Genomic DNA, 56,136 nt, shown 5'->3' with positions numbered 1-56,136 from the left:
GATCGGCACCGGTGTGCTCGCCGCAGCCGCTGTCGTGGTCGCCGGGGTGGCCCTGGGACAGGTCCTGCCCGTCGGCCGGGGTGGCGAGGACGCCGGGTCGAGCGCCGGGAGCGCCGATCGCAGCACCTCCCTAGCCGAGGACGACGCCGGCGCCGGGTCCGGCGCCACGCCCGAGGGGGACGCCGGGAAGGACCGCTCGTCGGGCCAGGAGCTGGCGCCGAACAGCAAGTCGGCGAGCCCGGCCCCGCTGGCGGGCGTGCCCACGCTGTCGAGCGGCGACCCCGCCCTGGAGGAGGAGGTCGCGGCGCTCCGCTCGTCGGCGGCGTACTCCGCGCGGGCCCAGCGGCGCCAGGCGCTCGAGATGATGCGCACCTGCAGCGTGCCGGAGCTGGGCGAGGGACGGCGCGTGTCCGCGCGGGTCGACGGGCAGCCCGGCGTGGTGCTGTTCCAGCCGCCCGACGGCACCGCCCAGGGCGTGGCGATCTACGTCTGCGGCGCCCAGGAGCCCGTACGCACCCTCACCCTGCCCGCCCCCTGACCCGTCCGGACCCGGTAGGAACAAGGCTGGCCTACGATCGGTTGAGGAGGGTGCACGTCCGGCGTGCCCCCGGCACCGGATCCCCCACCGCAATCGCAGGAGCAACTGACCGCCCATGAGCACCTCGTCCGCCCAGGCCGATTCGACCACGCGCAACGTCATCATCATCGGCTCCGGACCCTCGGGCTACACGGCCGCCGTCTACGCGGCCCGGGCCTCGCTCGAGCCGCTCGTGTTCGAGGGTTCCGTCACCGCGGGTGGCGCCCTGATGAACACCACCGAGGTGGAGAACTTCCCCGGCTTCCGCGACGGCATCATGGGCCCCGCCCTGATGGACGAGATGCGTGCCCAGGCCGAACGGTTCGGTGCCGAGCTGGTGTCCGACGACGTGGTCGAGGTCGACCTCACCGGCGACGTGAAGGTCGTCAGGACGGCCACCGACACCTACACCGCGCGCTCGGTGATCCTGGCCACCGGTTCCGGCTACCGCAAGCTCGGCCTCCCGCGCGAGGAGGAGCTCTCTGGCCGCGGCGTCTCGTGGTGCGCCACCTGTGACGGCTTCTTCTTCCGCGAGCAGGCGATCGCGGTCGTCGGCGGTGGTGACTCCGCGGTCGAGGAGGCCACCTTCCTCACCCGCTTCGGGTCGAAGGTCTACCTCATCCACCGCCGCGACGAGCTGCGCGCCTCGAAGATCATGCAGGAGCGTGCCTTCGCCGACCCGAAGCTCGAGATGGTCTGGAACTCCGAGGTCGCCTCGATCAACGGCACCGACAAGCTCGAGTCGATCACGCTCCGCGACACCGTCACGGGCGAGGAGCGCGACCTCGACGTCACCGGCCTGTTCATCGCGATCGGCCACGACCCGCGCTCGGAGCTGCTGACCGGCCAGGTCGACCTCGACGACGACGGCTACGTGGTCGTGAGCCACCCCTCGACGCGGACCAACGTGCCGGGCGTCTTCGCCGCCGGCGACCTTGTCGACCACCACTACCGCCAGGCGATCACGGCGGCCGGCACCGGCTGCGCCGCGGCCCTCGACGCCGAGCGCTTCATCGCCGCGCTGGACCACGAGGCCTCCACGGCCGGCGACGCCGCCGCGACCGTCGAGGAGATCAGCGAGCAGGTTCAGACCGCCGGCGCCTGAGCAGCGGGCGGCCCGCTCACGGGCGAGCCACCACCTCCGCGGCTCGCCGCAGCAGCGTCGCGACCTCGCGAGGGTCGTCGACGTACAACCCGACCCGCTCGACGGTCCACGGTCCACGTGCGGTCTCCAGCGTGGTCGGTCCGGTGAGCGCGAGCTCGAGGTTCGTCTCCCCCATCCCGACGAGCATCAGTCCGTCCAGCTCCTGGAGCGTGCGCACCAGACCGGGCACCTCGTGCGTCGCAGCCTGGACCCCCGCGAGCGCCACGAGGGGTACGACGACCCGCGTCCGAGCGCCGCTGCGCACCACGAGGTGGGTGTCGGCCACGAGGTGCGGCCGCACCCTCATCGATGCGAGCAGCCCGAGCATCCAGACCACGCCCCACACGCCGAGCACCAGGAACGGAAGCCTGGCCGCGGGCAGCCACCGGTGCAGGACGACGTCGAGGACGACCACCTCGACCGCGGAGCCGAAGATCCACAGCCACATCATGGGTCCGGCCAGCTGGCCGTAGCCGATCGGTGTCGTGCCTGCAGGGACGTCGGGCCGCCTCGCCACCCACCGGGCGAGCGAGCGGTAGAGGGCGACCTCGAACAGCACCGCCTCCCACGCGAGCGCGAGTGCCCGCCTCATCGCGCCTCCTCCTCGACCATGAGGCGGGCGAAGCGCTCGGTCGTCGCTGCCAGCACGTCGACGAAGACCGCGAGCCGTGCGGGCGGCACGTCGCCGAACAGGCGCGCGGCCAGGTCGGCGTGCGAGTCGACGAGCTCGCGGATCGTGCGCTGTCCGAGCGGCGTCGGCGTGACGAGCGCGGCCCGGCGGTCGGTCGGGTGCGGCTCGCGGGTGACGTGCCCGCTCGCCACCAGGCCGTCGACCAGCCCGGTGACGTTGCGCGGGGTGACCCCCAGCGCCGCGGACAGCGCCTGCTGCGTGCTCGGGCCGGCCCCGCCCAGCACCCACAGCAGGTGCACCCGCGGGGTGGTGAGCCCCGCCTCGCGCTCGAAGCGGCTGAGGTCGGACTGCACCAGGGTCGCGAGGTGCAGCACGCGATCGAGGGCCTCCGTGTGTGCGGTCATGCAGTGAATGTACTTCACCATGTAGTTGCTACACCACTTCTCGGCCGTGCGGTAGTCCAGTGACGAGCTGCGTCCCCGGACGCCAATTTCCACCGACTGCCACTGGACTACCCCGGTGCCACGCGGTGGGGAACAACTGTCGGGGGCGTGGTGTTGACTGAGGCATCACCCGATGACACCTGACTTCCTGAAAGGGGCAACCGCAGTGGCCGACATCGCCGCCGTGACCGACGCCGAGTTCGAGGCGCAGGTCCTCAAGTCCGACAAGCCCGTCCTGGTGGACTTCTGGGCGGAGTGGTGCGGCCCGTGCCGCCAGGTCGCCCCGATCCTCGACGAGCTCAACAAGGAGCACGGTGAGAAGCTCACCTTCCTGAAGATGAACGTCGACGAGAACCCGGTCACCCCCTCGTCCTACCGCGTCACCGGCATCCCGACCATCAACGTCTACCAGGGCGGCGAGGTCGTGAAGTCCATCGTGGGCGCCAAGCCCAAGGCCGCGCTCCTCAAGGAGCTCGAGGGCATCATCTGAGACACGCAGCCGTGCGCGCTGGCGCGCACGGCGTCGCGTGGCCAGGTTGAGCAAGCGACGTCCCTGAGCCTGCGAAGGGACGCGAGCGCGACCACCGAGCCTGTCAGTCGCCCGAGGCGGCCCGCACCGATCCGATCGGGCGGGCCGCCTTGTGCGTGGGGCGCACGACGCCCCACACCCGCTCCAGCGCGGCCTCGACCTCGTCCTTCCACGACAGCGTCGTGCGCAGCTCCATGCGCATGCGCGGCGTCGTGGGGTGCGCCCGCTGGGTCTTGAAGCCCACACTGCCGAGGAAGTCCGCCGGCAGGACGCAGCCGTCGGCGCGGCCGCGGGTGTCGCCGTACGCCTCGATCGCGGTGTGGCCGCGTTCGACGAGGTCGGCGGCCATCGCCTGGACGAGCAGGCGTCCCAGACCGCCGCCGCGCATCGACGGCTCGATCCACGCCGTCGCGGCCAGGATCGCGTCGGGCGACGTCGGAGCCGTGGGCAGCGCCGCGGCACCCGGCAGGCGCGCTGCCGGCGCGTAGACGATGTGCCCGACCGTGCGCCCGTCGACACGGACGACGCGGCCGCACGAGCCCCAGTCGCGCAGGACGCCGGAGAGCCAGTCCTCCTTCTGCGCGATCCGCTCGGCCTCGTCGAGGCGCGCGCGGTCGACGGGTGCGAGCTCCCAGAAGACGCACGCGCGCACGGGGTCGGCCAGCTCCGCGAGGTGGTCGACCGTCAGGCGCGCGGTCTTGCGGGACACGTCCTCGATGCTAGCGCCGCCCGCGGCCTGCGAAGATGAGGCGTGCGCCAGATCCGACAGAGCAAGAAGCTGCAGGGCGTCCGCTACGACGTGCGCGGGCCGATCCTCGTCGAGGCCCAGCGGCTCGAGGCCGAGGGACACCGCATCCTCAAGCTGAACATCGGCAACACCGCTCCGTTCGGCTTCGAGGCGCCGGAGCAGATCCTCGCCGACATGATGCACCACCTGCCGCAGTCCCAGGGGTACGCCGACTCGCAGGGCATCTGGTCGGCCCGGACCGCGGTGATGCACTACTACCAGTCCCGGGGGCTGCGGGACGTCGGCGTCGAGGACGTCTTCATCGGCAACGGCGTCTCCGAGCTGATCTCGATGGTGCTGCAGGCCTTCGTCGACGACGGCAACGAGATCCTGGTGCCGGCTCCGGACTACCCGCTCTGGACGGGCGCGGTGACCCTGGCCGGCGGGATACCGGTGCACTACCGCTGCGACGAGGACGACGACTGGAACCCCGACCTCGCCGACATCGAGTCCAAGATCACCGAGAACACCCATGCCCTGGTGATCATCAACCCGAACAACCCCACCGGGGCGGTCTACAGCGAGGAGACGGTCAAGGGGCTCGTCGACATCGCCCGCCGCCACCAGCTCGTCGTCATGGCTGACGAGATCTACGAGAAGATCCTCTTCGAGGACGCCGAGCACCACCACGCGGCGACCTTCGGCGGCAACGACGTGCTCTGCCTGACGTTCTCCGGTCTGTCCAAGGCCTATCGCGTCTGCGGCTACCGGGCCGGCTGGGTGATGATCTCCGGGCCCAAGGAGCTCGCCACCGACTTCCTCGAGGGCCTCACCCTGATCGCGAACATGCGCATGTGCGCCAACGTGCCGGCCCAGCACGCGATCCAGACCGCCCTCGGCGGCTACCAGTCCATCGAGGAGCTCATCGGCCCCGGCGGGCGGTTCTACGAGCAGTCGATGCTCGCGCACCGGCTGCTCAACGAGATCCCGGGTGTCTCCAACGTGAAGCCGCGAGGTGCGCTGTACTGCTTCCCGCGCCTCGACCCTGAGGTCTACCCCATCGAGGACGACCAGGAGTTCGTCATCGAGCTGCTCCGGGCGAAGAAGATCTTGGTCACCCATGGCACGGGCTTCAACTGGCCCGCTCCCGACCACTTCCGGCTCGTCACCCTGCCGGAGGCGAGCGTGCTGGAGGAGGCGATCGGCCGGATCGCGGACTTCCTTGCCACCCGGCGCTGACCGACCGGCGCCGGCCGGGTGCCGGGAGTCACGCGGCGCACGTCTGGTCGGCCTCGACCCGCGTCCCTAGGCTTCGCTCCATGCGCGACGTCACCTATCCCCCGATCATCCGGACCGCCCTCACGGGCTTCAAGGCGCTCGGCCAGACCTTCCAGATGACCGGCACGGACAACGTCCCCCGCACCGGTGGTGTCCTGCTCGCCTTCAACCACGTCAGCTACCTCGACTTCATCTACGGCGGCTTCGCGGCGCACCCCTCGCGGCGCCTGGTGCGGTTCATGGCCAAGCGCGAGATATTCGACCACCCCGTCGCCGGGCCCGTGATGCGCTCGATGCACCACATCGAGGTGGACCGCGGGGAGGGCGTGGCCAGCTTCCACACCGCCGTGGACTACCTGCGGCGAGGCGAGGCCGTCGGCATCTTCCCCGAGGCGACGATCTCGCGGGCCATGGAGCTCAAGGAGCTCAAGACCGGTGCCGTACGCATCGCGGCGGAGGCCTCCGTACCCCTCGTTCCGGTGATCCTCTGGGGCACCCAGCGGATGATGACCAAGGACCACCCCCGGGACTTCTCGCGCGGCAAGACCATCGCGATCACCGTCGGGGAGGCGATGCACCCCTCGGGTGCCGACCCGGCCGGTGACACCGCCGAGCTGCGGCGCCGGATGAGCGCGATGCTCGCCGACACGGTGGCGGCCTATCCCGCCGACGAGCAGCCGCCCGGCTCGTGGTGGGTGCCGGCCTCGATGGGTGGGGGTGCGCCCACGCTCGAGGAAGCCGCCGCCCTGGATGCGGCGGAGAAGCGCGAGCGCGCCCGCCGCCGCGCCGAGAAGCGCGCGAAGCGACAGGGCGACAAGTAGATCTGTCGATGTGTCGACAAGTGCCTTTGTCGACAATGTTGCAAGGATAGGCGACTCTCTGCACCCGGTGGTCGAGATGCGAGCGCAGCGAGCCTCGAAACCACCCCTTTACCGGTTTCGAGGCTCGTCGCTGGCGCTCCTCACACCTCAACCACCCACGGCGTGATGGCGAGCGCACCCACCACCCGATGGTTGAGGTGCGAGCGCAGCGAGCCTCGAAACCAAGCGCCCGTCTGGTGCCGGGCTGCGCGTCAGATGGGGCGGTCGTCGCGGTTGCGGGGATCCATGATGTCGACGATGCGGCGCAGGTCGTCCAGGCTCGCGAACTCGACGGTGATCTTGCCCTTGGCCTTGCCGAGGTCGACCTTGACGCGGGTCTCGAGCCGGTCGGAGAGACGGTCCGCGAGCTCGCCGAGGCCGGGGGCGACCGGCTTCTTCCTGACGACCCTGGGAGCGTCGTCGTCCGCCACGCCCAGGGAGACGATCTCCTCCAGGCCGCGCACCGAGATGCCTTCGGCGGTCACCCGCGCTGCGAGCTTGTCCTGCAACCCGGCGTCCTCGACGGTGAGGAGCGCTCGTGCGTGGCCGGCCGACAGCACCCCGGCGGCGACGCGGCGCTGCACGGCCGGTGAGAGCTTCAGCAGGCGAAGTGTGTTGGAGATCTGCGGACGCGACCTGCCGATGCGCTGGGCGAGCTCCTCGTGCGTGCACCCGAAGTCCTCCAGCAGCTGACCGTAGGCGGCTGCCTCCTCCAGCGGGTTGAGCTGCGAGCGGTGCAGGTTCTCCAGCAGGGCGTCGCGGAGCATGTCCGTGTCGTCGGTCTCGCGCACGATGGCGGGGATCGTGTCGCGGCCGGCCTCCTGGGACGCACGCCACCGGCGCTCGCCCATGATCAGCTCGAAGGACTCCTCCCCCGTCTGGCGCACGACGACGGGCTGGAGCAGGCCCACCTCGCGGATCGAGTGGACGAGCTCGGCGAGGGCCTCCTCCTCGAACACCTGCCGCGGCTGGCGCGCGTTGGGACGCACCTGGCTGATCGGGAGCTCGGCGAAGTACGCCCCGGCAACGGTCCCGGCCGCACCCGAGCCTCCCGGAGCGCCGCCGTCACCGCTGCCCGCAGCGGTGCCGTTCGACGTGGACGTCGCGGGCGACACCTCGGTCTCCCCGGCGACCTGGGACGCAGCCGGCTGGGACGGAGATGTGGGGATCAGCGACCCCAGTCCTCGTCCGAGTCCACGACGGGGCGGGTTGGCGTTCATGCAGGGTCCTCGCAGTGGTGGTCGATCAGGGGGAGCAGGGGGGACGAACCAGTCGGGGCGCTCATGCCGGCGCTCCCTTGCTGGCGATCTCCCGGGCCGCCTCGAGGTAGGAGAGCGCACCCGCCGAGGCGGGATCGTAGGTCATCACGGTCTGCCCGTACGACGGCGCCTCCGAGACCCGTACGGATCGGGGGACCGCGGTCTTGAGCACCTGGTCGCCGAAGTGACCGCGCACCTCCTCCGCCACTCCCGCCGCCAGGCGGGTGCGGGCGTCGTACATCGTGAGCAGGATCGTCGAGACGACCAGCTGCGGGTTGAGGTGCTGCCGCACCATCTCCACCGTCTCCAGGAGCTGGCCGAGTCCCTCGAGGGCGTAGTACTCGGCCTGGATCGGGATGAACATCTCTCGTCCGGCCACCAACGCGTTGAGGGTGAGCAGTCCCAACGAGGGCGGGCAGTCGACGAAGACGTAGTCGAAGCGGTCGTCCCCCACGTCGGCCGCCGAGCCGACGAGCGGATGCGCGGTGATCGCCCGGGCCAGGCGCTGCTCACGGGCCACGACGCTCACCAGCTCGATCTCGGCTCCAGCGAGGTCGATCGTGGCGGGTACCACCCAGAGACCGGGGAGGTCGGCACACTCGGTCATGACGTCGGCCAAGGGATGGCCGTCCACCAGCATGTCGTACGTCGAGGGCACGCCCCGGTGGTGCTCGACGCTCAGGGCCGTCGACGCGTTGCCCTGGGGGTCGAGGTCGATGACGAGCACCTTCTGGCCGAGCTGGGCCAGCCCGGCGGCGACGTTGACAGTGGACGTCGTCTTGCCCACCCCGCCCTTCTGGTTGGCGACGACGAACACGCGTGTGGCATTGGGTCGCGGGACTCCCTGCCGACGCAGGCCGCCGCTCCGCGCGAGGACCGAGTGCTGGGCGGCCTGAGCGAGGGGGGTGGCGTGGTCCGTGAAGTCCGGGCCGCCGTCGGCGATGTCGGCCGCGGTGCGTACTTGCCAGGCCGGTCGTGTTTCACGTGAAACGTCGGCCGGCGAGGTTTCACGTGAAACATCGGCACCATCCGCAACCTGTGGATGAACCAGCCCCTCCTGTGGAGAGTCCCGCTCAGCAGGCGGGGTTGGGTCGGTGGAAAACTCCGCGGGGGACTCACTGGCCGCGCGCCAGTCCGCATTCCCGGTGGGACCGTGGGTCACCTCAGACACCTCTCACTGTGCTGCACGCCGAACGCGCCTCTTCTGCGTCGAGCGACGCGTGGACTCGCGGGCAAGGGGCCAACCTATCCGCGACGGATCGGCCCACGACACCCGGACCACCGTCGTCGGCGGATCCACCACACCGATACCCACCTCGAAGACCTCCGGAACCCCGCACCGCCAGGTGTGGAGGAACGATGCGGCATCGGCGATCTCGTCCCGCACCGAGCGCCCCTTCATCGCCACCAGCGCCCCGGAGGGGGCGACCAGGGGCATCGACCACCCCATCAGCCGTTCCAACGGAGCGACCGCCCGGGAGGTCACGACATCGAACGTCGCCGTGCCGTGCAGGTCCTCGGCACGCCCTCGGACGACCGACACGTGGGAGAGCCCAAGCTCGGCCACGACCTCGTCGAGGAAGGCGGTGCGACGCAGCAGCGGCTCGACGAGGGTCACCGTGACGTCGGGACGGGCGATCGCGAGGACGAGTCCTGGCAGCCCGGCGCCCGTGCCGATGTCGCACACGGTCGCCTCCTGTGGGATCGCCTCTGACAGGACCGCCGAGTTCAGGATGTGTCGGTCCCACAGGCGGGGTGCCTCACGCGGCCCGATCAGCCCGCGGAGCACCCCCTCGGTGGCCAACAGATCGGTGTAGCGCACCGCGAGGTCCAAGCGGTCGGACGCGAACACCCCCCGGGCCACCTCGGGCACGGAGGGTGTTTCACGTGAAACGTCGTCAGTCACGCGGGAAGGATCACCACGTGACGCTTGGGCTCGGCGCCCTCCGACTCGGAGGTCAGGCCGGCAGCGGCCACCGCGTCGTGCACGACCTTGCGCTCGAACGCGCTCATCGGCTCGAGGGACAGAGGCTCGCCGCTGTCGCGCACCTGCGCGATCGACGTCTCGGCCAGGGCGACGAGCCGCTTGCGCTGCTCGGCCCGATGACCACCGACGTCGAGCATGAGGCGCGAACGCTCCCCGGTCTCGCGGTACACGGCGAGGCGGGTGAGCTCCTGGAGCGCCTCGAGGACCTCCCCGTTGCGGCCGACGAGCTGGCTCAGATCCGCCCCGCCGATCTGCACGCTCGCGCGGTCGCCCTCCACGTCCATGTCCAGGTCGCCGTCGAGGTCGGCGATGTCGAGCAGCTCCTCGAGGTAGTCCGCTGCGATGTCGCCCTCGTGCTCGAGGCGCTGGATCTTGGACAGCCGCGGTGCTCCGGACGCGTCCTGCTCCTGCCCGGCCTGCTCCGACCCGGCGGCGTCGGTCGGCTCGGTGGTCTCGGTCGCGTCGGCGGACCCGCTGTCGGTCAGCTGCTCACTCACGTTGTCTCCTGCTCTGGATCGTGTCGATCAGTACGTCGGCCCCACGCGGGCGCCGGCGGGGATATCGGGGGTCAGCGCTTCTTCTTGTTGCGCTGGGCCTTGGTCTGGCGCTGGGGCTGCTGGCGGGTCTGCGACTTCTCGGCACGGCGGGCCTCGGCCTCGGCAGCAAGCCGCTCCTCCTCCTCCTGCGCCGGGGTCTTGAGCCCCTTGCGGGCCGCCTTGGCGCGGTCGCGCTCCTCCTTGGCGTCGGCTGCCGGGGTGCCCGGGGCCGGGTTGTTCCGGATGACGTAGAACTGCTGGCCCATGGTCCACAGGTTCGACGTGGTCCAGTAGAAGAGGACGCCGACCGGGAACGCGATGCCGCCGACCGCGAAGACGACGGGAAGCACGTAGAGCAGCATCTTCTGCTGCTGCGCGTAGGGACCGGACAGCGCGTCGGCAGGCATGTTCTTGCTCATCAACTGGCGCTGCGTGAGGAAGGTGGTGGCCGTCATCGCCAGCACCAGGAACGCTGCGAGTACACGGACGCCGAGGTCGTCGGTGTTCAGGAAGGTGTCGGAGATCTTGGCGCCGAGGAAGACGGCGTCCCCGAACTGCGTGTTGAGCTGCTCGGTCATCAGGCCGCGCTCGTGGGACGGGTCCTTCGCCGCCTGGTCGATCAGGCGGAACAGCGCCAGGAAGATCGGCATCTGGAGCAGGATCGGCAGACAGGACGCGAACGGGTTGGTGCCCGAGTCCTTGTAGAGCTTCATCGTCTCCTGCGCGAGACGCTCCCGGTCGTGGCCGTACTTCTTCTGCAGCTCGCGCACCTTGGGCTGGATCAGCTGCATGTTCCGGCTGGACTTGATCTGCTTGACGAACAGCGGGATCAGCGCCATGCGGATCACCAGCGTCAGCCCGATGATCGACAACACCCACGCGGTGCCGGAGGCCTCGCCGAACAGCGCGCCGAAGAGCTTGTGGAAGCCCACCAGCACCGCCGAGATGACGTAGTAGAGCGGGGCCATGATCGCGCCGCCGATGGCGCCGAAGAAGTCGAGCACTCAAGCTCCTCGAGTTGCAGGGGACTCCGCGGCCGACGCGGCACGGGAGGGAACGGGGTCGTAGCCGCCGGCGGCCCAGGGGTGGCACCGGCCGATGCGACGTACGGCGAGCCAAGTGCCACGCACCGCACCGTGCTCGGTGACTGCCTCGAGGGCGTACGCCGAGCAGGTCGGGTGGTAGCGGCACACCTGGCCGTAGAGCGGACTGATCGCGAACCGCCAAGCACGGATGAACGCGATGAGGACGTGCTTCATGACCGGCTCACGCGCTCGAGCGTACGGTCGAGGTCCGCACCCAGCGTCGCGTACGACGCCCCGGCGGCGGCGGGCAGTGCCCGGACCACGAGTGCAGCACGACCCGGAAGCTCCTCCAGCACGGGGAGGCGCTCCCGGGTCAGATGGCGAAGTCGTCTCTTCACGCGATTGCGTGTGACGGCGTTGCCCACGGCCTTGCTGACCGTGAATCCCACCTGCGGAGGGCCGGGCTCGGCGCTGGTGTCACACGCGAGGTGGACGACCAGCGTCGTCGAGCCGGCCCGTCGTCCGCCACGGACTGCTCGGCGGAAGCCGTCGCTGTCGGTCAAGCGGTTGACGGTGGAGAGCACGGCGGGCTGCCGTGAGCCCTGGCCGTCAGACGGCCAGGCTCTTGCGGCCCTTGCGGCGGCGGCTGGACAGGATGGCGCGGCCGGCGCGGGTCCGCATGCGCAGACGGAAGCCGTGCACCTTGTGACGGCGACGGTTGTTCGGCTGGTACGTACGCTTGCTCACGGCTATTTCTCCGAAGGTTTCGAGGGATGTCCACTCCACAGCGAGGTCGGTGCTGGGCCCGGTTCAGGTACTTCGGCCGGCACCGCCCGCCCACGCGGCCGCCTGGTGGCGGATCGTGGACATGCGGCACCCGTCGACACGGAGCGACCGGCCAACGGTACGCGGTGGGGAAAGAGGGGGTCAAACCCACGACGACCCTACCCGGACCCGCCTGTGGATGACGTCTTGCCCGAGGCGACGCCCGGTTGTTACGTTCCACTTCTCCGCGGTCTGTGAAAACCACGGTTCATCCAGGGTCGGCAGCGCGCTGTGACCCGGGTCACACGGTTCCGATTTCCGCCTCTGACCTGCGCAAACGCTGGGAGGATCGCCGGCTGGAGCAGGGCGGGGACCCCGGTCGCAGCGATCGGGACCATCAGTTCACAGCTTGTGGACAACTCTGTGGACTCGGGACGCGGCGACGTCTCCGGGTGTGACCTCAGACATGGAACAGCGAAGGCGGTCCGAGTGGACGACCAGCAGGTAGATCTCGGGACGGCGTGGCAGCAGATCGTCGAGGACCTCCAGCCCAACCAGCGCGCCTGGTTGCGGCCCAGCGTGCCGATGACGCTCCACGAGAACACCGCCATCATCGCCGTCCCCAACGACTTCACGCGCAACCAGCTCGAGGGCCGGCTGCGCAACCACATCGAGGACGCCCTGACCGAGGGGTTCGGTCGCGAGATCCGCATGCTCGTCACGGTCAATCCCGCACTCGAGTCCGAGGCGCCCCCCATGATCGACGAGTCGACAGATCAATCTGTCGCTTTGTCGACAAATGACCCCGGCCCGCTGGAGCAAGCAGCGCCGGTCCTCTCCGACCCCGAGCCGCCCGGGGGCCACGTGATCCCGGGCGAGCGCCGGCCCTCCGCCCTCGAGACCCGGCTCAACCCCAAGTACACGTTCGAGACGTTCGTCATCGGCTCGTCGAACCGGTTCCCCCACGCCGCGGCCGTCGCCGTCGCAGAGGCGCCGGGCAAGGCGTACAACCCGCTCCTGGTCTACGGCGAGTCCGGCCTGGGCAAGACGCACCTGCTCCACGCGATCGGCCACTACGTCCGCAGCCTCTACAGCAACGCGAAGGTGCGCTACGTCTCCAGCGAGGAGTTCACCAACGAGTTCATCAACGCAATCCGCGACGACCGCCAGGACCGCTTCAAGCGGCGCTACCGCGACGTCGACGTGCTGCTGATCGACGACATCCAGTTCCTGGAGGGCAAGACCCAGACGCAGGAGGAGTTCTTCCACACGTTCAACACCCTCCACAACGCGAACAAGCAGATCGTGCTCACCTCCGACCGCGCGCCCAAGCGTCTCGAGGCGCTCGAGGACCGGCTGCGCAACCGGTTCGAGTGGGGGCTCATCACCGACGTGCAGCCGCCGGACCTCGAGACCCGCATCGCGATCCTGCGCAAGAAGGCGGCGATGGACCGGCTCACCGCCCCGCCGGACGTGCTGGAGTTCATCGCCTCCAAGATCCAGACCAACATCCGCGAGCTCGAGGGCGCCCTGATCCGGGTGACGGCGTTCGCCAACCTCAACCGCCAGGAGGTCGACATGACCCTGGCCGAGATCGTCCTCAAGGACCTGATCCCGGAGGGTGGTGAGCCGGAGATCACCCACGCGCTGATCATCGCCCAGACCGCGGCCTACTTCGGCGTGTCCCTCGAGGACCTGACCGGGCCCTCCCGCGGCCGGCACCTGGTGATGGCCCGCCAGATCGGGATGTACCTCTGCCGCGAGCTCACCAGCATGTCGCTGCCGCAGATCGGCCGGGAGTTCGGCGGGCGCGACCACACCACGGTGATGTACGCCGACCGCAAGATCCGCCAGCTGCTCGCCGAGCGGCGCGCGGTGTTCAACCAGGTCAGCGAGCTCACCAACCGGATCAAGATGCAGGCGCGCCAGGCCTGAGCCTGTCGTTCGGCGACGCCCCGCGCGTCACGTGTGGAGAACATGTGATTCGGTCCGGCGCTTCGTCCCCAGCCCCTGTGCACTCACCGGGACGAACCACACGACTGCTGGTGGCGTCCACACCGCAGCACGGTGAGCCCCCACCACGTCCACACCCGTCGTTCACAGAGTCTTGGGGTCCTGACCTGCGCAAACACGAGTTCTCCACAGTTTCCACGGACCCTATGACCACTACGAACCTCAAGACTGGTCCGATCACCCACGAACATCGAACAGCCCGACCTCTGGGGAGAACCCTCCCGTCGTGTCGGGAGCGCGTGGCAGGATGCTCATCCCACGCGCCTGTGCGCGTCTTCTTGTCTGCCTGCTGACCTGCCCTCACCGCACCACCTCTCCCCGAGGAGACCCTTGTGAAGTTCCGCGTCGAACGCGACGTCTTCGCCGATGCCGTCGCCTGGGCTGCCCGCAGCCTGCCGGTCCGTCCCAGCTCGCCCGTGCTGGCGGGCCTGCTGATCGAGGCGAGCGACGCGGGCCTGGTGCTCTCGACCTTCGACTACGAGACCTCGGCGCGCGCGACGCTGACCGCCGAGGTCAACGACGAGGGCAAGGCGCTCGTCAGCGGCCGCCTGCTCGCCGACATCTGCCGCAGCCTGCCGGCCAAGCCGGTCGAGCTCACCCTCGACGGCCCCCGCGTCTCGCTCACGTGCGGGTCCGCACGCTTCAGCCTCCAGACCATGCCGGTCAGCGACTACCCGACCCTGCCGGAGATGCCGTCGGCCACCGGCACCGTCTCGAGCGCCGACTTCGCCCACGCGGTGGCCCAGGCCGTCACCGCCGCCGGTCGTGACGACATGCTCCCGGTGCTCACCGGTGTGCGGATCGAGATCGACGGATCCACCATGGCGCTGCTCGCGACCGACCGGTTCCGTCTCTCGCACCGCGAGCTGACCTGGAACCCGCAGTCCCCCGACGAGTCGGTGGCCGCGCTGGTCCCCGCCAAGGTGCTCAGCGACACCGCCAAGTCGCTGACCTCGGGCGCCGAGGTCACCATCGCGCTGAGCTCGGGCGGCGCCGGCGAAGGCCTCATCGGCTTCGAGGGCACCGGTCTCGGCGGCGTGCGTCGTACGACGACCCGCCTGCTCGATGGCGAGTTCCCCAAGGTGCGCTCGCTGTTCCCCGCCGAGCACCTCACCGTCGCGAAGGTCAACAAGGCCGAGCTCATCGAGACCGTCAAGCGCGTCGCGCTGGTGGCCGAGCGCAACACGGCCGTCCAGATGAAGTTCGGCGACCACCAGATCGTCCTCGACGCCGGGTCCGGCGACGAGGCGATGGCGACCGAGGCCGTCGACGCCGAGATCACCGGTGACGACCTGACCACCGGGTTCAACCCGCAGTTCCTCCTCGACGGCCTCACCGCCATCGACGGGGAGTTCGTGGACCTGGCCTTCACCCAGGCCACCAAGCCGGTCGTCATCTCCGGCACCGATGCCGACGACGCGAGCTCCTTCCGCTACCTGCTGATGCCGCGCCGCCTGCTGAGCTGATCACGCCGTCCCCGATCAGCGCGGTCGCTGGCTCGTCCGGGCTGGTTCCGCTCAGGCTAGGCTCGCGCACATGGACATCGGACTCATCGGCCTCGGCAAGATGGGCGGCAACATGCGCGAGCGCATGCGCCGCGCGGGACTCACGGTGGTCGGCTACGACCGCAACCCCGACGTCAGCGACGTCGCGTCGCTGGAGGCGCTGGTCGAGGCGCTCCCGAGCCCGAAGGTCGTGTGGGTGATGGTGCCCTCCGGCGAGCCGACCCGCGCCACCGTGAAGGATCTCGCCGGCCTCCTCGAGGAGGGCGACGTGGTGGTCGACGGCGGCAACTCGCGATGGACCGACGACATCGCGAACGCCGAGCTGCTCGCCGCGAAGGGCATCGGCTACGTCGACTGCGGCGTCTCCGGTGGGGTGTGGGGCCTGGAGAACGGCTACGCCCTGATGTACGGCGGCGACCCCGACCACATCGCCAAGGTCCAGCCGGCGTTCGACGCCCTCAAGCCCGAGGGCGACTTCGGCTCGGTCCACGCCGGCAAGGTGGGCGCCGGTCACTTCTCCAAGATGGTCCACAACGGCATCGAGTACGCCATCATGCAGGCGTACGCCGAGGGGTGGGAGCTGCTCGAGGTGGCCGAGCTCACCGACAACGTGACCGAGGTCTTCCGGTCCTGGCGCGAGGGCACCGTCATCCGCTCGTGGCTGCTCGACCTCATGGTCAGCGCGCTCGACGACGACCCCGGCCTGAGCAAGATCGCCGGCTACGCCGAGGACTCCGGCGAAGGACGGTGGACCGTCGAGGCCGGCATCGAGCACGCCGTCGCGACCCCCGCCATCACCGCGGCACTCTACGCCCGCTTCGTCTCCCGGCAGGACGACTCCCCGACGATGAAGGCCGTCGCGGCGATGCGCAACCAGTTCGGCGGGCACGCGGTGCGCTCCTCCGCACCGAAGGGCGGCGACGCGGAGGGCGCCACGGGCGCGGAGCAGTCCGAGACCGCCAAGCAGGCCGGCGCGGGCTCCGAGCGGGAGCCGGGCGAGAGCTAGGCATGACGTGCACGTCGCGCACCTGACCCTGCACGACTTCCGCTCCTACGCCGACCTCGACGTCGCCCTGGAGCCGGGGGCCACGGCCTTCATCGGCCGCAACGGGCAGGGCAAGACCAACCTCGTCGAGGCGATCGACTATCTCTCCCGCCTGTCCTCGCACCGTGTCGCCACCGACACACCCCTCGTCCGGGCCGGAGCCGACCAGGCGATCGTGCGTGCCTCGGTGGTCAAGGACGGGCGTACGGCGTTGCTCGAGGTCGAGCTCAACCCGGGGCGGGCCAACCGGGCGCGCATCAACCGCTCGCCCCTCCCCCGGCCCCGCGAGCTGGTCGGTCTGGTGCGCACGGTCGTGTTCGCACCCGACGACCTGACCCTCGTCAAGGGCGACCCGTCGGACCGCCGCAAGCTCCTCGACGACCTGCTGGTCCTGCGGGTCCCGCGACTGGCCGGCGTCCGGGCCGACTACGACCGGATCCTCAAGCAGCGCAACAGCCTGCTCAAGACGGCGGGAGTGGCGCGCGGCGGCTCGCGCGACGCCGCGATGTCGACCCTCGAGATCTGGGACGACAACCTCGCCCGTGTCGGTGCCGAGCTCCTGGGAGCCCGGCTCCAGCTGGTCGAGGACCTGCGCCCCTACCTCGGCAAGGCCTACGAGGCGGTGGCGCGGGGTGCCAGCCGTGACGACGCGGACCTCGAGTACCGCGCCAGCATCGACCTCGCCGGCACCGACGACCTGCCGGGCCAGCTGCTCGACGCGATCGCGGCGAGGCGCAAGGACGAGCTCGACCGGGGCATCTCCCTGGTCGGCCCGCACCGCGACGAGCTGCTCCTGACCCTGGGCACGGGTCCTGATCCCGGGGACCTGCGCCTGCCGGTGAAGGGGTACGCCTCGCACGGCGAGTCCTGGTCGTTCGCGCTGGCGCTGCGCCTGGCGTCGTACGACCTGCTGCGCGCCGACGGCGACGACCCGATCCTCGTGCTCGACGACGTGTTCGCCGAGCTCGACGGCGAGCGCCGCAACCAGCTGGCCCAGCTCGTCGCCGGGGCCGAGCAGGTGCTGGTCACCGCCGCCGTGGCTGCGGACGTCCCCGACGCGCTGCAGGGTGCACGTTTCCTCGTCGCCGACGGGCAGGTGACCCGTGACGCCTGAGCCGCCCGACCCGGCCGACCCCGTCGCGGCCACCCCCGAGCGCGCCGCGGCCGAGGACCCGCCGCCCGAGCACCAGCCGGACGGGCTCGACCTGGCCCGGGCCGCCGCCCGGGCGGCCGCGGCGAGCCCGGGGACACCGGCGAAGCGACGTACGCCGTCGTCAGCTCGCCGTCGTACGACCGCGAAGGCGTCGGGCGCGCGGCCCGACGACCGTGACCCGCAGCTCCTCGAGACCGCACTGGGACGGTTGGTCGCGCAGCACGGGTGGGAGCTCGACCTCAAGGTCCAGGGTGTCTTCGGCAGGTGGGCCGAGCTCGTGGGCGAGGAGGTCGCCGCCCACTGCACGCCGGAGTCCTTCGCCGACGGCCGGCTCGTGGTGCGCACCGACTCCACCGCGTGGGCCACCCAGCTCAAGCTGCTCGCCCCCACCGTCGTACGCCGGCTCAACGAGGAGCTCGGCCACGGCACCGTCACCCTCATCGACGTGCTCGGGCCGCACCTGCCGACGTGGACCAAGGGCCGCCTCTCCAGCCGCGACGGCCGCGGGCCACGCGACACCTACGGCTGAGGCGCGATCTGCCGATCTGGGAGCCGTCCGGACGTATGGGGACCCATCGCTCCCCCTGCTCGGCCCTGTGAACCGGCCTCGTGAGGCCGCTGAGGGCATATTTTCGCGCAGATCCCTCCCCAGGCCGGGGTGTGTCCTTCGCTCCTGGGGTGCTGGCGGGTAGTATGAGAGCACGAGTCGCACGTCGTGTTGCCACCGCAACCGCAGCGACTCGACTCATGTCGACCGTCCGCGGTGGAAGATCCGGGACGACGAGAAGAAGGCCGTGCCTTGAGCGAAGAGAACGTCGAGAACAGCGCAGCTCCGACCCCCGATTCCGCTCCTGACCCACAGCCCACCGACGCTCCCACCGACGCTCCGTCGGAAGCCGATCGCGCCGCCGCGCTCGCGGAGGCGGTCGAGGCCGCCGAGGAGGCGGTGGAGAAGCGGTCCAGCACCGCGGTCGACGCCGGCACCGAGTACGACGCCTCGGCCATCCAGGTGCTCGAGGGGCTCGAGGCCGTGCGCAAGCGCCCGGGCATGTACATCGGGTCGACCGGCGAGCGGGGCCTGCACCACCTGATCTGGGAGATCGTGGACAACGGCGTCGACGAGGCGCTGGCCGGCTACGCGACCAAGATCTCGCTCACCCTGCAGGCCGACGGCGGTGTGCGTGTCGAGGACAACGGCCGCGGCATCCCGACCGACACCGCGCCCGGGCAGGACATGCCGGCCCTCACCATGGCGCTGACGATGCTCCACGCGGGCGGCAAGTTCGGCGGCGGCGGCTACAAGGTCTCCGGCGGTCTGCACGGCGTCGGCGTCTCGGTCGTCAACGCCCTGTCGACCCGCCTCGTCGCCGAGGTCAAGAACCGCGGCCACCTGTGGCGCCAGTCCTTCCAGCTCGGCGTGCCCGACGCCGACCTCGAGCAGGTGCGCCCGCTGGAGGACGGCGAGGGCACGGGCACGACCGTGACCTGGTACGCCTCCGACGACATCTTCGAGCACACCAACTACAACCTCGAGACGATCACCTCGCGGCTGCGCGAGATGGCGTTCCTCAACAAGGGCGTCGAGTTCGTGGTGCGCGACGAGCGCCCCGACGCCGAGTCGCGCGTCGACGCCGTCGAGGACGACACCATCGACAACACGGTCGACAACGCCGGCCACGACGCGATCAAGCGCGCCGAGACCGGCGGCCTGGAGCAGGTCTTCAAGTACGACCGCGGCCTGGTCGACTACGTCGAGCACCTCAACCGCCGCAAGACGGTGGCCAACGCGACCGTGATCTCCTTCGAGGCCGAGACCGCCGAGGGCGCGAGCGGGCAGCACATGAGCCTCGAGGTCGCGATGCAGTGGAACACCAGCTACACCGAGTCGGTCCACACCTTCGCCAACAACATCAACACCCACGAGGGCGGCACCCACGAGGAGGGCTTCCGCGCGTCGCTCACCTCGCTCGTCAACAACTGGGGCGAGGAGTGGGGCCTGATCAAGAAGAAGGAGGACCGGGTCTCCGGCGACGACATCCGCGAGGGCCTCACCGCGATCATCTCGATCAAGCTCGGCGAGCCGCAGTTCGAGGGCCAGACCAAGACCAAGCTCGGCAACACCGAGGCCAAGGGCTTCACCCAGCGCATCATGAACGACCAGCTCGGCGCCTGGTTCGAGCAGAACCCGGCCGAGGGCAAGGAGATCGTGCGCAAGTCGCAGGCCGCGGCCAACGCCCGGATCGCGGCCCGCAAGGCGCGTGAGCTCGCCCGCAACCGCAAGGGCCTGCTCGGCGGTGGTGGCCTGCCCGGCAAGCTGAGCGACTGCCAGTCGACCAACCCGGCCGAGTGCGAGGTCTTCATCGTCGAGGGCGACTCGGCCGGCGGCTCGGCCCGCCAGGGCCGCGACCCCCGCATCCAGGCGATCCTCCCGATCCGCGGCAAGATCCTCAACGTCGAGAAGGCACGCATCGACAAGGTGCTCGCCAACACCGAGGTCCAGGCGATCATCTCCGCCCTCGGCACGGGCATCCACGAGGAGTTCAGCCTCGAGAAGCTGCGCTACCACAAGGTCGTGATGATGGCCGACGCCGACGTCGACGGCCACCACATCAACACCCTGCTGCTGACGCTGCTGTTCCGGTTCATGAAGCCGCTCATCGAGCACGGCTACGTCTACATGGCGCAGCCGCCTCTCTACCGCCTGCGCTGGAACAAGCCGGCCGAGCACGAGTTCGTCTACTCCGACGCCGAGCGCGACGCGCTGCTCGCCGACGGCCAGGCCCAGGGCAAGAAGCTCCCCAAGGAGAACCCGGTCCAGCGCTACAAGGGTCTCGGCGAGATGAACGCCGACGAGCTGTGGGAGACCACCATGGACCCCGACGCCCGCCTGATGAAGCAGGTCACGCTCGAGGACGCCGCCCAGGCCGACGAGATCTTCTCGGTGCTGATGGGCGAGGACGTCGAGCAGCGCCGCTCGTTCATCCAGCGCAACGCCAAGGACGTTCGATTCCTGGATATCTAGGCATCTACCCGCAGCCCTAGACATTCCTAGAACGCCAGAGAGAAGCCACGAATGACTGAGATCCCCACCGACACCACCGGCGGCCCGGGCGACGGCGGCAGCGACGACCGCGTGCAGCCCATCGAGCTGCAGACCCTCATGCAGCAGTCCTACATCGACTACGCGATGACGGTCATCGTCGGGCGCGCGCTGCCCGACGTGCGCGACGGGCTCAAGCCGGTGCACCGCCGCATCCTCTACGCGATGTACGACGGTGGCTACCGCCCCGACCGCGGCTTCTCGAAGTGCTCGCGCGTCGTCGGCGACGTCATGGGTCAGTACCACCCCCACGGCGACTCCGCGATCTACGACACCATGGTGCGCCTGGCGCAGCCGTGGGTGCTGCGCGCCCCGCTCATCAACGGCCAGGGCAACTTCGGCTCGCCGGGCAACGACTCCGCCGCGGCCATGCGGTACACCGAGTGCCGGATGGCGCCGCTGGCCATGGAGATGGTGCGCGACATCGACGAGGACACCGTCGACTTCCGCCCCAACTACGACGGCCGCTCGCAGGAGCCGACGATCCTGCCGTCGCGCTTCCCGAACCTGCTGGTGAACGGCTCGGCCGGCATCGCGGTCGGCATGGCCACCAACATCCCGCCGCACAACCTCCGCGAGATCGCCGAGGGCGCGGTCTGGGCGCTGGAGCACCCCGACGCCACCAAGGAGGAGCTGCAGGACGCGCTCGTCGAGCGGATCAAGGGCCCCGACTTCCCCAACGGCGCGCTGATCGTGGGCCGCCAGGGGATCGAGCAGGCCTACCGCACCGGCCGCGGGTCCATCACCCAGCGCGCCGTCGTCGAGATCGACGAGGACGCCAAGGGCCGGGTGATGCTCGTGATCAGCGAGCTCCCCTACATGGTCAACCCCGACAACCTGGCGCTGAAGATCGCCGAGCTCGCCGACTCCGGCAAGATCCAGGGCATCTCCGACGTGCGCGACGACACCAGCTCGCGCACCGGCCAGCGCCTCGTCATCATCCTCAAGCGCGACGCCGTCGCCCGGGTCGTGCTCAACAACCTCTTCAAGCACACCGAGCTGCAGTCGAACTTCTCGGCCAACATGCTTGCCCTCGTCGACGGCGTCCCGCGAACGCTGCCGATCGACCAGTTCATCTCGCACTGGGTCACCCACCAGATCGAGGTCATCCAGCGTCGTACCCGCTTCCGCCTCGCCGAGGCCGAGCGCCAGGCCCACATCTACCGCGGCCTGGCCAAGGCGCTCGACGCGCTCGACGAGGTCATCGCCCTCATCCGGCGCAGCCCCGACGTCGAGGAGGCCCGCTCCGGGCTGATGAGCCTGCTGGAGATCGACGAGATCCAGGCCAACGCCATTCTCGAGATGCAGCTGCGCCGCCTCGCCGCTCTCGAGCGCCAGAAGATCATGGACCGCCTCGCCGAGCTCGAGCGCGTCATCGCCGACCTCGAGGACATCCTGGCCAACGAGGCCCGCCAGCGGCAGATCGTCTCCGACGAGCTCACCGAGATCGTCGACAAGTACGGCAACGACCGGCGCACCCAGATCATCGCCGCCGACGGTGACCTCTCGATGGAGGACCTGATCCCCGACGAGGACCTCGTCGTGTCGATCACGCGCGGCGGCTACGCCAAGCGCACCCGTGCCGACCAGTACCGCCTGCAGAAGCGCGGTGGCAAGGGCGTGCGCGGCGCCACGCTGCGCGGCGACGACGTGGTGCAGCACTTCATCGCGACCACCAACCACCACTGGCTGCTGTTCTTCACCACGGCCGGTCGCGTCTATCGCACCAAGGCCTACAACCTGCCCGAGGCCGCGCGCGACGCTAAGGGCGGCCACGTCGCCGGCCTGCTGAGCTTCCAGCCCGACGAGGACATCGCGCAGGTGCTCGCAATCCGCGACTACGAGCAGGCCCCCTACCTCGTGCTCGCCACCCGCACCGGCCTGGTGAAGAAGACCAAGCTGAGCGACTACAACAGCCCGCGCCAGGCCGGCGTCATCGCGATCAACTTCCGCGAGGACGACGACGAGCTGATCGGTGCCGAGCTGGTCAACGAGGACGACGACATCCTGCTCGTGTCCCGCAAGGGCCAGTCGATCCGGTTCAAGGCCGACGACGAGCAGCTGCGGCCGATGGGCCGCGCGACCGGTGGCGTGCGGGGCATGAAGTTCCGCGACGGCGACTCGCTGCTGTCGATGTCGGTCATCCGCGCCTCCCAGGTCGCTGCCGAGGAGGCCGTCGAGGGCGACGCGGCCGACTCCGACGAGGTCAAGGAGCAGTACGTCTTCACCATCACCGACGGTGGCTTCGCCAAGCGCAGCCGGATCAGCGAGTACCGCCTCCAGTCGCGCGGCGGCATCGGCATCAAGGCGATGTCGCTGGCCAACGAGGACCGCGGTGGACTGGTCGGTGCGTTCATCGTGGAGGAGGACGACGAGGTCCTCTCGATCACCAGCGGTGGACAGGTGGTCCGCAGCCCCATCGACACGAACTTCCGCCCCACCGGTCGCTCGACCATGGGGGTGAAGTTCGTCTCGCCCAAGTCCGGTGACACCGTCGCGGTGGTCGCCCGGTCGGTCGAGGCGAAGGTGACCGAGGAGGCCGAGGAGCAGGCCGCCGAGGGTGCCGCGGACGTCGAGGCCGGGGCCCGCGAGGCCGCCGCGGAATCGCCCGACGTGGTCGACGGTGCAACAATCGAGGGTCAGGACGCAGTCGAAGCGCCTGCCGAGACCACCGACGAGAACACCGAGGAGTGATCCATGTCGGACCGCACCGCGCCGAGCTCTCGTGAGGCAACCCGTCGTACGTCCGCGTCCGAGCCCGCGCGCAGGTCGTTCACCGAGCGGGTGCAGGACACCTTGTCGAGCGCTGCCGAGGAGCACCGCGCCAACGCGGGTCCCGGTGCCGGCCCGAAGGGTCGCCGCTCGCGCACGCCCGGGCGCCAGCCGCGGCGCGCCCGGCTGCGGCTCACGCGCATCGACCCGTGGTCGGTGATGAAGACGGCGTTCCTGCTCTCCGTGGCCTTCGGCGTGGTCACCTTCGTGGCGATCTTCATGGTGTGGTCCGTGCTCGGCGCCGCCGGTGTCTGGGACTCCATCAACTCCGCGGTCGCCAGCATCGTGGAGGGTGACAGCGGCACCTCGACCTTCGACGTGACCGACTACGTCGGCATGTCCCGGGTGCTGGGCTTCACCCTCCTGGTCTCGGTGGTCGACGTCGTGCTGCTCACCGCGATTGCCACGCTGACGGCGTTCCTCTACAACCTCGCGGCCGCCCTGCTCGGCGGCATCGAGGTCACCCTCGCTGAGGACGAGAAGTGAGCTGACCCCCTCGATTGGCAACGGTCGAGGCGGGTCAGGTAATCTTCGGCGTCGCCGCTCGTGCGGCAGTGCGGGCCTATAGCTCAGACGGTTAGAGCGCTTCCCTGATAAGGAAGAGGTCACAGGTTCAAGTCCTGTTAGGCCCACTCCATCCCCCTCTCGACACCGTGATCTCGAGGAGAGTTCCCATGAAGAAGCTCCTGCTGGTCCTGCTGGCCACCGCCGGCGCGGCGTTCGCGAAGAAGAAGATGGACGAGGGCCGGAACGAGCAGGCCCTCTGGGCCGAGGCCACCGACAACGTCGACAAGGCCTGACCCTCCCGGCGCACATCGCGCCGACCCGCACCACCGGGGGCCTTGGCGCAATTGGTAGCGCACCTGCTTTGCAAGCAGGGGGTTAGGGGTTCGAGTCCCCTAGGCTCCACCACTTCCTGAAACGCCGCGAGGGTGTGACCTCGCGCCCATCCCTCGGAATTCGTCCGCAGGCGACCCGCGGCGGTCCCACACTGGGCGTCGTGCTGGGCATCACCGACCTCCCGACCTACCTCGTGGGCCTGGTCCTCATCATCCTGCTGCCGGGTCCGAACTCGCTCTACGTGCTCTCGGTCGCGGCCAGGCGCGGGGCGCGCAGCGGGTACGCCGCCGCGGCGGGCGTGTGGACCGGTGACGCGGTGCTGATGACGCTGTCGGCGGCCGGCGTGGCGTCGCTGCTCCAGGCCAACGAGGCGGCGTTCAGCGTCGTGAAGTGGGCGGGCGCGTCGTACCTGCTGTGGCTCGCCGTCGGGATGCTGCGCTCGGCCTGGAGCATGTGGCGCTCGCGCCGGTCGGTCGCCGAGCAGCTCGCGGAGGCGACCGCGGAGGCGGGTGTGGAGTCCCGGACGCGGGGCGAGCGGCCCTACCACCGGGCGCTGGTGATCAGCCTGCTCAACCCCAAGGCGATCTTGTTCTTCGTCGCGTTCTTCGTGCAGTTCGTCGACCCGGCCTACGCCCACCCGGCGATCTCGTTCCTGGCGCTCGGCACGCTGGCCACGCTCGCGAGCGCGGCCTACCTCAGCGTGCTCATCGTCAGCGGCACCCACCTCGCCGAGGCGTTCCGGCGCCGCAAGGCGCTCTCGGCGGGCGCGACGTCGGCCGTCGGCGCCGTGTTCGTGGGCTTCGCGGTGAAGCTCGCCCTTGCCTCGGCCTGAGCGGTCGCCGTCGCGCGACGGCACCGAGGCTGTCGTATCCGGGGGCACCCGTTCGTGGTAGTCGTGAGAGGCCGCCCGTCGGGGGCGGCCGCACCACCGGGAGATGACAGTCATGCACTACCTCTTCACCGTCGTCGGCGACACGGCCAATGAGGTCGACGACTCCGAGCCGGGGGCCATCGACGCCTTCAACGACCGGCTCAAGGCCGAGGGACGCTGGGTCTTCGGCGGCGGGCTGACCTCGCCGGAGCACGCGACCGTCACCGACAGCCGCGAGGGCGCCCCGGTCTTCACCGACGGCCCGTTCGTGGAGTCCAAGGAGTACCTCGCCGGCTTCTGGGTCGTCGAGGCCGAGGACCTCGACGTCGCCCTGGCGCTGTCCGCGGACGCCTCGCGGGCCTGCCACCGCAAGATCGAGGTGCGGCCCTTCGACGGGATCGCCTGACGTGCGCGCGGGTCTCGAGGCTCGCTGCGCTCGCACCTCGACCAGCGAGTGGGCGTGAGCGAGCAGGCCCACGAGGTCGTCGCCCGGGTCCACCGCGAGGAGTGGGCCCGGGTGGTGGCCACCCTGGCCCGCCGCTTCGGTGACCTCGACGTCGCCGAGGACGCGGCGGCCGAGGCGTTCGCCGTCGCCGTGGAGCGGTGGCCCACCGACGGCGTCCCGCCCAACCCGGGCGCCTGGCTGACCACCACGGCCGGCAACAAGGCGCTCGACCGGGTACGGCGAGAGGCCAAGCGCGGCGACAAGCACAAGCAGGCCCACATGCTCTCCGACCAGCTCTCCGGGCCGCCGGAACCGACCGGTGCCATCGAGGACGAACGCCTCCGCCTCGTCCTCACCTGCGCGCACCCTGCCCTCGTCCCCGAGGCCCGCATCGCCCTGACGCTGCGGATGGTCGGCGGCCTGACCGTCGCGGAGATCGCGCGCGCCTTCCTCGTCCAGGAGACGACGATGGCGCAGCGGATCACCCGCGCGAAGGCCAAGATCAAGGCGGCGGGCATCCCCTACCGCGTGCCCGAGGCTGCCGACCTCCCGGCGCGGGTCGACGGCGTGCTCGCCGTCCTCTACCTCGTCTTCAACGAGGGCTACCTCGCCAGCGGCGCCGAGACCGACCCGGTGCGCCCCGACCTCACCGCCGAGGCGATCCGACTCACCCGGCTCGTCGCCGACCTGCTGCCGGGCGACGGAGAGGTCGCCGGCCTGCTGGCCCTCATGCTGCTCGTCGAGGCGCGCCGGCCGGCGCGAGTCTCGGCCGGCGGCGAGCTGGTCACCCTCGACCAGCAGGACCGCGGGTCGTGGGACCGGGCGCTCATCGACGAGGGCCACGCGCTGGTCCGGGCGCGGGTCGCGACCGGAGAGCCGCCGGGGCGCTACCAGGTCCTCGCCGCCATCAACGCCGTCCACACCGACGCTCCCGACGCCCGCGCGACCGACTGGGCGCAGGTCGTGGCGCTCTACGACCAGCTCGCCCGGCTCGATCCCTCACCGGTCGTCGCGCTCAACCGCGCGATCGCCGTGGCCGAGCTCGACGGACCCCAGGTCGCCCTCGCGCAGGTGGACGCGCTGGCCACCGCCCTCGACGGCTACCACGCCTTCCACGCCACCCGGGCCGACCTGCTGCGCCGCCTGGGGCGCAGCGCGGAGGCGCGGGAGGAGTACGACCGGGCGATCGGCCTGGCCGGCAACATCGCCGAGGCGGCGTACCTCACCCGGCGGCGGGACGAGCTTGCGACCTGAGTCCGGCCGGTCACCGGCGGGCTGGGACAATCGAGCCCGTGACCGCCCCCCGCCGACCCGGCCTGCTGACCGACATCGGTGCCGCGGTCCTCGCGCTCGTGCTGGTCGGCATCGCCGGCTGGCTGGGGAAGTGGCAGTACGACGCGTGGCAGGCCCACCGCGACGCCGAGGCGCGCGACCTGACCGGCGTCGCCGCGGTGCCCCTGCAGGACGTGATGGGCAGCGACGACCCGTTCCCCGGGCCCGACCTGGGCCGGCCCGTCGAGGTGAGTGGTGAGTGGCTCGACGGCGGCTTCTGGGTCGCTGACCGCACCTACGGCGACACCGACGGCTACTGGGCCGTCGCGCCGCTGCACGTCGGCGACGCCGCGGTGCTCGTCGTGCGCGGGTGGGCCGCCGAGCCCGACGACGCGCTGCTCGCCGCCGCCGGCGCCGCGGACGTGGTCGGCTGGATCCAGGCCCCCGAGGGCAGCCTCGTCACGGATGCCGACCCCACCGACGACGTCTTCCCCGAGATCCGGGTCGCCGACGCCGTCCAGCGCGTCGACGTGGACCTCTACTCCGCCTACCTCATCAGCCAGGAGCCCGCGCCGGGCCTCGAGCCCGCGGAGCTCGCGGCCCTGCCCGAGCCGGGGCGCTTCACCGGCGTGCGGAACCTCCTCTACGCCTTCGAGTGGTGGGTGTTCGGGGCGTTCGCCGCCTTCATCTGGTGGCGCTGGCGCCGCGACGCCACCGCGCCCGAGGTGGTCGAGGTCGACCAGCCCGTGGCGCGGTAGGTCCGCCCCGATATCTTGGCGGCCGTGTCCCGCAACCTCACCGCCTACCGCGTGATGGCCACCATCGTCGGCGTCCTGCTCGTGGTGCTCTGCCTCATCGGCGTGCCCCTCGCGAACTTCGACGGCTCCCCGATGTGGGGGTTCTTCGACAGCACCCCCGCCTGGGTCTCGACCGGCTCCGACGCGCAGCACCTCGGCGAGCTGATCACCACCTACCTCGGGATCGCGCACGGCTGGCTCTACATGATCTTCCTGTTCAGCGCGTTCCTGCTCTCGCGCCGGGCCGGCTGGGACTTCCCCTTCACCCTCGTGACGCTCGTGGGCGGCACCATCCCGCTGCTCTCGTTCTGGGCCGAGCACCGCGCCACCCAGCGGGTGCGCGCGGAGCACCCCGAGCTCGCGTGACGCGACCCGCGGTGCCGACTGACTAGGGTCGGCCCATGAAGACCGCGTTCGTGCTGGGCGGCGGCGGCGTCCTCGGCGCTGTCGAGGTCGGCATGCTGCGGGCGCTGCTCGAGCGAGGGATCGTCCCGGACCTGGTGCTCGGCACCAGCGTCGGCGCCCTCAACGGCGCCATGGTCGCCCGGCAGCCCGACCTGGCGGTCGTCGACCGGCTGACCGAGCTGTGGGCGGCGACGGCCCAGAGCCGCGAGGTGTACGGCGACCGCCCGCTGCGCACCGTGCGACGGGCGGTGTCCACCGGCACCCACATCTACTCCCCCACGCCGCTGCGGCTGCGGCTCGAGGAGGAGCTCGGCGACACCCGGTTCGAGGACCTGCCCGTGACGCTGGGCGTGTGCGCCGCCAGCATCGAGCGCGCCGCCGAGCACTGGTTCACGTCCGGCCCGCTCGTGCCGGCGATCCTGGCCAGCGCCGCCGTACCGGGCCTGCTGCCGCCGGCCGAGGTCGACGGCGAGCACTTCCTCGACGGGGGGCTGGTGAACTCCATCCCCGTCGGCCGTGCGGTCGAGCTCGGTGCGACGCGGGTCTTCGTGCTGCAGGTCGGCCGCATCGACCGGCCGTTGAAGGTGCCGAGCCGGCCGTGGCAGGTCGCCCGGGTCAGCTTCGAGGTCGCCCGGCGGCACCGGTTCATGCGCGAGATGGCGGCGATCCCCGACGGCGTCGAGGCCCACGTGCTGCCCGCGTCCGGGACCTCCGCCCGTGACGACTCGCTGCGCGCCCATCGTGACTTCGGTGGCGTGCAGGCGCGCATCGACGCGACGTACGACGCCTCGCGCGCCTACCTCGACGAAGCCCTCGGCGCGTAGTGGTGGGTGGCGCAGCGGTGTGGTTCCTGCGGCGCCTGGTCGTCGCGCCCGCGGTGGTCGCCCTCACCGTGGTGCTCTGGGTGACGCTGCCGGCCTGGCTGCTGGTGGCCGCGGCGCTCTCCCCCGTCCTGCCGGGTCGCTGGCGGGCCCTGCGGCTGCTGTGGATCGTGCTGCTCTACCTGACCTTCGAGACGCTCCTGCTCGCGGTGATGCTCGGGCTGTGGCTGGCCAGCGGCTTCGGCTGGCGGATCCGCTCGCCGTACTTCGCCGGCATCCACTACGACCTGGTGCAGGGCACGCTGATCGTGTTCTTCCGGGAGGCGCGGCGGGTGCTGGCGCTGCGGATCCGCACCGACGGCCCGCACCCCCCACGCGTCCCCGACGGGCCGGTGCTGGTGATGTGCCGCCACGCCGGGCCGGGCGACTCGTTCATCCTGATGTACGCGCTGCTGCACTGGTACCACCGCGAGCCACGGGTGGTCCTGAAGAACACCCTCGCGTGGGACCCGGCGATCGACGTGGTGCTGAGGCGCATCCCGGCGCGGTTCATCTCCCCCAACCCCGACGTCGGGGAGGACCTCGAGTCCCAGATCGCCGCGCTCGCGACAGGACTCGACCTCAACGATGCCTTCGTGATCTTCCCCGAGGGCGGCAACTTCACCCCGGCCCGCCGCGACCGGGCCATCGCCAGGCTCCGCAAGCTCGGGCTGGAGCGGATGGCCGTGCGCGCCGAGGAGATGACCCACGTCCTGGCGCCCCGTCCCGGCGGGGTGCTGGCAGCGCTGGAGGCCGCGCCGGAGGCCGACGTGCTGATGGTGGCGCACACCGGCCTCGACCACCTCGTCACGGTGAGCGACCTGTGGCGCGAGCTGCCGATGGACAAGCAGATCACCATGCGGTGGTGGGCGATCCCGCGCTCGGAGATCCCCGTGGAGCGGGAGGCGCGCATCGAGTGGCTGTACGCCTGGTGGGAGCGGGTGGACGACTGGATCGAGGAGAACCGCGTCGTCGATCCTGCGACCTGAGTGCGACGCACCACGGGCGGTGCCCCGCCCCGAGGGACGAGGCACCGCCCGTGACGGTGCGGGGTGCGGCTACTTCTTCTGCGGCACGTCGTCGATGTCGATGATCTCCGCAGGGTCGTCGGGCGTGGTCGCGGGGTGCGGCTCCTCGGCGGCGTCGCTCACCGCCTCGCCCGGAGCACCGCCGCCGATGTCGTCGGTCGCGGGCGGCTCCGCAGTCACCACGTCGTCGGCGGTGACGGCACCGTCCTGCGGCAGCGGGTCGGAGAGCGGGTCACCACCAGTGGCGACCGGAGCGGCCGACGGGGTGGGGGGCGGCGTCGGGGACGTCGTCGTCGGGGGCTTCGGCGGGACGTAGGTCGACTGCCAGTGCGCCCCGTCGTCCTGCTTCTGGCGCAGCTTGCTGAAGACGAACCCGCCGAGGGCGAGCAGACCGGTCACCAGGAGCAGCTTCTTGAGCCTGCCGCCCTTCGGCTCCGGCTCCACACCGCGCAGCTCGTTGACCTTGGCCGCCGCGAGGTCGCGACCCTCGGCCGCACGCTCGGCGGCGAGGGCGGCAGCCACGGACGCCTTGTCGGCTGCGGTGGCGCGGGCCTCGGCCAGCAGGGGAGCGGCCTTCTCGCGGGCCTCAGCGGCCCGCTCAGCGGCGAGCGCCGCGGCGACGGACGCCTTCTCGGCGGCGGTCGCGCGACCCTCGGCGATCAGCGGTGCCGCCTTGTCGCGCGCGTCGGAGAGGGCGGGTCCGGCCTTCTCGCCGGCCTTCTCCACCGCCTCCACGGCCTGGTCCCAGGCCTGCTCCAGCTGTGGGATCACGGTCTCCGAGATCTGCTCGACGTAGTCGTGGGCGCGGTCCATGAGGGACTTCTTGCGGCCGAAAGGCATGCGTGACCTCCTCAGTCGTTGTGGCTCCATCTCACCACGGCCACCCACACGCGACCAGCCCCGTCCGGGTGAGGGGTCCCGCCGTGGTCGCACATGGCAGGATCGAGGGCGCACACGCGAACCGAGACACAGATCCGAGAGGCACATCCCATGGCCGACCCCAAGGCGACCTTCAAGACCAACCGGGGCGACATCGTCGTCAACCTGTTCCCGAACCACGCGCCCGAGACCGTCGACAACTTCGTCGGGCTCGCCGAGGGCACCAAGGACTACCGCGACGACGCCGGTCGCAGCGGGGAGAAGTACTACGACGGCCTCGGCTTCCACCGCGTCATCGACGGCTTCATGATCCAGGGCGGCTGCCCGCTCGGCACCGGCACCGGCGGCCCCGGCTACACGTTCAAGGACGAGATCCACCCCGAGCTCGTCTTCGACAAGCCCTACTTGCTCGCCATGGCCAACGCCGGCCCGGGCACCAACGGCTCGCAGTTCTTCATCACCGTCGCGGCCACCCCGTGGCTGAACCGCAAGCACACCATCTTCGGCGAGGTGGCCGACCAGTCCAGCCGCGACGTCGTCGACGCGATCGCCACCACCCAGACCGGCGCGATGGACCGTCCGGTGGACGCCGTCGTCATCGAGTCCGTCACCATCGAGCGCTGACGGCACGCCCCACCTCGAACCGCCCGACGACGAGATGACCCAGCCCTCCGGGGACCCGGCCGCGACCGGGGTGCCGACCTGCTACCGGCACCCCGATCGCGAGACCTGGATCCGCTGCCAGCGCTGCGACCGGCCGATCTGCCCCGACTGCATGCGTGACGCCGCCGTGGGCTTCCACTGCCCGCAGTGCGTGCAGGAGGCCAACCGCTCCAGCCGCCAGAACCGCGCCGTGTACGGCGGGGAGCGCAGCGCCGACCCGCGGCTGACGTCGTACGTCCTGATCGCGATCAACGCGCTCGTCTGGCTGGGGGTGCTCGCCACCGGCTGGAAGAACAGCGACCTGATCGCGCGGCTCGCGCTGGTGCCGAAGGGCACCTGCGAGTCGCTGTCGAGCGACGGCTACTACCCGACCGCGCTCGGCGAGCGGCTGTGCACGCTCGGCACCCAGGGCGACGGCCACTGGGTGCCGGGTGTCGCGGACGGCGCGGTGTGGCAGCTGATCACCAGCCAGTTCCTCCACGTCGAGGTCTGGCACATCGCCGGCAACATGCTGGCGTTGTGGATGCTGGGCCCCCAGCTCGAGAACGTCCTCGGCCGGACGAGGTTCCTGGCCCTCTACCTCCTCTCCGGCCTGGCCGGCTCGGTCGCCGTGCTGTGGCTCTCGGGCGCGGGCCAGCTGACGCTCGGCGCCTCCGGTGCGATCTACGGCCTGTTCGGCGCCTATGCCGTGATCGCGCACAAGGTCCGCGCGGACCTGCGCAGCATCGCGACCCTGGTCGCCGTCAACCTGTTCATCACCTTCGCCGTCCCCAACATCTCGTGGCAGGGCCACCTCGGCGGCATCGCGGGCGGAGCCCTCGTCGCGGCCGTCCTCGCCTACGCCCCCCGCGCCCGCCGCACGCAGGTGCAGGCCCTCGGGCTCGGCGGCTTCCTCCTCGTGCTCGTGGCGCTGGTCGCACTGCGCGTCGCCGCGCTGTCCTGACGCCTGGCCCCCGTGGGTCCCCTGGTCCGTCATACGAACGGGCACGTATGGGTACGGAGTCGTATGACGCACCGCGGTTCCGGTGCGCGACGCACGGTGGATTGCCCACAGGTGTGCACACAACTGTGGACAACTACACCGGTGTAATTCTCCACAGGAGTTCTCCACAGTGTGGAAATCGGTCGGCCCTGAAATCGACTCGAGCGGTGAGAGAGACGCCTCCCCTTCCCCAGGAAGGCGCCTCACTCACCGCTCGAGGCGACGAATGGTGTGACCGGCCTCAGCCGATCGACCGCTGCGAGGGAGAACCTACTCCCACTTGGTCGCGAAGCTGAACCCGACCGCCATGAACGCGATGCCGACGACCAGGTTCCACTGGCCGAGGTCGTTGAAGATCCACAGCTTCGACAGGTCGTCGGAGAAGACGTAGAAGGTGCAGATCCAGAGCAGGCCGATCAGGAAGCAGGCCAGCATGCCCACCACGACGCCACGACCACGACCCAGCGGCGTGGAGGGGTGCGCGGACACCATCAGGCCGAGCATCAGCACGCCGAAGCCGATGGCGTAGTTCCACTTCCCCAGGTCGGCGACGGCCTGGGGCTTGCCCTCGACCGGCGGGAAGGCGAGCGGGTTGCCGCGGGGACCGACGTAGTAGTAGGCCAGCCAGGCGATGCCGGCCACGATCAGCAGCAGGGCGATCACGAACCTGGCGGAGAGGAGGCTCGCCTTCTCCGAAGGGACGTCCGTCTTGGACTTCGACACTGCTGCTCCTGGGTTTCTCGGCTGGGTACGTCGGCATGCTCGGCACGCTCGTCGGGGACGCTCGGCGCCCGCCGGGGGGCTAGCGTAGTCGCCATGCCCCCGCCGCCCCACTCGTCCCCCGGACGCCGCCGCGTCTGGCGCGCGGCGACACCGGTCGTGGTGCTGCTGAGCGGGGCCCTGTTCGCGGTGAGCGCGGAGCAGAGCGACGGGCTCGACCTGCGTGCCGGCCGGCTCACCGACCTGGCCTCCGTGGTGCGGGCCGAGCGCGCCGAGGCTGGTGACCTCACCGCCGAGGCGGCCGACCTGGCCTCCGAGGTCGAGGCGCTCAGTGCCGAGCTCGGTGACCGATCCGTGTCGCGGGTGCAGGACCAGATCGCGACGCTCGTCGATCCCGCGGGCCTGACCGAGAAGACCGGTCCTGCCGTGCAGGTCACGCTCGACGACGCCCCCGAGGAGGCACGGCTCGCCTACGACGGCAACCCGAACGACCTCGTGGTGCACCAGCAGGACATCCAGGCGGTGGCCAACGCGATGTGGAGCGCCGGCGCCGTCGCGGTCACCATCCAGGGCCAGCGGCTGATCTCGACCACCGGCATCAAGTGCGAGGGCAACCAGGTCACCCTGCACGGGATCCCCTACTCGCCGCCCTACGTCATCGTGGGCATCGGCGACCCGGCCGCCCTCGAGGCCGAGCTGGCGACCGATCCGATCCTGGCGACCTACCGCGACTACACCCTGATCCCGGGCGGCAGCGTCTCGTGGGAGATGGCCGCTCTCGACTCCGCCACCGCGCCGGCGTACACCGGCCTGCTCGACCTGACCTACGCGACGCCGATGTCGGACGCCGGCTGACCGGTCGCGGTCAGCCCGTCGGCGGTGGCGTCGTCGGGCTCTCGGTCGGCGGCACCGGGGTCGTCGGCGTCTCCGTCGGGGTCGTCGGGGTCTCGGTCGGGGTCTCGGTCGGCGTCTCCGGCTCCTCGTATGCGGAGACGAAGATCGTCACGGTGCTGTTCTGGTCGGCCGTGCCGCCCACCGGGATCTGGTCGACCACCGTGCCCTTGGGCTCGGTCGACGTGGCGTCGACGCGGACGTCGGGCACGAAGCCGGCCTCGCGGATGGTGCGCTCGGCCTCGCCCTGCTTCAGGCCGCGCACGTCCGGCACCTTCTCGGGCCCGTCTGAGTAGAAGACCGTCACCGTCGTGCCCTCGGCCACGGACGTGCCCGCGGCGGGCTCGGTGCGCAGGACCTGGAACCGGTCCTCGTCGGAGTCCTCCTCGGTGAACCTGACCTTCAGCCCGGCCGCGACGAGCGTCTGCCGGGCGTCCTTGCGCAGGCTGCCCACGACGTAGGGCACCTCCACCTCGGGCTTGCCGGTGGAGAGGACGAAGCTGATCGAGTCGCCCGGGTCCCGGAACGTGTCGCGCGCCGGGTCCTGGCTGATCACCAGGTCGGCGGCCACGGTGTCGGACGGCTCCCGGCCGACCCGGCCCACGGAGAAGCCGGCGTCGACGATCGCAAGGCGTGCCTCGTCCTCGGTCATGCCGACGAGGTTCGGCACGGGGTCGCGCTCGGGGGCGTCGTCGAAGAGCACGTTGTTGAGCGCGTAGGCGCCGAGGGCGAGGAGCCCGACCACCAGGAGCCCGGCGAGGAACCACCAGCCGGCCCGGCTCCGCGACGGCTCGTCGCGCCGCGGCGGGGGCGAGCCGGCGGCGAGAGTCGCGGTGGACTCGCCCGGCGGCACCGGCGGGACGTACTGGGTCTCCTCCGGCGGCGGCACCACGGCGGGCGCCTGGATCGGGTGGCCGGCGAGGTAGCGCTCGATGTCGGCCCTCATGGCGGCGGCGCTCTGGTAGCGGTCCTCGACCCGCTTGGCGAGCGACTTCATCACGATGGCGTCGATCTCGGGGTCGAGCTGGTCGTCGAGGTCGGACGGCGGAGAGGCCGGCTCGCGGACGTGCTGGTAGGCGACGGCCACCGGACTGTCGCCGATGAAGGGCGGGCGACCGGTGAGGAGCTCGTAGAGCAGGCAGCCGGTGGAGTAGACGTCGGAGCGGGAGTCCACCGTCTCGCCCCGCGCCTGCTCGGGGGAGAGGTACTGGGCGGTGCCCACGACGGCCGCGGTCTGGGTCATCGTCGACGACGCGTCGGAGATCGCGCGGGCGATGCCGAAGTCCATCACCTTCACGTCACCGGACGGCGTGAGCATCACGTTGCCGGGCTTGATGTCGCGGTGGATGATCCCGGCGCGGTGGCTGTAGTCGAGGGCCGACAGCACGCCGGCGGTGATCTCCAGCGCGCGCTCGGGCAGGATCTTGCGGCCCTCGCGCAGGATGTCGCGCAGCGTGCGTCCCTCGACGCACTCCATGACGATGTAGGGCTGCGCGACGCCCGAGCCGTCGGTGGCCATCTCCTCGCCGGTGTCGTAGGTCGACACGATCGCCGGGTGGTTGAGCGAGGCCGACGACTGCGCCTCGCGCCGGAAGCGGGCCTGGAACGTCGCGTCGCTGGCGAGGTCGGTGCGCAGTCGCTTGACCGCGACGGTGCGGCCCAGCCGGAGGTCCCGACCCTTGCGGACCTCGGCCATGCCGCCTCGCCCCAGGAGCTCGCCGAGCTCGTAGCGGCCGCCGATCAGTGTCGGCTCGGACTGGCTCATCGGTCCTCGTCCTTCCGGTCGGGGGCGCTGGTGGGTGGGGCGGCGGCAGGCGACGCGCTGGGCGACGCGCTGGCACCCGGGCTGGTCGTCTCGGTCGGCGTCTGCGCCGGACTCTCGGTGGGAGTCTCCGTGGGCGTCTCCGTCGGGGTCTCCGTCGGGGTCTCCGTCGGGGTCTCCGTGGGTGTCTCCGTCGGCGTCTCGCTGGGCGTCTCGCTGGGCGTCTCGGTCGGGGTCTCCGTGGGGGTCTGCGTGGGCGTCCGGGTCGGGGACCGCGTCGGGCTCGGCGTCCGGGTGGTCTCGCTCTGCTCCGGGGTGGTCGGCGTCTCGTCGACCGGATCGTCGTCACCGCGGGAGCCGAGCCAGATCGCGAAGACCACCGCGGCGGCGACGGCGAGGAGGCCGATGATCGTCGGCCACGGGGTACGACGACGTGGTGCCGGATCGACCGGCACGGGCGGCGCGGCCGGCTGGACGGGCGCCGGGGAGACCGGTGCGGACGCGGGGGACGTGGCCATCACCTGGGTGTGCGCCTCGTCCGCGACCGCCGGCACGACGGCGGTCGCCGCGGCGACCCCGCCAGCGGCTGCTGCGGCCGCACCGCCGGCGGACGCCGGGTCACGCAGCGCGCGCGCGAACGTCGTACCGTCGGCGAAGCGGTCCTCGGGCGCCTTGGCGAGCGCGCGCTGCACGGCCTGGGCGAGGTCGGCGGGGACCGACGCCGGCAGGTCGGGCACCGGGTTGCGGAGGTGCGCGATCGCGGTGGCGACCGGGGTGTCGGCGAGGAACGGCTTGGTGCCGGCGAGGCACTCGAACGCGACCACGCCGAGGGAGTAGACGTCGGAGGCGGCGGTGGCGGCCTTGCCCTCCGCCTGCTCGGGCGAGATGTAGGCAGGGGTGCCGAGGACCGTGCCGGTCTCGGTGAGCGCCATCCCGTCCGCGGCGCGCGCGATGCCGAAGTCGGTGACCTTGACCTGCCGGTCGGGGGTGACGATGAGGTTGGCCGGCTTGACGTCGCGGTGCACGATCCCGGCCTCGTGGGCGGCGCCGAGGGCGTCGGCGGCCTGCGCGAGGAGGTCCTGGACCACGGCCGGGTCCATCGGCGCGCTCGGGCGCAGCAGCGCGGAGAGGGGCTGGCCCTCGACGAGCTCCATGACGAGGTAGGGCCGCGGCGTGTCGGAGCCGTCGTCGGAGCTGCTCTCCCCGAAGTCGAAGACCGCGGCGACGCCGGGGTGGTGGAGCGCGGCGGCGTGGCGGGCCTCGGTCTCGAAGCGGGCGCGGAACAGGGCGTCGTCGGCGTACTCGGGCTTGAGCACCTTCACCGCGACGGAGCGGTCGAGGACCGTGTCGCGGGCCGCCCAGACCTCGCCCATGCCGCCGGTCGCGATGCGGGACTCGAGGACGTAGCGCCCGGCGGCGTCGACGGGCCCTCCCGGCCCCAGCGCGGTCACGGGTTGATCACCGCCTCCATGATCGCCTTGGCGATCGGTCCGCCCAGCAGGCCGCCGGCGATCTCCTCGCGCGCGGTGTCGCTGGACTGCACCATCACGGCAACGGCGACCTGGGGGTCGTCTGCCGGGGCGAAGGAGACGAACCAGGCGTACGGCGGCCGGTCGGCGGTCGACTGGGCGGTGCCGGTCTTGCCGGCGACCTCGACGCCCGGGATCTGGGCGGGGGTGGCGGTGCCGGAGTCGACGGTCGCGACGAGCATCTTGGTGAGCTCCTCGGCCGTGGTGCTCGAGACCGCCTTGCTGATGCTCTGCGGGTCGGTGCGGTCGAGCACCGAGAGGTTGGGGGCGCGCACCTCGTCGACGACGTAGGGGCGCATCACGTCACCGTCGTTGGCGATCGCCGCCGCGACCATCGCCATCTGGAGCGGCGTCGCGGTGACGCTCGACTGCCCGATGCCCGACATCGCGGTCTGCGGGGCGTCCATGTCGCGCGGGTAGAGCGACTGCGCCTGGCCGCCGAGGTCCTCCAGGGAGGTGGAGTTGAAGCCGAACTTCTCCGCCTGCTCGGCCATCGCGTCGTTGCCGAGCTCGTTGGCCAGGCTGAGGAAGGTGACGTTGCAGGACACCTGCATCGCCTGGGTCATGGTGATCCGGCGCCCGCCGCAGTTGCCGCCGTCGTGGTTGCGGATCGTGGTCGAGGACTGCGGCAGCTTGAAGCCGTAGCCGCCGGGCACCATCGAGTCGGCGTCGTAGTTGCCGGACTCGATCGCGGCCGCAGCGGTGACCAGCTTGAAGGTGGACCCGGGCGGCAGGGTGGTGCCGATGGCCCGGTTGATCAGCGGCTGCCGCTCGTCGGCGTTGAGCTGCTTGCTGAGCTCGCCCACCGCCTCGAAGTCGTGCGAGGCCATGTTGTTGGGGTCGAACGTGGGAGTCGAGGTCATCGCCAGCACCCGGCCCGTCGACGGCTCGAGCGCGACGACGGCGCCCTGGGCGTCACCGGGGAGGTTCTCCAGGCCCTCCCAGGCGGCGTCCTGCGCGGCGGCGTTCACGGTGAGCTGGACGTTGCCGCCCTGGGGGTCGGTGTTGCTCAGCATGTCGACCAGCCGGGTGACGAACAGGCGCGAGTCGTCGCCGGAGAGGACGCTGTTCTGCGAGCGCTCGACGCCGGTCTGGCTGAAGAAGGCGAAGTAGCCCGTGATCGGGGCGTACTTGAAGGGCTGGGAGTAGGTGCGCTGGAACTTGTACTTGTCGTCGGAGGGGACGCTGCGCGCGATCGCCTCCTTGCCCACCAGGATCGCCCCGCGCTCGCGGGAGTAGGCCGCGGTGATGACGCGGCGGTTGCGCGGGTCCTGGGAGAGGTCGTCGGCGCGGACGTACATCAGGTAGGTCGCGTTGACCAGGAGCGCGAGGAAGAGCACCAGGCAGAAGACCGAGACGACGCGGATCGGCTTGTTCACCGCAGCTTCACCACCTGGGTCGTCTCGCTGTCGGCGGCCGACTCGTCCACGGGGTCGAGGCGGGGCGCCGGACGGCGGGCCTGGTCGGAGATGCGCAGGAGCAAGGCGATGACCACCCAGTTGGCGACGAGCGAGGAGCCGCCGTAGGAGAGGAACGGCGTGGTGAGACCGGTCAGCGGGATGAGCCCGGTGACGCCGCCGATGACGACGAACACCTGGAGCGCGAAGATCGCGCCGAGCCCGACCGCCATGAGCTTGCCGAAGCCGTCGCGGGAGATGAGCGCGATCCGCAGCGCGCGCTCCACGATGAGGCCGTAGCAGAGCACGATCGCCATCACCGCGGTCAGCCCGAGCTCCTCGCCCACGGTGCTGAGGATGAAGTCGGAGTAGGCGAAGGGCACCCGCTCGGGGAAGCCGTTGCCGAACCCGCGGCCGATCAGCCCGCCCCAGCCCATGCCGAACAGCGCCTCGACGAGCTGGCCGCTGCCGGGGGAGGCCTCGTAGTAGTCCATCGGGTGCAGCCAGAAGTTGAAGCGGTTCTGCACGTTGCCGACGAAGGTGTACGCCGCCAGCGCGCCGGCCGCGAACAGCAGGCCGCCGACGACCAGCCAACCGGGCCGCTCGGTGGCGACGTAGAGCATGACGAGGAAGAGGCCGAAGAACAGCAGCGACGAGCCGAGGTCGTTCTGCAGGACGAGGATCATCATCGAGACGCCGAACATCGCCAGGATCGGCCCGAGGTCGCGCCCGCGGGGGAGGTCGACGAACACGACGCGCCGCCCGGCGAGCGCGAGCGCGTCGCGGTGCAGGACGAGGTAGCCGGAGAAGGCGACGACGAGCAGCACCTTGGCGACCTCGCCGGGCTGGAAGCTGAAGCCGGCGACGTAGATCCAGATCTTGGCGCCGTTCTTGGCGCTGCCGATGACGGGCAGGAACGGCAGGACCAGCAGCACGATGCCGGCCAGGCCGGACGTGTAGGTCAGCCGCTGGAGCGAGCGGTGGTCGCGCAGCAGGAAGAGCGTGGCCACGAACAGCACCACGCCGAGCGTCATCCAGGTGAGCTGCTGGCGCGCGAAGGTGTGCTGCGAGAACCCGTTGGCCTCGTAGGTCAGGTCGAGCCGCCGGAGCACCGCCAGCCCGAGCCCGTTGAGCGCGGCCACCAGCGGCAGCAGCACCGGGTCGGCGTACGGGGCGACGATGCGGACCGTCACGTGGGCGGCCACGATCAGCGCCGTCAGCCACCCGCCGTAGCCGACCAGGTCGGTGGGGACCTCGCCCTCGACGCCGAGGCCGACCGCGGCGTAGGCGCCGATGCCGACCGCGAGGGCGAGCAGGAGCAGGAACAGCTCCGCGCCCCGGCGTCGCCGGTGCACGAAGCCCATGAGGGATCCGGTCTGACTCATGCTCGCCTGCTCGTCACCCTCAGTCGACGTCCTGGATCGCGGCGTAGTTGTCGACGGTCGAGCGCGCCTCGTCGAGGTCGTCGGCCTCGATGCCGTCGCGGACGGTCTCGGCCTCGATGTCGCTGAGCCGGTCGAGGTCCACGTCGGTCACCTCGTAGGGATGGGAGAGGGAGAGGCCGGGGAGGTCGGCGTTGATGCCGCGGAAGATCGCGACCTTGCCGTCGTGCTCGGCGACGTAGAACTGCTGCTGGCTCCAGGACCAGCCCGCGGCCAGGACGACCCACGCCAGGCCGGCGAGGACGACGACCAGGAGCAGCCGGCGCAGCCAGCGGTGGCGGCCGGGGTCGCGAGGGGCGTAGCGCGCGGCCTCGGGGTCGATCGGGTCGGCGGGGAAGGCGCCCTCGGGCACGTCGCCGGGCACGGGCGGGATCTCCCCGGTGTCGCCCGAGCGGTGGCCCCGGAAGAGGCCGCCGACGGCGCCGGCGAGCGGCATCCGGCGCGGCAGGTCGGCTGCGGCGCCGACGAGCAGCGGCACGAGCTCCTCGGGCGGCGCCTCCTCGGACACGTCGGCGACGATGCAGGTGACGTTGTCGGTGCTGCCGGCCTCGAGGCTGGCGCGCACCATCTCGACGGCGGCGAAGTCGGGGGTGCCGCTGGAGAGGATGTCGGCGATCCGCTCGGGGCTGAGGGTGCCGCAGGCGCCGTCGCTGCACACGAAGATGCGGTCGCCGACCTGCGCGGTGAGCTCGAAGAGGTCGGGCTCCTCGTGCCGGATGCCGTCGAGCGCCTTGAGGATGAGGTTGCGGTGCGGGTGGGTCCGCGACTGCTCCTCGGTGATGCGGCCCTCGTCGATGAGCGACTGGACGAAGGTGTGGTCGTGGGTGAGCTGGCTCAGCTCGCCCTCGCGGTAGAGGTAGGCGCGGCTGTCGCCGATGTGGCCGAGCCCGAAGCGCGTGCCGTCGAAGAGCGCGACGGTGGCGGTGGTCGACGTCCCGTTGAGGGCGGGGTCCTCCTCGACCAGCTCGGCGATGCGGTCGTCGGCGCGGTGGATGGCGCCGGCGACCTGGCCGAGGATGTCCTCGTCGGGGCGCTGGTCGAGCTTGCGCAGCGCCTGCACGGCCGTGCTCGACGCGAGGTCACCGCGGACGGCGCCGCCCACGCCGTCGCACACCGTCAGCAGCCAGGGGCCGGCGTAGCCGCTGTCCTGGTTCTCCCGGCGCACCCGCCCCACGTCGGAGATCGCGGAGTAGTGGAGGTAGAGGGTCACTTCCTCAGCTCCAGGATCGTCTTGCCGACCCGCACCTGCACGCCGAGCCCGATGGTGGTGGGCTGGGTGATGCGGACCGGGCCGACGTAGGTGCCGTTCGTCGAGCCCAGGTCCTCGACGAACCACTCGTCGCCGCTGGCCGCGACACGGGCGTGGCGGGTGGAGACGTAGTCGTCGTCGAGCTTGATGGCGGCGTCGCTGCCGCGGCCGATGAGCAGCGGTGCGTCGGCGAGCTCGGCGCGGATGCCGGAGTTCTCGCCCTCGACCACGAGCAGGTGGGTCGGCGCGCCGCGCCGCGGCTTGCGGGGCTTGCCGCCGGACTTGCGGGCGGTCGGCGCGGGTGCGCCGCCCCGCGCGGTCTCGGGGACCCGGGCGCCGAACATGTCGGAGCGGATCACCGAGATGGCCGACAGCACGAAGATCCAGAGGATGGCCAGGAACGCCACCCGGATCAAGAACAGGGTCAGTTCAGACATTCCAGCCCCCGGCCTCGTCGCGACCGCCGTCGATGCGCACGGTCATCTCGGTGTGGCCGATCCGGATCATCGAGCCGTCGTGGAGCCGGGCGCGGGAGACCTTGGTGCCGTCGACCATGATCCCGTTGGTCGAGCCCAGGTCGACGGCCTCGACGCCGTCGATGGAGACCTCGAGCTCGAGGTGGCGACGGCTCACGCCCGGGTCGTTGATGCGCAGGTCGGCCTCGGTGCCGCGGCCGATGACCAGGCCCGGGGGGCGCAACGGGTGGCGGGTGCCGTTGACCTCGAGCGTGGCGTGCGAGGAGCGGGTGCGGGTGCGCTGGTCGTTGTCGGTGACGCTGGCCTGCGCCTTGCTGCGGATGCGGAAGCGGCCCGTGGTCAGGTCGTCGGCGGACTCGAAGGCCACCGAGATCGGGCCGGTGAAGACGTAGCCCTGGGCGTCGGCGTGGTCCTGCAGCTGGTCGACGAGGTCCTGCTCGAGGGCGCGGCCGAGGCCGACGATGCGGTCGAGGTCGGTCGGGGACAGCTCGACGTGGAAGTCGTTGGGAACCAGCCGGCGCTGGCGGCTGAGGACCTGGGCGTTGTTGTCGCACTCGCGCTGGAGCGCCGCCGCGATCTCGACCGGCTGCACGGCGCTGCGGAAGGCGCGGGCGAAGGCGCCGGAGATGAGCTGCTCGAGCCGCTGCTCGAAGCGCTGCAGGGCGTTCACACGGGCCTCCTCTCCTCGCGTTGGTGGACGCATCGTTGTGGTGGGCAGGCACGAACGACCGCCCGGCCGGTGCCAGCGAGCGTACCGGCCGGGCGCACCAGCGCCACGCTGGCGCCCCGGGCAGCAGCCGATTGGGAGGCCGCGCGAGGCGTGGGGTAGCCTGAGCCCGCTTCAAGCGCGAGTGGCGGAATAGGCAGACGCGCACGGTTCAGGTCCGTGTGTCCGAAAGGACGTGGGGGTTCAACTCCCCCCTCGCGCACCACACCACGAAGGCCCCGGACGTCGTCCGGGGCCTTCGTCGTTCCCCGGGCGCGGTCGGCACCGCACCACCTCGGGTGCACAGCGACCCGTCAGACTCGGGGCATGGCACAGCGCACTGACTCCTCGTCGGAGGACGAGAGGTGGCTGGTCGTCGACGGCCGGCGGTGGCGGCGTACGGACCCGGCCATCCCCGCGGACGCGCTCGCCCGCCTGAAGTCCCACCTCGGACGCGGCCGCTCGGGCGTGCGGACGGCGGGGTCCGAGGCGGAGCTGGCGGCCACCCGGCACCGGACCCGGCTGGCGAAGGTCGGCCTCGGCGAACGGGGCACGCCGTGGTGGGAGCAGACCGACTCGCAGCGGCGGGAGCGCTGGGAGTCGGCGTTGGGCGAGCTCGACGCGCTCGACGACTGATCCCCCTCGGTCCGGCCCGCGCGAAGAAAAAGTCTCGGGGGCGTGTAACGCCCGGCGGTCCTCACGACAGGTACGTGGTGAGAGGGGCCGCGCTCCCCGGCGCGCGCCCGCCCCCACCTCCGACCAATCCGAGGAGCATCTCGTGAAGCACCTGCGACTCCTGTCCACCGCAGCGCTCGTCTCCGCCGTCGCCCTGACGACCGCGGGCGCACCCGCCCAGGCCCAGGGTGAGGGCGAAGGCGGCCGTGGCCACCACGGCGGCAAGCACGGCCACGGCGGGCACGGTCACGGGGGACACGGCCCCTGGCAGGTGCGGGCCGGCTGGATCACCCTCACCGAGGAGGCAACCGCGATCCTCGACACCGCTTCCGTCGAGGTCGAGGGCAGCGACGGCGCACGGGTGGACCGCAACCGAGACGAGCTGATCGTCATCAAGCTCGGCGGGGGCCGTCGCCACCACGACGACCACGACTCCGACGACCGGCTGCGCGGCACGCGCGGCTCTGACCGCTCCGCCGCGACCATCGACTTCACCTCCCTCGCCGGTACGACGAGCTGGACGGGCTTCGCGTTCGACAAGGCCGAGCGCGTCATCACCGCCGACGTCGACGGCGCCGAGGACGTGCCGGTCCTGACGCTGGTGAAGATCCGTCCCGACGCCGACACGTCTGGACACGGGGACGAGCGTCGGGGAGGCTCGCGCGGGTGGGGCTCGAGTGAGCTCCAGCTGACCGAGGAGTCCTCCGACGCCCTGGACGCCGTGGTCGGGACCGACGCCTTCGCCGCCGGTGACGCCTTCGCCACGATCGGTGGCGGCGGCCGCCGCTGACCGGACGGACACAGGAGCTTCCGCATGAGCAGCAAGGAGCACGGAGAGTCGGGGCTGCGCCTCGACCCGCCGGTGCTGGTCCCTGACCGGGCCTTCCTCATGCGGTTGAGCGAGGAGTCGGCCCGGCCCACCCCCCGGGGTTGGGCCGACTCCTCTGTGCTGGCGTGGTTCGGGCCCTGGCGTCCGACGCTCGCCGCGGCCGCCGCCGCCCTCGTGGTGGCGGGCAGCGCCGTCGTCGCGGCATCACTGACCGGCAGCGCGCCCGAGCCCACCCGACCCGCACCCGCGACGGCGCCGAGCACCCCCCTCCAGGCACCCGACGAGACGGAGGGCGGGACGGAGCCCGGGACAGACGGCCCGGGCGCTGGGGGCGACCTGTCCACCACGCCGGGCGGGGACCGCGCGGACGAGGAGAGAACGCGCGGGGAGCGCACCGGCAAGCGGCCACGTGGCGGCGACCGGGACGAGGGCCGCGACAAGGACCGCGAGAAGAGCCGGGACAAGGACCGGGACAAGGACCGGGACAAGGACCGGGACAAGGACCGGGACAAGGACCGGGACAAGGACCGGGACAAGGACCGGGACAAGGACCGGGACAAGGACCGGGACGAGGCGGAGCACGAGGTCCGGGGCCCCGACCGCCAGGGCGGGAAGGGTCACCCCGATCCGGCCCGCGACCCGAACGGCAACGCGAACAGCAACCCCCACAGCAACCAGGCCGGTACCAAGGGCGGTGGCCAGGGCGGCGATCGCGCCGGCGAACGACCCGGCAAGCGTTCGGGCGAGCGCGGCCCCGACCGCGGCGGGGGCCGACACCGCGGCTCGTCCGCAGGGAGTGGGGGACACAGCCCTCCGTGACCGACGACCCGACCGTCACGTCCGCCAAGGCGGGCGACCCCGACGCCTGGCATGCGCTCTACGTGGCGCATGCCGGTCGTCTGCTGCTCTGGCTGCGCGCCCGGCAGCCGGTCGACAGCGCGGTGACGGCCGACGACGTCGCGTCCGAGACCTGGTTGGTCGCGGCCCGCAGGGTGCACCAGTTCCACGGGACGAGCGAGGAGTTCGCCGGATGGTTGTTCGGCATCGGGCGCAAGGTGGCCGCGAACCAGCTCCGACGCGGGGCCCTGCGGGCGACCGCCTCCCTGGAGGGCCGCGAGGACGCCGGGCCCGGTGACGTCCCGGTGGACCCGCAGGACGCCGTCAGCGGCCTGGACTGGGTCCGGAGCGAGCTCGGGCGGCTGCCGCGCCGCGAGCGCGACGTACTGGCGTGCACGGAGGTCATCGGCCTCGACGTCGCCGCCACCGCCCAGGCGCTCGGCATGACCAGCGTGGCGGTGCGGGTGAGCCGGCACCGTGCGCTCAAGCGCCTCCGGTCGCGGCTCGACCCGCCGACGGAGCCCGAACCACCACCCTCAGCGGTCCCCTCAGCCCGCTACATCCCCGGCCCGTCCTGACCGATTCGAGGGAGGCGGTGGGACGCGTCGCGCGAGTAGCCTGACGAGGTGGACCAGGAGGTGCGCTTCTGCCGCACGGACGACGGCGTACGCCTCGCCTGGGCGCGCCACGGCTCCGGGCCGCCGCTCCTGATCGTCTCCTGCTGGCTCAGCCACCTCCAGCACGACTGGCACAGCCCGGTCTGGCGGCACTTCCTCGACGACCTCGGTGACCTGGCCACGGTCGTGCGGTACGACGAGCGCGGCTTCGGGCTGTCCGACCGGGAGGTGGCCGACTTCGGCCTCGAGCGGCGCCTGGCCGACCTCGAGACGCTGGTCGACGCGACGGGCCTGGACCGCTTCTCGGTGATGGGCATGTCAGGAGGCGCTCCGGTGGCGCTGGCCTACGCCCACGCCCATCCCGACCGGGTGGAGCGGCTCGTGCTCTACGGCGGCATGGCCGCGGGCGGCGCGGACGACGACCCGGAGGCCGAGACCGCCTTCCTGGCGATGATCCGGGCGGGCTGGCAGCGTCCGGACAGCACCTTCCGGCGGGTCTTCACCACCGCGTTCATCCCCGGCGCGACCGAGCAGCAGATGGAGTGGATGGACGAGCTGCAGCGCACGTCCACCGACACCGACAACGCCGTGCGGAGCCGGATCGCGCGGCACCGGACCGACGTCCGCGCCCTGCTGCCCGGCATCTCCGTCCCGACGCTCGTGCTGCACGCCGCCGGCGACCGCGTCGCGCCGGCGTGGGGGCAGCGGCTCGCCGGCGACATCCCCGACGCCCGGCTGGTGATGCTGGACTCGCGCAACCACGTCCTGCTGGCCGACGAGCCGGCGTGGCAGGTGTTCCGCGACGAGGTCGCGGCCTTCCTCGCCGACGGCCGCCCCACACCCTCCCTCGCGGGGCTGTCCGAGCGCGAGCGGGAGATCCTGCAGCTCGCCGCGGAGGGCCTCGACAACGCCGGCATCGCGGACCGGCTGACCCTCAGCGTGCGCACGGTCGAGCGCCACCTGCAGAACGTCTACCTCAAGCTCGGGCTGTCGGGCCGCAACGCCCGCACCGCGGCCGTCGCCCGCGTGCTGGCCTGATCGCCGCCGCGACGTACGCGTACGCGTCCGCCGCCATGCGTCCGCCCGCGGTTGCGCGTCGGCGCGGAAGCCCCGGCCCCTGCGCCGGTGCGACCTTCGGAGCACACCATCGACCGAAGGAGCACCACCATGTCGAACAAGGCAGTCATCAGCCTCACCACCGGACTCGAGGACCCCGAGAAGGTCACCGTCGCGTTCCTCGTCGCCGTCGGCGCCGCGCAGCAGGGCCGGCCCACCTTGATGTTCCTCACCAAGGAGGCGGTCCGCCTGGTCCAGCCGGGCACCGCGGTCGGCACCGCCTGCGAGGGCTGCCCCTCGCTGCCCGACCTGCTCGCCCGCTACGAGGCGGCGGGCGGCACGTACCTCGTCTGCCCGATCTGCTTCAACGCCAAGGCGCTGGACCCCGAGAACCTGCTGCCCAACGCCCAGATGGGCGGGACCGTGCCGATGTGGCAGTGGATCGGCGACGAGGGCGCGACGACCTTCTCCTACTGAGCGCTGGCAGACTCGGAGGCATGACCTCTCTCTCCGACTTCTCGGCGGCCGCGATCGACGGCACGGACACCGACCTGTCCCAGTACGACGGCAAGGTCGTGCTGGTCGTGAACACCGCCTCGCAGTGCGGCTTCACCGGCCAGTACAAGGGCCTCCAGCAGCTCCACGACACCTACGCGGACCAGGGCCTCGTCGTGCTCGGGTTCCCCTGCGACCAGTTCGGCAACCAGGAGCCTGGCGACGAGGCGGAGATCGCGGAGTTCTGCGAGCGCAACTTCGGCGTGACGTTCCCGCTGTTCTCCAAGGTCGACGTCAACGGCAAGGACGCGCACCCGCTGTTCGAGTGGCTCAAGGACTCCAAGGGCGGCCTGCTCGGCGACAAGATCAAGTGGAACTTCACCAAGTTCCTCGTCGGCCGCGACGGCCAGGTCATCGACCGCTACGCGCCGACCACCGAGCCGGAGAAGCTGGCCGGCGACATCGAGAAGGCGCTCTGATGAGAGCCGGCGTCCTCGTCGCGGCGGCCCTCGCCGCGGTGGCGGCGTCGGCCACACCGGTCGGTGCGAGTGGTCTCGAGGCCCGGGCCGCTCGCACCTCGACCGACGACAGGGCGGCCGCCACGGTCGTGGGCAGCGGCACCCCCGCGTCCTGCACGTCGCGGGCCGTCGTGCGGGCGGTCGCCCGGGGCGGCCTGATCACCTTCGACTGCGGTCCCGGCCCGGTGACCATCGCGATGGAGCAGACCGCCAAGGTCGTCAACACGTCCGCATCGGTCGTCCTCGACGGCGGCGGCACCGTCACCCTCAGCGGCCAGGGGCAGCGGCGCATCCTCTACATGAACACCTGCGACCGGGCGCAGGTCTGGACGACGTCGCACTGCAACGACCAGGCCGAGCCCAGGCTGGTCGTGAAGCGGATGCGCTTCGTCGGTGGCAGCTCGGTCGGCGAGGCGACCGACGGAGGTGGCGGTGGCGCGATCTTCGTCCGCGGCGGCCGGCTGAAGCTCCTCGACTCCGAGTTCGCCGGCAACCGGTGCGAGCGCACCGGGCCCGACCTCGGGGGTGCGGCCGTGCGGGTCCTCGACCAGCACCGCGACCGACCGGTCGTGGTGAAGCGCTCGACCTTCACCGGCGGGCGCTGCAGCAACGGGTCGGCGCTGAGCAGCATCGGCGTCTCGTGGCGGGTCGTCGACTCGACCTTCACCGCCAACCGGGCCGTCGGCCGCGGCGCCAACCCGTCGCGGCCCGGGACCCCCGGCGGCGGCTCGGGCGGCGCGATCTACATGGACGGCGACGACATCCACCTCGTCGTGGAGGACTCCACGATCACCGGCAACCGGGCCCGCGAGGGCGGCGGCGCGATCTTCTTCGTGCCCAACGACCGCAGCGGCACCCTGACCATCCGGGGCTCGCGGCTGGAGGACAACCCGAGCGACGGCTTCGAGACGATCCCGGGGATCTTCTTCCTCGGCGCCCGCCGGACGATCACCGACAGCGTCGTGCGGTGAGGGATCAGTGCCGGACGAGGTCGGCGTACTCCGGGTGCTTCTCGATGTACGACGCGACGTAGGGGCACGACGGCACCACGGACAGCCCCCGCGAGCGGGCGTCGTCGAGCGCCGAGCGGGCGAGCGTGCCCGCGTGGCCCTGGCCGGAGTACGCCTCGTCGACCTCGGTGTGGACCATCGTGATCACGTCGCCGTGCAGGCGGTAGTCGATGAATCCGATGACCTCCTCACCTGACGTCAGCTCGTAGCGGCTGCGCTCGGGTGCGTCGGCGAACTTTATGTCCATATCGCAAACCTAGCCGGAGATGACTTGCTGGTAACCCCGGCGGCGGGGGAGGGTCGTGGACATGGCAGCAACCGCGTCGTCGTACTCGATCACCATGCGGTTGTACACCGCTCCCGACCACGGCGTCGTCGGTGCCGTCGCGACCGCGATCGCCTCGCAGGGCGGCGTGGTCACCGCCATCGACGTGACCGAGTCGCGCCACGACCGCCTCGTCGTCGACGTCACCTGCTCGGCCGCGGACGCCGAGCACTCGCAGGACCTGGTCTCCGCGGTCGACACCGTCGACGGCGTCACGGTGCACAAGGTCAGCGACCGCACGTTCCTGCTCCACCTCGGCGGCAAGATCTCGGTGGAGTCCAAGGTGCCGCTGCGCACCCGTGACGACCTCTCGATGGCCTACACGCCGGGTGTCGGCCGGGTCTCGATGGCGATCCACGACAACCCCGACGACGTCCGCAAGCTCACCATCAAGGGCAACTCGGTCGCCGTGGTCACCGACGGGTCGGCCGTCCTCGGCCTCGGGAACATCGGACCGGGCGCCGCGATGCCGGTGATGGAGGGCAAGGCGGCGCTCTTCAAGCGGTTCGCCGACATCGACGCGTGGCCGATCTGCCTCGCCAGCCAGGACACCGACGAGATCGTCCGGGCGGTCGAGATGATCGCGCCCGGCTTCGGCGGCATCAACCTCGAAGACATCGCCGCCCCGCGCTGCTTCGAGATCGAGCGACGGCTGCGCGAGTCCCTGGACATCCCGGTCTTCCACGACGACCAGCACGGCACCGCGATCGTGGTGCTCGCCGCCCTCACCAACGCGATGCGCTGCGTCGACAAGCAGCTCACCGACGTCCGCATCGTGGTGTCCGGCGCCGGTGCGGCCGGTACGGCGATCGTGACGCTGCTGCTCGCCGCCGGTGCCCAGGACGTCGTGGTCGTCGACCGCGAGGGGGCCCTGTCGGCCGACGACGGCAGCCTGTCCAGCGCCCACGCCGAGCTCGCCGCCGCGACGAACCCGCGCCGCGCGACCGGCTCGCTCCAGGAGGTGCTGGTCGGCGCCGACGTGTTCATCGGCGTCTCGGCGCCCGGCATCCTCGACCCGCAGTGGATCCCGACGATGGCCGAGAAGCCCGTCGTCTTCGCGCTCGCCAACCCCGACCCCGAGGTCGACCCCGCCGAGGCCGGCAAGCACGCCGCGGTCGTGGCGTCCGGGCGATCGGACTACCCCAACCAGATCAACAACGTGCTCGCCTTCCCCGGCGTCTTCCGCGGCCTCCTCGACGCCGGCGCCGCGCACGTGACGACCGACATGCTGCTGCGCGCCGCACAGGCCATCGCCGACACCGTCAGCGAGGAGGAGCTGCACGCCGCCTTCATCATCCCCAGCGTGTTCCACCCCGACGTGACCAAGCGGGTCGCCTCCGCCATCAGCGGCCGCGAGGGGTAGCGCTCCCCGCGGTGCTCAGCCCGTGACCTTCCGCGGCCACCAGAACTTCTCGCCGAGGGTGATCGCGAGCGCCGGGACCAGGACGGTGCGCACGACGAGGGTGTCGAGCAGCACGCCGACGAAGATGATCGCCCCGAGCTGGGCGAGCACCACCAGCGGCAGCACGCCGAGGACCGCGAAGACCGCGGCGAGCAGGATGCCCGCACTCGTGATCACGCCGCCGGTCGCGGTGAGCGCGCGCAGCATGCCGGTCCGGGTGCCGTGCTCGCGGGCCTCCTCGCGGGCCCGGGTGACGAGGAAGATGTTGTAGTCGACGCCGAGCGCCACCAGGAAGAGGAACGCCAGCAGCGGGACGCCGGTGTCCATGGCGGCGAAGTCGAAGACGCTGCGGAACAGCCACCACGACGCGCCCATGCTGGCGGCGTACGTCGCGACGACGGTGGCGACCAGCAGCAGCGGGGCGACGACCGAGCGCAGCAGCACGACGAGGGCGCCGAGGACGAGCAGCAGGATGATCGGCAGGATCAGCATCCGGTCCTTGGCGGCGTACTCCTGGGCGTCGACCGCCTCGGCGTCACCACCGCCCACGTGGGTGTCGTCGAAGCCGGCGACGGCGTCACGCACGTCGCCGACCAGGGCGCGGGCCTCGTCGCTGCCCGGGCTGGCGTCGGGGACGGCGTCGATCTGGGAGATGCCGTCGGCGCTGGTCGTGACGCGTGCCGAGGTGACGCCCTCGACGTCCTCGACCGCGGCGAGCACCTGCTCGGCGTCGGCGCGGGTGACGACCTGCACCGGGTCGCTGGTGCCGGCAGGGAAGGACTCGCCGAGGCGTTCCGCCGCCGCGATCGCCTCCGGGCGCTCGAGGAACTGGTCGGCCGGCCGGAGCCCGGTGCTGATCGACAGCGTGCCGGTGGCCAGGACGGCGAGCGCGACGACGGTGCCGACGACGAAGGTGCGCGGTCGGCGCGCGACGGCCGCGCCGACGCGGTGCCAGAGCGAGTTGGACTCGACCAGCACGGTGTCGCCGACGTGGGGGACGCGCGGCCAGAAGACCCACCGGCCGAAGACCACCAGCGCGGCGGGCAGCACGACCAGGGCGAAGGTCGCCGCGATGACGACACCGACGGCGCAGGCGACGCCGAGGCCGCGGGTGGTCGGGATGGTGGACAGCACGAGCGTCAGCAGGCCCAGCACCACGGTGGTCGCGCTCGAGACGACGGCCTCGAAGGTGCGGGAGAGCGCGTGCGCCATGGCCTCGAAGCGGGACTCGGTGGTCTTGAGCTCGTCGCGGTAGCGCGAGATCAGCAGCAGCGCGTAGTCGGTGCCCGCGCCGAAGACGAGCACGCTGAGGATGCCGACGGTCGACTCGTCCCAGGCGATGCCGGCCACCTCGAGGACGTTCGTCGCGACGATCGCGGAGAGCCGGTCGGCGATGCCGACGACCGTCAGCGGGACCAGCCAGAGCACGGGGCTGCGGTAGGTGATGATGAGCAGCAGCGCGACGACGGCCGCGGTCGCACCGAGCAGGCGGATGTCGGCTCCGTCGAAGACCTGGCCGATGTCGGCCTGGATGCCGGCCGGACCGGTGACCGCGACGCTCACGCCGTCGGGGGCGTCGGCGCGCAGGGTGTCGCGCAGCTCCTCGACCTTGTCGATGTTGTCGGTCGCCGAGGACGAGGTGACCGGTACGGCGACGAACGCGGCCGTGCCGTCCTCGGCCACCACGACCGGGGACTGCTGCTCGCCGCCGGGGTCGCCCGAACCCGCGCCGCCGCTGCCTCCCGAGCCTCCGGCGCCGGGAGGCGCCTCACCGGAACCGGCCTCGGAGAGCAGGCCGACCGCCTGCTGGGTCAGGTCGCGCTGCACGCTCGCGGAGAGCTCGCCGCTGTCGGCGGTCCACAGCACGATGGCGACCTGCCCCTCGTCCTCGGGGAGCTCGTCGAGCAGCTCGGCAGCCGCCGTGCTGTCCGCGCCCACGGGCGAGGTGTCGGTGCTGCTGGCCTCGCGGTCACCCTCCGGGACCAGGGCGAGGACCGCCAGGGCGAGGAGGATCGGGACGAGCGCGACCAGCCAGGCCGTACGACGTCCCGCGATGAACCGGGCGGGGGCGGGGGTGCGGTGGGGGGACACGGAGGCTCCTCGGCTAATTGCTAGTCCCGATGGTTGCTAAGCAGATTACTTATCAAGTTAGCGGTATGATGGTGACGAGGCAAGACGGGCGTCGCAGCGGGCGGGCCCGGGAGAGGGGCATCACGTGCGAGGTGGGTCATGACCGACCAGCCGCAGGCACCCGCGGCTCCGGCGTGGGTCGAGCGCGGCGCGGAACGGCGGCAGCCGCCCACGCTGCTGGCGCTGCGCGACCTCGTCGCCGCCGGGAGCCGGGTCAACCACGTCGTGTCCCGGCGCTCGGGCCTCACGGAGACCGAGCTCGTCACGCTCGAGCACCTCAGCCGTGAGCAGATCGGACCTGCGGAGGTCGCCCGACGGCTGGAGGTCTCGACCGCCGCCGCGACGGGCATCGTGGACCGCCTGGTCTCTCGCGGCCACGTCGAGCGTCGCCCGCACGAGCTGGACCGCCGGCGCACCGAGCTGCACATCACCGACTCCGGGCGGGGCGAGATCATCGGCCACCTGATGCCGATGTTCGCCGCCCTCGACCGGCACGACGCCTCCTTCACCGAGGAGGAGAAGGCGGTCGTCGAGCGCTACCTCCGCGGCGCGACGGCCGCGTTCGAGCAGGTCAGCGGTCCCGTGCCGCGCTCCACGGACTGACCCGCGGGGCGGCCCGGCTCAGTCCTCCTGGCCGGCCTTGCGGTGTGCGACCAGCGCGGCTCCGACGATGCCGGCGCGGTTCTGCAGGGTCGCCGGGACCATCTCGGTCTCGACCTGGATCAGGTGGCCGAACTTGTCCCACGACTTGCTGACCCCGCCCCCGATGACGAACAGGTCCGGGGTGAACAGGCGCTCGAGGTGGCGGAAGTACGTCGTCAGCCGCTCGGACCACGCCTCCCAGCTGAGCCCCTCGCGCTCGCGGGCGCTCGTGGCGGCCCGCACCTCGGCCACCTCGCCGTCGATCTCGAGGTGACCCATCTCGGAGTTGGGCACGAGCTGGCCGTCGAAGATCATCGCCGACCCGATGCCGGTGCCCAGGGTGATGACCATGACGAGGCCCTTGCGGCCCTTCGCGGCGCCGTACTCCGCCTCGGCGAGGCCGGCCGCGTCGGCGTCGTTGACGACGTGCACCTCGCGACCGAGCGCCTCGGTGAAGATCGCGTCGGCGTCCTCGCCGATCCAGGACTTGTCGATGTTGGCGGCCGACAGCACGACGCCGCGGCGGACGATGCCGGGCACGGTGACGCCGACCGGTCGCGAGGAGGCCGCGAAGCTGTCGACGATCTGCTGGAAGACCCCGGCCACCGCCTGCGGGGTGGCGGGTCGGGGCGTGTCGATCCGGACGCGGTCGTGCGCGAAGTCGCCCCGCTCGAGGTCGACCGGCGCGCCCTTGATGCCGGTGCCGCCGAAGTCGATGCCGAAGGGATGCTCCATGGCGCACAACCTATCGCCCGCCCGGGTCGGGTGTGACGCGGGCAACAGCAGGCATGAGACGTCCGGGCGGCAGCACGGACGGCCTGCCGAGGTTCAGTGATCCCCGGCGGACCGGGGATCACTGAACTTGTCAGGCCGTGCACGGGCCGACAAGTTCAGCGTTCCCCGGCTGACCGGGGATTCCGAAGTTGACATGTTCGACGCTCTTGTCAAACAAGTTTACAGATTCTATGGTCATGTAAACCCGATGGCAGGAGGTCCCCGATGGCCGGCTACCCGACCCGACTCGCCCCCAGCGGCACGGTGCCCGAGGGCACGACCGCGCTCTGGCGCGACAGCAAGCGGTACCTCTGGCTGATCGGCCTGGTGGTGCCGAGCCTGGCGTTCGTCGCCTTCGGCGGCTACGTCGCCACCGGGTGGTCGGTCTGGTTCTGGGTCGGCCCGATCGTGATCCTCGGGATCGTGCCGGCGATCGACCTGGTCGCCGGGCTCGACCGCTCCAACCCGCCGGACGACGTGATCGAGGCGCTGGAGGCCGACCGGTACTACCGGTGGATCACCTACCTCTTCCTGCCGATCCAGTACGCCGGGTTCCTGGCCGCGATGGCGGTCGTCGGCGGATGGGACGCCTTCGGCGTGCTGGCCGACCAGCCGCTCTCCACGCTCGACAAGCTGGGCCTGGCGATCTCCATCGGCTGCATCGGGGGCATCGGGATCAACACCGCCCACGAGCTCGGCCACAAGAAGGAGGCCAACGAGCGCTGGCTGTCCAAGATCGCGCTGGCACAGGTGTTCTACGGCCACTTCTACATCGAGCACAACCGCGGCCACCACGTCCGGGTCGCGACCCCGGAGGACCCCGCGAGCGCCCGGCTCGGTGAGAACTTCTACCAGTTCTGGCCGCGCACGGTCGGCGGCTCCCTGAGGTCCGCCTGGCGCCTGGAGAAGCGCCGTCTGGCGCGCCGCAAGCAGAGCCCGTGGCGCCTGGACAACGACGTGCTCAACGCCTGGCTGATGTCGGTGGTGCTCTGGGTCGCCGTCGTCGCCGCGTTCGGAGTCGAGGTGCTGCCGTACCTCGTGGTCCAGGCGGTCGTCGGCTTCTCGCTCCTCGAGGTCGTCAACTTCATGGAGCACTACGGGATGCTGCGCCAGAAGGTCGGCGAGGGCGAGCGCCAGCGCTACGAGCGGGTGCTGCCCAGCCACAGCTGGAACTCCAACAACATCGCGACCAACGTGCTGCTCTACCACCTGCAGCGCCACAGCGACCACCACGCGAACCCGACGCGGCGCTACCAGACGCTGCGCGACTTCGAGGAGAGCCCGGTGCTCCCGACCGGGTACGCCGGGATGATCGTGCTCGCGATCGTGCCGGCCGTGTGGCGACGGGTGATGGACCAGCGCGTGGTCGACCACTTCGGCGGCGACGTGTCCCTGGCCAACATCAGCCCGCGCAAGCGGGAGGCGTACCTGGAGAGGTACGCCGGCGGCGGCGCAGGTTTCGAGGCTCGCTCCGCTCGCACCTCAACCAGCGAAGAGGCCGACACGACCACCACGGAGGTGCTGGCCGCCCGGTGCCCCGGCTGCGAGTACGTCTACGAGGTGGCCGCGGGCGACGAGCACGAGGGCTTCGCCGCCGGCACGGCGTGGGCCGACATCCCCGACGACTGGTGCTGCCCCGACTGCGGGGTGCGGGAGAAGGTCGACTTCGTCCCGGTCGCGCCCGAGCGCTCGGTGGCGTAGGAGCGAGCGACCTCAGCCCACGACCTCAGCCCACGACCTCGCGCCGGTTGTCCGGCAGCCGCCGGGTGCGGCCGGCGCGGTCGAGGTGGTCGAGCAGGGGCAGGACCACCCGACGGCTGGTGGACAGGCGCTCACGCGCCGCGCTCGTCGTGAAGGGCTGCTCGAGGTCGCGCAGCAGGTCGACGGCGGCCTCCACGGCGTCCGGCGCCAGCACGATGCCGGGGCCCACCCGCCGCAGCAAACCGCTCCGCTCGGCGGCCCCCAGCGCGCGCTCGTCCAGCCCGAGCTCGCGCAGCCGGTCGGCGGTCGGGGCGGCGTACGGCGTCGTGGCGAGGTCGGCGAGCACGGCCTCGACGGAGCGGCGTACGCCGTCGGGCAGGCCGGCGGCTTCCGCGCCCAGCACCCGGCCGTCGACCACCCGGAGCGGCGGGCGGACCAGGTCGCGGACCAGCTCGGGTGCCGGCAGGCGCAGCCGCGCGGCCAGGACCGGGAGCGGCACGGCGGGGTCGAGCGGGTGGTTGCGCGCGTGCTCGGCCACCAGGTCCGGGAGCCGCTCGGCGAG

57 protein-coding genes, 3 tRNA genes and 2 pseudogenes (1 of these 62 only partly in view) are annotated in these 56,136 nt (G+C 71.5%); 38 read left to right on the top strand and 24 right to left on the bottom strand.

Annotated features, from left to right (window positions below):
• Nucleotides 1-538: the 3' portion of a hypothetical protein gene (locus tag Q9S36_RS37605; protein WP_311289872.1), read on the top strand. 227 nt of this gene lie to the left of the window's left edge; the window shows 538 of its 765 coding nt (coding positions 228-765); the start codon falls outside the window, past its left edge; the stop codon is at nt 536-538.
• A 115-nt stretch (nt 539-653) separates the two neighbouring features.
• Nucleotides 654-1,682, top strand: coding sequence for a thioredoxin-disulfide reductase (gene trxB / locus Q9S36_RS37600; protein ID WP_311289871.1), 1,029 nt, complete (start codon nt 654-656; stop codon nt 1,680-1,682).
• A gap of 16 nt (nt 1,683-1,698) precedes the next feature.
• Here trxB and Q9S36_RS37595 read toward each other — a convergent pair whose 3' ends face one another.
• Both Q9S36_RS37595 and Q9S36_RS37590 read right to left on the bottom strand, forming a co-directional pair.
• A complete protein-coding gene (locus Q9S36_RS37595) occupies nt 1,699-2,313 on the bottom strand; it encodes a hypothetical protein (RefSeq protein ID WP_311289870.1) in 615 nt (204 codons plus the stop codon).
• Nucleotides 2,310-2,756 (bottom strand): MarR family transcriptional regulator, encoded by a 447-nt coding sequence (locus Q9S36_RS37590; protein ID WP_311289869.1) that lies wholly within the window; start codon nt 2,754-2,756, stop codon nt 2,310-2,312. Before Q9S36_RS37590 ends, Q9S36_RS37595 begins: the two co-directional genes overlap by 4 nt.
• Before the next feature lie 172 nt (nt 2,757-2,928).
• On the opposite strand from Q9S36_RS37590, the gene trxA reads away from it, so the two are divergent.
• Complete coding sequence (gene trxA / locus Q9S36_RS37585) at nt 2,929-3,285, top strand: thioredoxin (RefSeq protein ID WP_396653919.1); 357 nt, start codon at nt 2,929-2,931, stop codon at nt 3,283-3,285.
• Between the two features lie 103 nt (nt 3,286-3,388).
• On the opposite strand, the gene Q9S36_RS37580 is transcribed toward trxA, so the two are convergent.
• Complete coding sequence (locus Q9S36_RS37580; protein ID WP_311289868.1) at nt 3,389-4,033, bottom strand: GNAT family N-acetyltransferase; 645 nt, start codon at nt 4,031-4,033, stop codon at nt 3,389-3,391.
• A gap of 42 nt (nt 4,034-4,075) precedes the next feature.
• Between Q9S36_RS37580 and Q9S36_RS37575 the strand changes: the two genes are divergently transcribed.
• On the top strand, nt 4,076-5,290 hold the full coding sequence (locus Q9S36_RS37575; protein WP_311289867.1) for a pyridoxal phosphate-dependent aminotransferase: 1,215 nt from the start codon (nt 4,076-4,078) through the stop codon (nt 5,288-5,290).
• Between the two features lie 80 nt (nt 5,291-5,370).
• Entirely contained in the window at nt 5,371-6,150 is a 780-nt protein-coding gene (locus Q9S36_RS37570; protein WP_311289866.1) for a lysophospholipid acyltransferase family protein, read from the top strand.
• 251 nt (nt 6,151-6,401) lie between these two features.
• Here the strand turns inward: Q9S36_RS37570 and Q9S36_RS37565 are convergent, their stop codons facing one another.
• From Q9S36_RS37565 to rpmH, 8 genes and pseudogenes are all read right to left on the bottom strand, one after another.
• Complete coding sequence (locus Q9S36_RS37565; RefSeq protein ID WP_311289865.1) at nt 6,402-7,409, bottom strand: ParB/RepB/Spo0J family partition protein; 1,008 nt, start codon at nt 7,407-7,409, stop codon at nt 6,402-6,404.
• 61 nt (nt 7,410-7,470) lie between these two features.
• The gene (locus Q9S36_RS37560) at nt 7,471-8,499 is read right to left on the bottom strand and encodes a ParA family protein (RefSeq protein WP_396653921.1); all 1,029 of its coding nucleotides are present in this window, start codon (nt 8,497-8,499) and stop codon (nt 7,471-7,473) included.
• A gap of 123 nt (nt 8,500-8,622) precedes the next feature.
• The gene (gene rsmG, locus Q9S36_RS37555) at nt 8,623-9,354 is read right to left on the bottom strand and encodes a 16S rRNA (guanine(527)-N(7))-methyltransferase RsmG (RefSeq protein ID WP_311289864.1); all 732 of its coding nucleotides are present in this window, start codon (nt 9,352-9,354) and stop codon (nt 8,623-8,625) included.
• Complete coding sequence (locus Q9S36_RS37550; RefSeq protein ID WP_311289863.1) at nt 9,351-9,932, bottom strand: R3H domain-containing nucleic acid-binding protein; 582 nt, start codon at nt 9,930-9,932, stop codon at nt 9,351-9,353. The genes rsmG and Q9S36_RS37550 overlap by 4 nt, the downstream gene beginning before the upstream one ends.
• A gap of 71 nt (nt 9,933-10,003) precedes the next feature.
• Nucleotides 10,004-10,975, bottom strand: coding sequence for a membrane protein insertase YidC (gene yidC / locus Q9S36_RS37545; protein ID WP_311289862.1), 972 nt, complete (start codon nt 10,973-10,975; stop codon nt 10,004-10,006).
• A gap of 45 nt (nt 10,976-11,020) precedes the next feature.
• A pseudogene (yidD, locus tag Q9S36_RS37540) lies at nt 11,021-11,227 on the bottom strand (membrane protein insertion efficiency factor YidD); the annotation flags it as partial.
• On the bottom strand, nt 11,227-11,580 hold the full coding sequence (gene rnpA, locus Q9S36_RS37535; RefSeq protein WP_311289860.1) for a ribonuclease P protein component: 354 nt from the start codon (nt 11,578-11,580) through the stop codon (nt 11,227-11,229). The gene rnpA and the pseudogene yidD, both read right to left, overlap by 1 nt.
• A gap of 25 nt (nt 11,581-11,605) precedes the next feature.
• On the bottom strand, nt 11,606-11,743 hold the full coding sequence (gene rpmH / locus Q9S36_RS37530) for a 50S ribosomal protein L34 (protein WP_011758123.1): 138 nt from the start codon (nt 11,741-11,743) through the stop codon (nt 11,606-11,608).
• A gap of 507 nt (nt 11,744-12,250) precedes the next feature.
• Between rpmH and dnaA the strand changes: the two genes are divergently transcribed.
• From dnaA to Q9S36_RS37440, 18 genes and pseudogenes are all read left to right on the top strand, one after another.
• Nucleotides 12,251-13,696, top strand: a complete 1,446-nt coding sequence (dnaA, locus tag Q9S36_RS37525) for a chromosomal replication initiator protein DnaA (protein ID WP_311289859.1) — start codon at nt 12,251-12,253, stop codon at nt 13,694-13,696.
• Nucleotides 13,697-14,106: 410 nt separating this feature from the next.
• Nucleotides 14,107-15,240, top strand: a complete 1,134-nt coding sequence (gene dnaN, locus Q9S36_RS37520; RefSeq protein WP_311289858.1) for a DNA polymerase III subunit beta — start codon at nt 14,107-14,109, stop codon at nt 15,238-15,240.
• Between the two features lie 28 nt (nt 15,241-15,268).
• Nucleotides 15,269-16,285 (top strand): annotated as a pseudogene (gnd, locus tag Q9S36_RS37515) (phosphogluconate dehydrogenase (NAD(+)-dependent, decarboxylating)); the annotation flags it as partial.
• A gap of 7 nt (nt 16,286-16,292) precedes the next feature.
• The gene (recF, locus tag Q9S36_RS37510) at nt 16,293-17,438 is read left to right on the top strand and encodes a DNA replication/repair protein RecF (protein WP_311289857.1); all 1,146 of its coding nucleotides are present in this window, start codon (nt 16,293-16,295) and stop codon (nt 17,436-17,438) included.
• Nucleotides 17,428-18,006: a DciA family protein gene (locus Q9S36_RS37505; RefSeq protein WP_311289856.1), complete on the top strand. Its 579-nt coding sequence runs from the start codon at nt 17,428-17,430 to the stop codon at nt 18,004-18,006. The genes recF and Q9S36_RS37505 overlap by 11 nt, the downstream gene beginning before the upstream one ends.
• Before the next feature lie 270 nt (nt 18,007-18,276).
• Entirely contained in the window at nt 18,277-20,499 is a 2,223-nt protein-coding gene (gene gyrB / locus Q9S36_RS37500; RefSeq protein WP_396653918.1) for a DNA topoisomerase (ATP-hydrolyzing) subunit B, read from the top strand.
• A 51-nt stretch (nt 20,500-20,550) separates the two neighbouring features.
• The gene (gene gyrA / locus Q9S36_RS37495; RefSeq protein ID WP_311289855.1) at nt 20,551-23,271 is read left to right on the top strand and encodes a DNA gyrase subunit A; all 2,721 of its coding nucleotides are present in this window, start codon (nt 20,551-20,553) and stop codon (nt 23,269-23,271) included.
• A gap of 3 nt (nt 23,272-23,274) precedes the next feature.
• Nucleotides 23,275-23,835: a DUF3566 domain-containing protein gene (locus tag Q9S36_RS37490; RefSeq protein ID WP_311289854.1), complete on the top strand. Its 561-nt coding sequence runs from the start codon at nt 23,275-23,277 to the stop codon at nt 23,833-23,835.
• Between the two features lie 72 nt (nt 23,836-23,907).
• Nucleotides 23,908-23,981 (top strand) — tRNA-Ile (locus Q9S36_RS37485).
• Between the two features lie 42 nt (nt 23,982-24,023).
• Nucleotides 24,024-24,149, top strand: coding sequence for a DLW-39 family protein (locus Q9S36_RS37480; protein WP_311289853.1), 126 nt, complete (start codon nt 24,024-24,026; stop codon nt 24,147-24,149).
• 36 nt (nt 24,150-24,185) lie between these two features.
• A tRNA-Ala gene (locus Q9S36_RS37475) sits at nt 24,186-24,261 on the top strand.
• An 88-nt stretch (nt 24,262-24,349) separates the two neighbouring features.
• Nucleotides 24,350-25,021, top strand: coding sequence for a leucine efflux protein LeuE (leuE, locus tag Q9S36_RS37470; RefSeq protein WP_311289852.1), 672 nt, complete (start codon nt 24,350-24,352; stop codon nt 25,019-25,021).
• Nucleotides 25,022-25,124: 103 nt separating this feature from the next.
• Nucleotides 25,125-25,466, top strand: coding sequence for a YciI family protein (locus Q9S36_RS37465; protein WP_396653917.1), 342 nt, complete (start codon nt 25,125-25,127; stop codon nt 25,464-25,466).
• 54 nt (nt 25,467-25,520) lie between these two features.
• Nucleotides 25,521-26,759: an RNA polymerase sigma factor gene (locus tag Q9S36_RS37460; protein ID WP_311289851.1), complete on the top strand. Its 1,239-nt coding sequence runs from the start codon at nt 25,521-25,523 to the stop codon at nt 26,757-26,759.
• A 38-nt stretch (nt 26,760-26,797) separates the two neighbouring features.
• Nucleotides 26,798-27,535, top strand: coding sequence for an SURF1 family cytochrome oxidase biogenesis protein (locus Q9S36_RS37455; protein WP_311289850.1), 738 nt, complete (start codon nt 26,798-26,800; stop codon nt 27,533-27,535).
• A 24-nt stretch (nt 27,536-27,559) separates the two neighbouring features.
• Entirely contained in the window at nt 27,560-27,940 is a 381-nt protein-coding gene (locus tag Q9S36_RS37450; RefSeq protein WP_311289849.1) for a DUF3817 domain-containing protein, read from the top strand.
• A gap of 35 nt (nt 27,941-27,975) precedes the next feature.
• Entirely contained in the window at nt 27,976-28,803 is an 828-nt protein-coding gene (locus tag Q9S36_RS37445) for a patatin-like phospholipase family protein (protein WP_311289848.1), read from the top strand.
• A 2-nt stretch (nt 28,804-28,805) separates the two neighbouring features.
• The gene (locus tag Q9S36_RS37440; RefSeq protein WP_311289847.1) at nt 28,806-29,828 is read left to right on the top strand and encodes a 1-acyl-sn-glycerol-3-phosphate acyltransferase; all 1,023 of its coding nucleotides are present in this window, start codon (nt 28,806-28,808) and stop codon (nt 29,826-29,828) included.
• Nucleotides 29,829-29,897: 69 nt separating this feature from the next.
• Here the strand turns inward: Q9S36_RS37440 and Q9S36_RS37435 are convergent, their stop codons facing one another.
• Nucleotides 29,898-30,707 carry a hypothetical protein gene (locus tag Q9S36_RS37435; RefSeq protein ID WP_311289846.1) on the bottom strand — a complete coding sequence of 270 codons (810 nt, stop codon included), beginning with the start codon at nt 30,705-30,707 and terminating at the stop codon, nt 29,898-29,900.
• Between the two features lie 150 nt (nt 30,708-30,857).
• Here Q9S36_RS37435 and Q9S36_RS37430 point away from each other — a divergent pair, with 150 nt between their 5' ends.
• Nucleotides 30,858-31,370 (top strand): peptidylprolyl isomerase, encoded by a 513-nt coding sequence (locus Q9S36_RS37430; RefSeq protein ID WP_311289845.1) that lies wholly within the window; start codon nt 30,858-30,860, stop codon nt 31,368-31,370.
• A 34-nt stretch (nt 31,371-31,404) separates the two neighbouring features.
• Nucleotides 31,405-32,352 carry a rhomboid family intramembrane serine protease gene (locus Q9S36_RS37425; RefSeq protein WP_311289844.1) on the top strand — a complete coding sequence of 316 codons (948 nt, stop codon included), beginning with the start codon at nt 31,405-31,407 and terminating at the stop codon, nt 32,350-32,352.
• Nucleotides 32,353-32,661: 309 nt separating this feature from the next.
• Here the strand turns inward: Q9S36_RS37425 and Q9S36_RS37420 are convergent, their stop codons facing one another.
• Complete coding sequence (locus Q9S36_RS37420; protein ID WP_311289843.1) at nt 32,662-33,114, bottom strand: cell division protein CrgA; 453 nt, start codon at nt 33,112-33,114, stop codon at nt 32,662-32,664.
• Between the two features lie 93 nt (nt 33,115-33,207).
• On the opposite strand from Q9S36_RS37420, the gene Q9S36_RS37415 reads away from it, so the two are divergent.
• Entirely contained in the window at nt 33,208-33,966 is a 759-nt protein-coding gene (locus Q9S36_RS37415; RefSeq protein ID WP_311289842.1) for a DUF881 domain-containing protein, read from the top strand.
• 10 nt (nt 33,967-33,976) lie between these two features.
• Here the strand turns inward: Q9S36_RS37415 and pknB are convergent, their stop codons facing one another.
• The 7 genes from pknB to Q9S36_RS37380 are packed head-to-tail and all read right to left on the bottom strand — an operon-like array spanning nt 33,977 to nt 42,527.
• A complete protein-coding gene (pknB, locus tag Q9S36_RS37410) occupies nt 33,977-35,767 on the bottom strand; it encodes a Stk1 family PASTA domain-containing Ser/Thr kinase (RefSeq protein WP_311289841.1) in 1,791 nt (596 codons plus the stop codon).
• Nucleotides 35,764-37,215 carry a serine/threonine-protein kinase gene (locus Q9S36_RS37405; protein ID WP_311289839.1) on the bottom strand — a complete coding sequence of 484 codons (1,452 nt, stop codon included), beginning with the start codon at nt 37,213-37,215 and terminating at the stop codon, nt 35,764-35,766. Before Q9S36_RS37405 ends, pknB begins: the two co-directional genes overlap by 4 nt.
• Nucleotides 37,212-38,672 (bottom strand): penicillin-binding protein 2, encoded by a 1,461-nt coding sequence (locus tag Q9S36_RS37400; RefSeq protein ID WP_311289838.1) that lies wholly within the window; start codon nt 38,670-38,672, stop codon nt 37,212-37,214. Before Q9S36_RS37400 ends, Q9S36_RS37405 begins: the two co-directional genes overlap by 4 nt.
• Nucleotides 38,669-40,075: an FtsW/RodA/SpoVE family cell cycle protein gene (locus Q9S36_RS37395; protein ID WP_311289837.1), complete on the bottom strand. Its 1,407-nt coding sequence runs from the start codon at nt 40,073-40,075 to the stop codon at nt 38,669-38,671. Before Q9S36_RS37395 ends, Q9S36_RS37400 begins: the two co-directional genes overlap by 4 nt.
• A gap of 19 nt (nt 40,076-40,094) precedes the next feature.
• A complete protein-coding gene (locus tag Q9S36_RS37390) occupies nt 40,095-41,342 on the bottom strand; it encodes a protein phosphatase 2C domain-containing protein (RefSeq protein ID WP_311289836.1) in 1,248 nt (415 codons plus the stop codon).
• Nucleotides 41,339-41,818 carry an FHA domain-containing protein gene (locus Q9S36_RS37385; protein ID WP_311289835.1) on the bottom strand — a complete coding sequence of 160 codons (480 nt, stop codon included), beginning with the start codon at nt 41,816-41,818 and terminating at the stop codon, nt 41,339-41,341. Before Q9S36_RS37385 ends, Q9S36_RS37390 begins: the two co-directional genes overlap by 4 nt.
• The gene (locus Q9S36_RS37380) at nt 41,811-42,527 is read right to left on the bottom strand and encodes a DUF3662 and FHA domain-containing protein (RefSeq protein ID WP_311289834.1); all 717 of its coding nucleotides are present in this window, start codon (nt 42,525-42,527) and stop codon (nt 41,811-41,813) included. The genes Q9S36_RS37385 and Q9S36_RS37380 overlap by 8 nt, the downstream gene beginning before the upstream one ends.
• Nucleotides 42,528-42,702: 175 nt before the next feature.
• Here Q9S36_RS37380 and Q9S36_RS37375 point away from each other — a divergent pair.
• From Q9S36_RS37375 to Q9S36_RS37335, 9 genes are all read left to right on the top strand, one after another.
• A tRNA-Leu gene (locus Q9S36_RS37375) sits at nt 42,703-42,789 on the top strand.
• A gap of 101 nt (nt 42,790-42,890) precedes the next feature.
• Complete coding sequence (locus Q9S36_RS37370; RefSeq protein WP_311289833.1) at nt 42,891-43,199, top strand: biopolymer transporter Tol; 309 nt, start codon at nt 42,891-42,893, stop codon at nt 43,197-43,199.
• Nucleotides 43,200-43,341: 142 nt separating this feature from the next.
• A complete protein-coding gene (locus Q9S36_RS37365; RefSeq protein WP_311289832.1) occupies nt 43,342-44,028 on the top strand; it encodes a hypothetical protein in 687 nt (228 codons plus the stop codon).
• A 24-nt stretch (nt 44,029-44,052) separates the two neighbouring features.
• Nucleotides 44,053-44,886: a hypothetical protein gene (locus tag Q9S36_RS37360; RefSeq protein WP_311289831.1), complete on the top strand. Its 834-nt coding sequence runs from the start codon at nt 44,053-44,055 to the stop codon at nt 44,884-44,886.
• Nucleotides 44,883-45,482 carry an RNA polymerase sigma factor gene (locus Q9S36_RS37355; protein WP_311289830.1) on the top strand — a complete coding sequence of 200 codons (600 nt, stop codon included), beginning with the start codon at nt 44,883-44,885 and terminating at the stop codon, nt 45,480-45,482. The genes Q9S36_RS37360 and Q9S36_RS37355 overlap by 4 nt, the downstream gene beginning before the upstream one ends.
• 48 nt (nt 45,483-45,530) lie before the next feature.
• A complete protein-coding gene (locus tag Q9S36_RS37350) occupies nt 45,531-46,559 on the top strand; it encodes an alpha/beta fold hydrolase (protein ID WP_311289829.1) in 1,029 nt (342 codons plus the stop codon).
• A 129-nt stretch (nt 46,560-46,688) separates the two neighbouring features.
• Nucleotides 46,689-47,054, top strand: a complete 366-nt coding sequence (locus tag Q9S36_RS37345; RefSeq protein ID WP_311289828.1) for a peroxiredoxin — start codon at nt 46,689-46,691, stop codon at nt 47,052-47,054.
• Nucleotides 47,055-47,074: 20 nt separating this feature from the next.
• On the top strand, nt 47,075-47,551 hold the full coding sequence (locus tag Q9S36_RS37340; protein ID WP_311289826.1) for a glutathione peroxidase: 477 nt from the start codon (nt 47,075-47,077) through the stop codon (nt 47,549-47,551).
• Nucleotides 47,551-48,561, top strand: a complete 1,011-nt coding sequence (locus Q9S36_RS37335) for a hypothetical protein (RefSeq protein WP_311289825.1) — start codon at nt 47,551-47,553, stop codon at nt 48,559-48,561. Before Q9S36_RS37340 ends, Q9S36_RS37335 begins: the two co-directional genes overlap by 1 nt.
• A gap of 4 nt (nt 48,562-48,565) precedes the next feature.
• Here the strand turns inward: Q9S36_RS37335 and Q9S36_RS37330 are convergent, their stop codons facing one another.
• Nucleotides 48,566-48,847 carry a GNAT family N-acetyltransferase gene (locus Q9S36_RS37330; RefSeq protein WP_311289824.1) on the bottom strand — a complete coding sequence of 94 codons (282 nt, stop codon included), beginning with the start codon at nt 48,845-48,847 and terminating at the stop codon, nt 48,566-48,568.
• 61 nt (nt 48,848-48,908) lie between these two features.
• On the opposite strand from Q9S36_RS37330, the gene Q9S36_RS37325 reads away from it, so the two are divergent.
• On the top strand, nt 48,909-50,288 hold the full coding sequence (locus Q9S36_RS37325; RefSeq protein ID WP_311289823.1) for an NAD-dependent malic enzyme: 1,380 nt from the start codon (nt 48,909-48,911) through the stop codon (nt 50,286-50,288).
• A gap of 15 nt (nt 50,289-50,303) precedes the next feature.
• Here Q9S36_RS37325 and Q9S36_RS37320 read toward each other — a convergent pair whose 3' ends face one another.
• Nucleotides 50,304-52,418: an MMPL family transporter gene (locus tag Q9S36_RS37320; protein ID WP_311289822.1), complete on the bottom strand. Its 2,115-nt coding sequence runs from the start codon at nt 52,416-52,418 to the stop codon at nt 50,304-50,306.
• Between the two features lie 138 nt (nt 52,419-52,556).
• On the opposite strand from Q9S36_RS37320, the gene Q9S36_RS37315 reads away from it, so the two are divergent.
• Nucleotides 52,557-53,060, top strand: coding sequence for a MarR family transcriptional regulator (locus Q9S36_RS37315; RefSeq protein WP_311289821.1), 504 nt, complete (start codon nt 52,557-52,559; stop codon nt 53,058-53,060).
• Between the two features lie 18 nt (nt 53,061-53,078).
• On the opposite strand, the gene ppgK is transcribed toward Q9S36_RS37315, so the two are convergent.
• The gene (ppgK, locus tag Q9S36_RS37310) at nt 53,079-53,834 is read right to left on the bottom strand and encodes a polyphosphate--glucose phosphotransferase (protein ID WP_311289820.1); all 756 of its coding nucleotides are present in this window, start codon (nt 53,832-53,834) and stop codon (nt 53,079-53,081) included.
• Nucleotides 53,835-54,098: 264 nt separating this feature from the next.
• Between ppgK and Q9S36_RS37305 the strand changes: the two genes are divergently transcribed.
• Nucleotides 54,099-55,574 carry a fatty acid desaturase gene (locus Q9S36_RS37305; RefSeq protein WP_311289819.1) on the top strand — a complete coding sequence of 492 codons (1,476 nt, stop codon included), beginning with the start codon at nt 54,099-54,101 and terminating at the stop codon, nt 55,572-55,574.
• A 25-nt stretch (nt 55,575-55,599) separates the two neighbouring features.
• On the opposite strand, the gene Q9S36_RS37300 is transcribed toward Q9S36_RS37305, so the two are convergent.
• The coding region (locus tag Q9S36_RS37300) for a SelB C-terminal domain-containing protein (protein ID WP_311289818.1) at nt 55,600-56,136 on the bottom strand (537 nt) is incomplete at its 5' end.

The organism is Microbacterium sp. ARD31 (assembly GCF_031844425.1).
The sequence above is the reverse complement of the archived record's forward strand: the minus strand, read 5'-3'. Positions and strand labels throughout refer to the sequence as shown.

Coding starts and splice junctions, on each gene's coding strand:
- pknB (WP_311289841.1), bottom strand. CDS start 35,767: ATGAGCCAGTCCGAGCCGACACTGATCGGCGGCCGCTACGAGCTCGGC.
- Q9S36_RS37480 (WP_311289853.1), top strand. CDS start 24,024: ATGAAGAAGCTCCTGCTGGTCCTGCTGGCCACCGCCGGCGCGGCGTTC.
- Q9S36_RS37445 (WP_311289848.1), top strand. CDS start 27,976: ATGAAGACCGCGTTCGTGCTGGGCGGCGGCGGCGTCCTCGGCGCTGTC.
- Q9S36_RS37415 (WP_311289842.1), top strand. CDS start 33,208: ATGCCCCCGCCGCCCCACTCGTCCCCCGGACGCCGCCGCGTCTGGCGC.
- Q9S36_RS37305 (WP_311289819.1), top strand. CDS start 54,099: ATGGCCGGCTACCCGACCCGACTCGCCCCCAGCGGCACGGTGCCCGAG.
- Q9S36_RS37590 (WP_311289869.1), bottom strand. CDS start 2,756: ATGACCGCACACACGGAGGCCCTCGATCGCGTGCTGCACCTCGCGACC.
- gyrA (WP_311289855.1), top strand. CDS start 20,551: ATGACTGAGATCCCCACCGACACCACCGGCGGCCCGGGCGACGGCGGC.
- trxB (WP_311289871.1), top strand. CDS start 654: ATGAGCACCTCGTCCGCCCAGGCCGATTCGACCACGCGCAACGTCATC.
- Q9S36_RS37395 (WP_311289837.1), bottom strand. CDS start 40,075: ATGAGTCAGACCGGATCCCTCATGGGCTTCGTGCACCGGCGACGCCGG.
- trxA (WP_396653919.1), top strand. CDS start 2,929: ATGACACCTGACTTCCTGAAAGGGGCAACCGCAGTGGCCGACATCGCC.
- Q9S36_RS37360 (WP_311289831.1), top strand. CDS start 44,053: ATGAGCAGCAAGGAGCACGGAGAGTCGGGGCTGCGCCTCGACCCGCCG.
- Q9S36_RS37340 (WP_311289826.1), top strand. CDS start 47,075: ATGACCTCTCTCTCCGACTTCTCGGCGGCCGCGATCGACGGCACGGAC.
- Q9S36_RS37345 (WP_311289828.1), top strand. CDS start 46,689: ATGTCGAACAAGGCAGTCATCAGCCTCACCACCGGACTCGAGGACCCC.
- Q9S36_RS37565 (WP_311289865.1), bottom strand. CDS start 7,409: ATGAACGCCAACCCGCCCCGTCGTGGACTCGGACGAGGACTGGGGTCG.
- Q9S36_RS37595 (WP_311289870.1), bottom strand. CDS start 2,313: ATGAGGCGGGCACTCGCGCTCGCGTGGGAGGCGGTGCTGTTCGAGGTC.
- Q9S36_RS37330 (WP_311289824.1), bottom strand. CDS start 48,847: ATGGACATAAAGTTCGCCGACGCACCCGAGCGCAGCCGCTACGAGCTG.
- ppgK (WP_311289820.1), bottom strand. CDS start 53,834: ATGGAGCATCCCTTCGGCATCGACTTCGGCGGCACCGGCATCAAGGGC.
- Q9S36_RS37315 (WP_311289821.1), top strand. CDS start 52,557: ATGACCGACCAGCCGCAGGCACCCGCGGCTCCGGCGTGGGTCGAGCGC.
- Q9S36_RS37335 (WP_311289825.1), top strand. CDS start 47,551: ATGAGAGCCGGCGTCCTCGTCGCGGCGGCCCTCGCCGCGGTGGCGGCG.
- Q9S36_RS37490 (WP_311289854.1), top strand. CDS start 23,275: ATGTCGGACCGCACCGCGCCGAGCTCTCGTGAGGCAACCCGTCGTACG.
- Q9S36_RS37570 (WP_311289866.1), top strand. CDS start 5,371: ATGCGCGACGTCACCTATCCCCCGATCATCCGGACCGCCCTCACGGGC.
- Q9S36_RS37385 (WP_311289835.1), bottom strand. CDS start 41,818: ATGTCTGAACTGACCCTGTTCTTGATCCGGGTGGCGTTCCTGGCCATC.
- Q9S36_RS37370 (WP_311289833.1), top strand. CDS start 42,891: ATGGCACAGCGCACTGACTCCTCGTCGGAGGACGAGAGGTGGCTGGTC.
- Q9S36_RS37425 (WP_311289844.1), top strand. CDS start 31,405: ATGACCCAGCCCTCCGGGGACCCGGCCGCGACCGGGGTGCCGACCTGC.
- Q9S36_RS37465 (WP_396653917.1), top strand. CDS start 25,125: ATGACAGTCATGCACTACCTCTTCACCGTCGTCGGCGACACGGCCAAT.
- Q9S36_RS37325 (WP_311289823.1), top strand. CDS start 48,909: ATGGCAGCAACCGCGTCGTCGTACTCGATCACCATGCGGTTGTACACC.
- Q9S36_RS37435 (WP_311289846.1), bottom strand. CDS start 30,707: ATGCCTTTCGGCCGCAAGAAGTCCCTCATGGACCGCGCCCACGACTAC.
- Q9S36_RS37430 (WP_311289845.1), top strand. CDS start 30,858: ATGGCCGACCCCAAGGCGACCTTCAAGACCAACCGGGGCGACATCGTC.